This window comes from Agrobacterium vacciniicorymbosi, from assembly GCF_040427045.1.
Taxonomy (GTDB): Bacteria; Pseudomonadota; Alphaproteobacteria; order Rhizobiales; family Rhizobiaceae; genus Agrobacterium.
The window spans coordinates 57,672-115,342 of sequence record NZ_JBETMF010000016.1 but is presented as its reverse complement, the minus strand read 5'-3'; the positions used below and the strand labels follow the sequence as shown (position 1 = coordinate 115,342).

Annotated in this window: 50 protein-coding genes and 4 pseudogenes (2 of these 54 cut by a window edge); 40 read left to right on the top strand and 14 right to left on the bottom strand. The window is 56.2% G+C overall.

The annotated features are described in order from the left end of the window. The 5 genes from ABUK73_RS21355 to ligD form a co-directional block, all read left to right on the top strand. A protein-coding gene (locus ABUK73_RS21355) for a YbhB/YbcL family Raf kinase inhibitor-like protein (protein ID WP_353579018.1) crosses the window boundary here: on the top strand, window positions 1-837 show its 3' portion. It extends 957 nt beyond the left edge of the window; 837 of the gene's 1,794 nt are visible here — the last part of the coding sequence; its start codon lies off the left edge, out of view; it ends in the stop codon at window positions 835-837. A gap of 34 nt (window positions 838-871) precedes the next feature. After that, window positions 872-1,972, top strand: coding sequence for an alpha/beta hydrolase (locus ABUK73_RS21350; RefSeq protein WP_353579017.1), 1,101 nt, complete (start codon window positions 872-874; stop codon window positions 1,970-1,972). A gap of 21 nt (window positions 1,973-1,993) precedes the next feature. Continuing rightward, on the top strand, window positions 1,994-2,539 hold the full coding sequence (locus ABUK73_RS21345) for a DUF4142 domain-containing protein (protein WP_353579016.1): 546 nt from the start codon (window positions 1,994-1,996) through the stop codon (window positions 2,537-2,539). 127 nt (window positions 2,540-2,666) lie between these two features. After that, window positions 2,667-2,978: a hypothetical protein gene (locus ABUK73_RS21340; protein ID WP_353579015.1), complete on the top strand. Its 312-nt coding sequence runs from the start codon at window positions 2,667-2,669 to the stop codon at window positions 2,976-2,978. 34 nt (window positions 2,979-3,012) lie between these two features. Then, entirely contained in the window at window positions 3,013-5,685 is a 2,673-nt protein-coding gene (ligD, locus tag ABUK73_RS21335) for a DNA ligase D (RefSeq protein ID WP_353579014.1), read from the top strand. Window positions 5,686-5,691: 6 nt separating this feature from the next. Here ligD and ku (ABUK73_RS21330) read toward each other — a convergent pair whose 3' ends face one another. Next, window positions 5,692-6,501 carry a non-homologous end joining protein Ku gene (gene ku, locus ABUK73_RS21330; RefSeq protein ID WP_353579013.1) on the bottom strand — a complete coding sequence of 270 codons (810 nt, stop codon included), beginning with the start codon at window positions 6,499-6,501 and terminating at the stop codon, window positions 5,692-5,694. A gap of 12 nt (window positions 6,502-6,513) precedes the next feature. After that, entirely contained in the window at window positions 6,514-7,410 is an 897-nt protein-coding gene (gene ku, locus ABUK73_RS21325) for a non-homologous end joining protein Ku (protein WP_113086957.1), read from the bottom strand. A 201-nt stretch (window positions 7,411-7,611) separates the two neighbouring features. On the opposite strand from ku (ABUK73_RS21325), the gene ABUK73_RS21320 reads away from it, so the two are divergent. From ABUK73_RS21320 to ABUK73_RS21310, 3 genes are read left to right on the top strand one after another with little or no spacing between them, the layout of a single operon-like run. Further along, a complete protein-coding gene (locus ABUK73_RS21320; RefSeq protein ID WP_080803337.1) occupies window positions 7,612-7,788 on the top strand; it encodes a hypothetical protein in 177 nt (58 codons plus the stop codon). Window positions 7,789-7,797: 9 nt separating this feature from the next. Then, window positions 7,798-8,598 (top strand): exodeoxyribonuclease III, encoded by an 801-nt coding sequence (gene xth / locus ABUK73_RS21315; protein ID WP_353579032.1) that lies wholly within the window; start codon window positions 7,798-7,800, stop codon window positions 8,596-8,598. Beyond that, on the top strand, window positions 8,595-8,819 hold the full coding sequence (locus ABUK73_RS21310; protein WP_353579012.1) for a hypothetical protein: 225 nt from the start codon (window positions 8,595-8,597) through the stop codon (window positions 8,817-8,819). The genes xth and ABUK73_RS21310 overlap by 4 nt, the downstream gene beginning before the upstream one ends. Before the next feature lie 48 nt (window positions 8,820-8,867). Here the strand turns inward: ABUK73_RS21310 and ABUK73_RS21305 are convergent, their stop codons facing one another. Beyond that, entirely contained in the window at window positions 8,868-9,629 is a 762-nt protein-coding gene (locus tag ABUK73_RS21305) for an SDR family NAD(P)-dependent oxidoreductase (RefSeq protein WP_353579011.1), read from the bottom strand. A 299-nt stretch (window positions 9,630-9,928) separates the two neighbouring features. On the opposite strand from ABUK73_RS21305, the gene ABUK73_RS21300 reads away from it, so the two are divergent. Then, window positions 9,929-10,615: an alpha/beta hydrolase gene (locus ABUK73_RS21300; RefSeq protein WP_353579010.1), complete on the top strand. Its 687-nt coding sequence runs from the start codon at window positions 9,929-9,931 to the stop codon at window positions 10,613-10,615. A 44-nt stretch (window positions 10,616-10,659) separates the two neighbouring features. Here the strand turns inward: ABUK73_RS21300 and ABUK73_RS21295 are convergent, their stop codons facing one another. After that, complete coding sequence (locus tag ABUK73_RS21295; protein WP_353579009.1) at window positions 10,660-10,953, bottom strand: PRC-barrel domain containing protein; 294 nt, start codon at window positions 10,951-10,953, stop codon at window positions 10,660-10,662. A 143-nt stretch (window positions 10,954-11,096) separates the two neighbouring features. Beyond that, window positions 11,097-11,426, bottom strand: a complete 330-nt coding sequence (locus ABUK73_RS23410) for a GCG_CRPN prefix-to-repeats domain-containing protein (RefSeq protein WP_113089920.1) — start codon at window positions 11,424-11,426, stop codon at window positions 11,097-11,099. A 508-nt stretch (window positions 11,427-11,934) separates the two neighbouring features. Here ABUK73_RS23410 and ABUK73_RS21290 point away from each other — a divergent pair. The 13 genes from ABUK73_RS21290 (at window position 11,935) to ABUK73_RS21230 (ending at window position 29,011) form a co-directional block, all read left to right on the top strand. Next, on the top strand, window positions 11,935-12,981 hold the full coding sequence (locus ABUK73_RS21290; protein WP_353579008.1) for a LacI family DNA-binding transcriptional regulator: 1,047 nt from the start codon (window positions 11,935-11,937) through the stop codon (window positions 12,979-12,981). Beyond that, on the top strand, window positions 12,978-13,982 hold the full coding sequence (locus ABUK73_RS21285) for a Gfo/Idh/MocA family protein (protein WP_113089918.1): 1,005 nt from the start codon (window positions 12,978-12,980) through the stop codon (window positions 13,980-13,982). Before ABUK73_RS21290 ends, ABUK73_RS21285 begins: the two co-directional genes overlap by 4 nt. A gap of 5 nt (window positions 13,983-13,987) precedes the next feature. Further along, complete coding sequence (locus ABUK73_RS21280) at window positions 13,988-15,601, top strand: acyl CoA:acetate/3-ketoacid CoA transferase (RefSeq protein WP_353579007.1); 1,614 nt, start codon at window positions 13,988-13,990, stop codon at window positions 15,599-15,601. Then, window positions 15,594-16,373 carry an enoyl-CoA hydratase/isomerase family protein gene (locus ABUK73_RS21275; RefSeq protein ID WP_353579006.1) on the top strand — a complete coding sequence of 260 codons (780 nt, stop codon included), beginning with the start codon at window positions 15,594-15,596 and terminating at the stop codon, window positions 16,371-16,373. Before ABUK73_RS21280 ends, ABUK73_RS21275 begins: the two co-directional genes overlap by 8 nt. Next, window positions 16,373-17,893 carry an aldehyde dehydrogenase family protein gene (locus tag ABUK73_RS21270; RefSeq protein WP_353579005.1) on the top strand — a complete coding sequence of 507 codons (1,521 nt, stop codon included), beginning with the start codon at window positions 16,373-16,375 and terminating at the stop codon, window positions 17,891-17,893. Before ABUK73_RS21275 ends, ABUK73_RS21270 begins: the two co-directional genes overlap by 1 nt. Window positions 17,894-17,977: 84 nt before the next feature. After that, window positions 17,978-19,240, top strand: coding sequence for an ABC transporter substrate-binding protein (locus tag ABUK73_RS21265; protein WP_113089915.1), 1,263 nt, complete (start codon window positions 17,978-17,980; stop codon window positions 19,238-19,240). Between the two features lie 74 nt (window positions 19,241-19,314). After that, window positions 19,315-20,268, top strand: a complete 954-nt coding sequence (locus tag ABUK73_RS21260; RefSeq protein WP_113089914.1) for a carbohydrate ABC transporter permease — start codon at window positions 19,315-19,317, stop codon at window positions 20,266-20,268. Continuing rightward, complete coding sequence (locus ABUK73_RS21255) at window positions 20,265-21,209, top strand: carbohydrate ABC transporter permease (RefSeq protein ID WP_113089913.1); 945 nt, start codon at window positions 20,265-20,267, stop codon at window positions 21,207-21,209. The genes ABUK73_RS21260 and ABUK73_RS21255 overlap by 4 nt, the downstream gene beginning before the upstream one ends. 4 nt (window positions 21,210-21,213) lie before the next feature. Further along, window positions 21,214-22,329, top strand: coding sequence for an ABC transporter ATP-binding protein (locus ABUK73_RS21250; protein ID WP_113089912.1), 1,116 nt, complete (start codon window positions 21,214-21,216; stop codon window positions 22,327-22,329). Window positions 22,330-22,345: 16 nt separating this feature from the next. Further along, on the top strand, window positions 22,346-23,851 hold the full coding sequence (locus tag ABUK73_RS21245) for a GMC oxidoreductase (protein WP_113089911.1): 1,506 nt from the start codon (window positions 22,346-22,348) through the stop codon (window positions 23,849-23,851). A gap of 110 nt (window positions 23,852-23,961) precedes the next feature. Continuing rightward, window positions 23,962-25,617, top strand: a complete 1,656-nt coding sequence (locus ABUK73_RS21240; protein WP_113089910.1) for a GMC family oxidoreductase — start codon at window positions 23,962-23,964, stop codon at window positions 25,615-25,617. A gap of 80 nt (window positions 25,618-25,697) precedes the next feature. Continuing rightward, window positions 25,698-26,867, top strand: coding sequence for a Gfo/Idh/MocA family protein (locus ABUK73_RS21235; protein WP_113089909.1), 1,170 nt, complete (start codon window positions 25,698-25,700; stop codon window positions 26,865-26,867). Between the two features lie 71 nt (window positions 26,868-26,938). Continuing rightward, window positions 26,939-29,011, top strand: coding sequence for an FAD-binding protein (locus ABUK73_RS21230; protein ID WP_113089908.1), 2,073 nt, complete (start codon window positions 26,939-26,941; stop codon window positions 29,009-29,011). 237 nt (window positions 29,012-29,248) lie between these two features. Here ABUK73_RS21230 and ABUK73_RS21225 read toward each other — a convergent pair whose 3' ends face one another. The 3 genes from ABUK73_RS21225 to ABUK73_RS21215 all read right to left on the bottom strand — a co-directional run bounded on the left by ABUK73_RS21225 (window position 29,249) and on the right by ABUK73_RS21215 (window position 31,351). Next, window positions 29,249-29,584 (bottom strand): hypothetical protein, encoded by a 336-nt coding sequence (locus tag ABUK73_RS21225; RefSeq protein WP_113089907.1) that lies wholly within the window; start codon window positions 29,582-29,584, stop codon window positions 29,249-29,251. A gap of 139 nt (window positions 29,585-29,723) precedes the next feature. Continuing rightward, window positions 29,724-30,356 (bottom strand): hypothetical protein, encoded by a 633-nt coding sequence (locus tag ABUK73_RS21220; protein WP_353579031.1) that lies wholly within the window; start codon window positions 30,354-30,356, stop codon window positions 29,724-29,726. Window positions 30,357-30,433: 77 nt separating this feature from the next. Beyond that, on the bottom strand, window positions 30,434-31,351 hold the full coding sequence (locus ABUK73_RS21215; protein ID WP_113089905.1) for a LysR family transcriptional regulator: 918 nt from the start codon (window positions 31,349-31,351) through the stop codon (window positions 30,434-30,436). 92 nt (window positions 31,352-31,443) lie between these two features. Here ABUK73_RS21215 and ABUK73_RS21210 point away from each other — a divergent pair, with 92 nt between their 5' ends. Together ABUK73_RS21210 and ABUK73_RS21205 are read left to right on the top strand one after the other, a co-directional pair. Further along, entirely contained in the window at window positions 31,444-32,460 is a 1,017-nt protein-coding gene (locus tag ABUK73_RS21210) for an NADP-dependent oxidoreductase (protein ID WP_353579004.1), read from the top strand. A 158-nt stretch (window positions 32,461-32,618) separates the two neighbouring features. Further along, entirely contained in the window at window positions 32,619-32,975 is a 357-nt protein-coding gene (locus ABUK73_RS21205) for a cupin domain-containing protein (protein ID WP_113085895.1), read from the top strand. 47 nt (window positions 32,976-33,022) lie between these two features. Here the strand turns inward: ABUK73_RS21205 and ABUK73_RS21200 are convergent, their stop codons facing one another. Then, window positions 33,023-33,913 carry a LysR family transcriptional regulator gene (locus tag ABUK73_RS21200; protein WP_353579003.1) on the bottom strand — a complete coding sequence of 297 codons (891 nt, stop codon included), beginning with the start codon at window positions 33,911-33,913 and terminating at the stop codon, window positions 33,023-33,025. A gap of 114 nt (window positions 33,914-34,027) precedes the next feature. Between ABUK73_RS21200 and ABUK73_RS21195 the strand changes: the two genes are divergently transcribed. Further along, the gene (locus ABUK73_RS21195) at window positions 34,028-34,897 is read left to right on the top strand and encodes an SDR family oxidoreductase (RefSeq protein ID WP_113089901.1); all 870 of its coding nucleotides are present in this window, start codon (window positions 34,028-34,030) and stop codon (window positions 34,895-34,897) included. 90 nt (window positions 34,898-34,987) lie between these two features. Continuing rightward, window positions 34,988-36,055, top strand: coding sequence for an alkene reductase (locus tag ABUK73_RS21190; protein WP_353579002.1), 1,068 nt, complete (start codon window positions 34,988-34,990; stop codon window positions 36,053-36,055). Window positions 36,056-36,140: 85 nt separating this feature from the next. On the opposite strand, the gene ABUK73_RS21185 is transcribed toward ABUK73_RS21190, so the two are convergent. Continuing rightward, window positions 36,141-37,037, bottom strand: coding sequence for an AraC family transcriptional regulator (locus ABUK73_RS21185; protein WP_113089899.1), 897 nt, complete (start codon window positions 37,035-37,037; stop codon window positions 36,141-36,143). Here ABUK73_RS21185 and ABUK73_RS21180 point away from each other — a divergent pair. Next, window positions 37,036-37,443: a DUF2000 family protein gene (locus ABUK73_RS21180; protein WP_113089898.1), complete on the top strand. Its 408-nt coding sequence runs from the start codon at window positions 37,036-37,038 to the stop codon at window positions 37,441-37,443. The genes ABUK73_RS21185 and ABUK73_RS21180 overlap by 2 nt on opposite strands. A 119-nt stretch (window positions 37,444-37,562) precedes the next feature. On the opposite strand, the pseudogene ABUK73_RS21175 reads toward ABUK73_RS21180, so the two are convergent. Continuing rightward, window positions 37,563-37,973: pseudogene (locus ABUK73_RS21175) on the bottom strand (DUF1810 domain-containing protein). A gap of 183 nt (window positions 37,974-38,156) precedes the next feature. After that, complete coding sequence (locus ABUK73_RS21170) at window positions 38,157-39,167, bottom strand: LacI family DNA-binding transcriptional regulator (protein ID WP_353579001.1); 1,011 nt, start codon at window positions 39,165-39,167, stop codon at window positions 38,157-38,159. 194 nt (window positions 39,168-39,361) lie between these two features. Between ABUK73_RS21170 and ABUK73_RS21165 the strand changes: the two genes are divergently transcribed. The 8 genes and pseudogenes from ABUK73_RS21165 to ABUK73_RS21130 all read left to right on the top strand — a co-directional run bounded on the left by ABUK73_RS21165 (window position 39,362) and on the right by ABUK73_RS21130 (window position 50,385). After that, window positions 39,362-41,290: an ABC transporter substrate-binding protein gene (locus tag ABUK73_RS21165; protein WP_353579000.1), complete on the top strand. Its 1,929-nt coding sequence runs from the start codon at window positions 39,362-39,364 to the stop codon at window positions 41,288-41,290. A 100-nt stretch (window positions 41,291-41,390) separates the two neighbouring features. Beyond that, window positions 41,391-43,505, top strand: coding sequence for a family 10 glycosylhydrolase (locus ABUK73_RS21160; protein WP_353578999.1), 2,115 nt, complete (start codon window positions 41,391-41,393; stop codon window positions 43,503-43,505). A 28-nt stretch (window positions 43,506-43,533) separates the two neighbouring features. After that, window positions 43,534-44,520 carry an ABC transporter permease gene (locus ABUK73_RS21155; RefSeq protein ID WP_113089593.1) on the top strand — a complete coding sequence of 329 codons (987 nt, stop codon included), beginning with the start codon at window positions 43,534-43,536 and terminating at the stop codon, window positions 44,518-44,520. A gap of 10 nt (window positions 44,521-44,530) precedes the next feature. After that, entirely contained in the window at window positions 44,531-45,706 is a 1,176-nt protein-coding gene (locus tag ABUK73_RS21150) for an ABC transporter permease (RefSeq protein WP_353578998.1), read from the top strand. An 11-nt stretch (window positions 45,707-45,717) separates the two neighbouring features. Beyond that, a complete protein-coding gene (locus ABUK73_RS21145) occupies window positions 45,718-47,430 on the top strand; it encodes an ABC transporter ATP-binding protein (RefSeq protein ID WP_353578997.1) in 1,713 nt (570 codons plus the stop codon). Window positions 47,431-47,441: 11 nt separating this feature from the next. Next, a complete protein-coding gene (otnI, locus tag ABUK73_RS21140) occupies window positions 47,442-48,227 on the top strand; it encodes a 2-oxo-tetronate isomerase (RefSeq protein WP_353578996.1) in 786 nt (261 codons plus the stop codon). Between the two features lie 3 nt (window positions 48,228-48,230). Further along, a complete protein-coding gene (locus tag ABUK73_RS21135) occupies window positions 48,231-49,082 on the top strand; it encodes a 2-hydroxy-3-oxopropionate reductase (protein ID WP_353578995.1) in 852 nt (283 codons plus the stop codon). Window positions 49,083-49,119: 37 nt separating this feature from the next. Further along, window positions 49,120-50,385: pseudogene (locus ABUK73_RS21130) on the top strand (glycerate kinase type-2 family protein). 60 nt (window positions 50,386-50,445) lie between these two features. Here the strand turns inward: ABUK73_RS21130 and ABUK73_RS21125 are convergent. After that, complete coding sequence (locus tag ABUK73_RS21125; RefSeq protein ID WP_353578994.1) at window positions 50,446-51,669, bottom strand: GGDEF domain-containing protein; 1,224 nt, start codon at window positions 51,667-51,669, stop codon at window positions 50,446-50,448. Window positions 51,670-52,889: 1,220 nt separating this feature from the next. Next, complete coding sequence (locus tag ABUK73_RS21120) at window positions 52,890-53,387, bottom strand: PAS domain-containing protein (RefSeq protein WP_353578993.1); 498 nt, start codon at window positions 53,385-53,387, stop codon at window positions 52,890-52,892. 397 nt (window positions 53,388-53,784) lie between these two features. Between ABUK73_RS21120 and ABUK73_RS21115 the strand changes: the two genes are divergently transcribed. From ABUK73_RS21115 to ABUK73_RS21100, 5 genes and pseudogenes are all read left to right on the top strand, one after another. Beyond that, the gene (locus ABUK73_RS21115) at window positions 53,785-54,108 is read left to right on the top strand and encodes a hypothetical protein (RefSeq protein WP_353578992.1); all 324 of its coding nucleotides are present in this window, start codon (window positions 53,785-53,787) and stop codon (window positions 54,106-54,108) included. A 141-nt stretch (window positions 54,109-54,249) separates the two neighbouring features. Continuing rightward, complete coding sequence (locus ABUK73_RS21110; protein WP_353578991.1) at window positions 54,250-54,879, top strand: hypothetical protein; 630 nt, start codon at window positions 54,250-54,252, stop codon at window positions 54,877-54,879. A 283-nt stretch (window positions 54,880-55,162) separates the two neighbouring features. Continuing rightward, window positions 55,163-55,555: pseudogene (locus ABUK73_RS23405) on the top strand (flagellin N-terminal helical domain-containing protein); the annotation flags it as partial. 1,140 nt (window positions 55,556-56,695) lie between these two features. Further along, a pseudogene (locus tag ABUK73_RS23400) lies at window positions 56,696-56,935 on the top strand (flagellin); the annotation flags it as partial. 454 nt (window positions 56,936-57,389) lie between these two features. Then, window positions 57,390-57,671, top strand: partial view of an ABC transporter substrate-binding protein gene (locus ABUK73_RS21100; RefSeq protein WP_353578989.1) — the 5' end (the start) only. The gene runs 657 nt beyond the window's last position; 282 of the gene's 939 nt are visible here — the first part of the coding sequence; its start codon is at window positions 57,390-57,392; the stop codon falls past the right edge of the window.

Here is a 57,671-nt window from a genome sequence, read left to right as displayed (position 1 = left end):
GCCACGATGCGCGGTTCCTGGAACCGCAATCCGGCCTCCGGTTATGAAATCGTCCGCATTCAATTCGAAAACGGTCAGCCCAAAACAATCGAGCCATTCCTGACGGGCTTCCTGACGGATGGCGGCAAAACGCATTTTGCTCGCCCTGTCGGTCTTGCCGTCGCCAAGGACGGTTCGCTGCTGATGGCGGATGATGCCAATGGCGTGATTTACCGCATTGCCTATACGGGCGACGCTAAAAAGGCTGAAACGCCGGCCATGGCACCTTCAGATGTTATGGAGGCGCAGGCGAAAAAAGGCGCAGATGTGCCGTTGGCTCTGAAGCGTCCCGAGACAGAAACCCAAGGCAAAATCACGGTTTCTACAGACGCCTTCTCCAACAATCAGGCAATCCCAACCAAATACAGCGAATATGCCGATGGCGTTTCGCCTGCGCTTAGCTGGAGTGCCGTGCCAAAGGCGGCGTCCTACGCCGTCATCATGGAAGACCCTGACTCTTCGCCGCTCAAGCCCTTTGTCCATTGGTTGGCGTGGAATATCCCCGCGACAGTAACGACGCTTCCAGAGGGTTTGCAGGAGCAGCTTCGCCTGGTCGAGCCAGAAGGTGTTTTGCAGGGTCGCAACACATCTGGAACACACGGCTATTTCGGACCGAAGCCACCTCCGAGCGACAAGCCGCACCACTATCACTTCCAGATCGTCGCTCTCGATTCCATGATTGATCTTCCACCGACATCTGACCGTGACGCACTTCTGGCTGCCATGTCCGGTCACGTCATCAGCAAGGGTGAACTCGTCGGGACCTACCAGCAAAAGATCGAACCAGCCAAGCAATAAGGAAATGTCCCACCGCAGTTTCAAAGGAAATCTCATGCCTATCTTACGTTCTTCTATCGGCGCCGCGAGCCTTGCGGTCTTCTTGCTGTCTTCTTCAGCAACCGTATGGGCCCAACAGCCCGCCCCAACGCAAGCTCAACCTGCTCAACAGACGCAGCAGACTGAACAGGCGAAGCCTGATGCCCAGATGCAGGCTGTTCTGGACGCGCTAAAAGGGCTGGATGCCAAACCCTTTTCTGGTCTGACCGTGGCACAGGCCCGTACGCAGGCAAGTGCTGCCGAGGCTGCGCGCACGGTCCAGCGGGACAAGAAGATTTCGCCGATGCCAGAGGCGGGCGTTGCGACAAAGGATATTGCCATTCCGAGTGCCGGCGGGGCGTTGCCCGCCCGTGTGTATGTTCCCGAAGGCAAGGGGCCATTCCCTGTCGTGCTGTACTTCCACGGCGGCGGCTGGGTTGTGGCGGATATCAATACCTATGACGCGACACCGAGAGCGCTTGCGTTAGGTTCGAAGGCCATCGTTGTCTCTGCCGATTATCACCATGCGCCAGAAAGCAAGTTCCCGGCGCAGCATGACGATGCTTGGGCTGCCTACACGTGGACCGTTGAAAACATTCATACTTTGAATGGAGATGCCCAGCGGATTGCTGTTGCGGGTGAAAGCGCCGGTGCCAATCTGGCGGCGAACGTTGCTTTGATGGCGAAAGAAAAGAAGACCACAATGCCGGTGCACCAGTTGCTGGTCTATCCCATTTCGGGCAACGACATGAACACGCCATCCTATCAGGAAAATGCCAATGCCGCGCCGCTTGGCAAAGCCGATATGGAATGGTTCGTCTCGCATGTGTTCACGTCAAAGGACGAGACCGCAGATCCGCGGATCAACCTCGTCGGTCGCAATGACCTCAAGGGACTGCCATCTGCAACCGTTATTACCGCGCAGATCGACCCACTACGCTCCGAAGGCCAGGCCTATGCTGAAAAACTCAAGGCAGCAGGCGTGGTGGTCAATGCGCGCAATTATGAGGGCGTAACCCACGAATTCTTCGGAATGGCCAAGGTGGTGGATAAGGCCAAGGACGCTGTCGATGCTGCCAATGCCGACCTCACAAAAGCATTTTCCAAAACGAAGTGATCGCGTCAAAGGACCATGACTATGAAATTTTCAAATCTAACCTACCTCGCATTATCCGCCGCCCTGTTGAGCCAGCCCCTAATGGCGCAGGAACAGAAGCCAAAACCTGCCGGCGATGCCGCACCCATGATGGTCATGGATCGGCCAACCTTCGTCAGCGTCGTCTCAAGCTTCAACGAGTTCGAAATCAAGTCCAGCGACCTGGCTTTGCAGAATGCCGAATCAGCCGATCTCAAGGACGCAGCAAAGATGATCATAGCCGATCACCAGAAGGCGGGCGAGAAGCTAAAGGGGATACTGGACAAGAAGGGCGAGCCACTGCCGTCCCCAATCGTTCTTGCGCCCAAGCAGCAGAAGATGATGGATCAGTTGCAGGCTGCCAAAGGCAAGGACTTCGACATGCTATACCTCGATATGCAGGTGCAAGCGCATATGGAGGCGATCGCGCTGTTTCGAACCTATGCTGGGTCTGGTGACGATCAGACCGTGGTTGGCTTTGCGAAGGAAACTTTGCCCAGTCTAGAGACGCATTTGTCCCACGTGGAGATGGTGAGCGCCGAGCGCTAGGGCGCAGCGCCAAAGCGCCAATCATTTTGCCTTCAGCGGGCTAGCGATCCGCTTGAAGGCATTTTTTTGGAAACTAACCTGGCAGCAATGGGTTAGGTTTTTAACCATCACATGAGGAGCTAACAATATGGCTGACGACAGCACTACCACAATCCGAGCGACATTCGATACACGCTCTGCCGCCGATATTGCGGTGGAGCACCTTGTCCAGCAGCACGGGATTTCGCGTCCGGACATCTTTATTCAGTCAGCCACCGCACAGAACACATCAGGGTCAGTTGCATCTGGTGGCGATGTCTCGAAAAGCGGTGCGGTGCGCGGCGATGCTCCTCTCGAAGGGGAAATCGAAGTGTCCGCAGACATCCCGTCCGACAAGATTTCCGCGGTTCAGCGTAGTCTCGGCGAGGCTGGGGCACTTCGGGTATCGGGCGCTGCATAAGGCGGGTCCGCGTTGATGAGTAGGGGTGGATGCCATGGCCGACAATCTCAGCAAGTACCGATCCAAACGCGATTTCAAAAAAACGCTTGAGCCAAGCGGAGAGGTCGAGATCAAGGCATCCAACCGTCGCCGCTTCGTCATCCAGAAGCATGACGCGACACGGCTGCATTATGATCTTCGTATTGAGCTCGATGGTGTTTTCAAATCCTGGGCTGTGACCAGAGGTCCTTCTCTCGATCCTGGTGACAAGCGGCTTGCCGTGGAGGTCGAAGACCACCCCCTAGACTATGGCGATTTCGAGGGAACGATACCGAAGGGTCAGTATGGCGGCGGCACAGTCATGCTGTGGGATCGCGGCTACTGGCAGCCCGAGGGGAGCAAGACCCCCGAGGAGGCACTGGCGAAGGGTGATTTCAAGTTCACTTTGGAAGGTGAACGACTTCATGGAAGCTTTGTTTTAGTGAGGATGCGCAACGACCGCGACGGCGGCAAGCGCACCAACTGGCTGCTGATCAAACACCGCGACGATTATGCGGTCGACGAGAACGGAGCAACGTTACTGGATGAGAATCTGACGTCCGTCGCTTCCGGTAGAACCATGGAGGCAATCGCCGCTGGCAAAGGGAAAAAGCCCAAGCCATTTATGACGCAAGGCGATACGGTTAAGGCAGACGCGGTGTGGGACAGCAATGAGGGACTTGCCGCCGAGGAGCGCAAGGCTGGCATGAAGACGTCGCTGAAGAAGAGGTCGGCTCGACCTAAGGCAGCCAAGCCCACCAACGCTGAAACTGCGATGCCGAGCTTTATCGCCCCTCAGCTCTGCGAGAGCTTGACGCGTCCACCCGCGGGCAAAGGCTGGATCCACGAGATCAAATTCGACGGCTACCGGGTGCAAATGCGCGTCGCTGGCGGTGAGGTGACGCTGAAGACCCGCAAAGGTCTGGATTGGACATCCAAATGGCCTGCGATTGCGGAGGCGGCGTCGGCACTCCCTGACTGCATCTTAGATGGTGAAGTATGTGCGCTTGACGAGAGGGGTGCGCCTGATTTCGCTGCTTTGCAGGCAGCACTGTCTGACGGGACGACCGACGATCTTGTCTATTTCGCGTTCGATCTGCTGTTTGATGGTGACGAGGATTTGAGAGAGCTTCCCCTGACGGAGCGCAAGTCGCGTTTGGAAACCCTAATGTCCGATGCGGGCGAGGATCCTCGACTGAGATTTGTCGAACACTTCGAGACAGGCGGCGACGCCGTGCTGAAGTCGGCATGCCGTCTATCGCTTGAGGGTATCGTATCCAAGGAGGCAGATGCTCCCTATGCGTCCGGCCGGACGAAGACATGGGCGAAATCCAAGTGTCGCGCTGGTCATGAAGTGGTCATCGGTGCCTATGCCAAGACCAATGGAAAATTTCGATCGCTGTTGGTTGGCGTCTTCAGCGGCAAGCACTTCGTCTATGTCGGGCGTGTCGGTACAGGGTATAGCGCGAAGACGGTCCAACAACTTCTGCCGAGGCTTCAAGAGATAGAAGCGGCCAAATCTCCATTCACAGGAATAGGGGCACCGAAGACGTCAGACGATATCGTCTGGCTCAAGCCCGAGCTCGTCGCCGAGATCGAATTCGCCGGATGGACCGCGGACGGCCAAGTTCGACAAGGTGCGTTCAAGGGGCTGCGCGAAGACAAGCCTGCTGCGGAGGTGGAAGCCGAAGTGCCCGCAACGCCATCGGATGTAGATGTCCCTGATCCCGAGACTGACAAGCCACCACCCAAGCGTTCCCGCAGAGGCGCAAAGGAAGAGGTCATGGGCGTCATGATCTCAAGCCCTGACAAGGCGCTCTGGCCAGACGCGGATGACAAAAAGCCTGTCACCAAGGTTGACCTAGCCCAGTACCACGAGGCTGTCGGAGCGTGGATCATCGATCATATCAAAGGTCGGCCATGCTCGATCCTTCGTTGCCCTGATGGCATTGGTGGCGAACAGTTCTTCCAGCGCCACGCCATGCCAGGAACGTCGAACCTTCTGGAGCTCGTGACGGTCTTTGGCGAAAAGAAGCCCTATCTACAGATAGATCGCGTCGAAGGACTTGCCGCCATTGCCCAGATCGGCGGGATCGAGCTTCACCCCTGGAATTGCCTGCCCGATCAGCCCGAAATTCCGGGCAGGCTGGTATTCGATCTCGATCCGGGCCCAAACGTTGAGTTTGCAGCAGTCGTCGAAGCCGCTCGCGAGATACGCGACAGGCTAGAAGAACTGGGCCTTGTCAGTTTCTGCAAGACGACAGGTGGAAAGGGATTACACGTCGTGACGCCGCTTGTCGCGTTCAGGGGAAAGAAGCTGAGCTGGGACGAAGCGAAGGGGTTTGCGCATGACGTCTGTCAGGATATGGCGCGAGATAGTCCGGACCTTTATCTTATAAAGATGGCAAAGAACCAGCGAGAAGGCCGAATATTCCTCGACTACCTGCGCAACGACCGTATGGCGACGGCCGTGGCACCGCTGTCTCCGAGAGCACGTACCGGAGCGACGGTGTCGATGCCTTTGACGTGGACGCAGGTGAGGGCTGACCTTGATCCAACGCGGTTTACCGTTAGGACAGTTCCAGGCCTGTTGAAGAAGAGCACGGCCTGGCGGGATTACCATGAGGGCCACCGGTCGCTGGAGCAGGCGATCAAGCGACTGAACAAAGCGCGGAAGGCGTCTGCCTGACGGGCTTTATTTTGCGCGTGTTTCTGCTGCGACCGATTTCTTGAGCGCGTCCATGATGTTGATAACGTTGCTTGGCTTGGAAGGGGACGCAGGGGCCTTCGTTTTGGCACGGGTTGGCTTCTTCTGCTGTTTCTTCTTTTCCTTGATGATGTCGAGCAGGCGGTCCTGCACAGGATCCAAGACCATCTTCGCGTCCCAAGGCTTCGTCTGCTTTTTGATGAGCTTTTGGATAAGCGGCATCATATCGGCATCGGGTTCTTCATCGGCGATGCTGTCGAAGTAGCTGTCTTCGTCTCGCACCTCGTCACCATACCGCAGCGTCCACAAGACAATTCCCTTGCCGCGTGGCTCCAGCATGACGGCGCGTTCCCGGCGCGAAATCACCAGCCTCGAAATTCCGACCATGTCCTGTGACGCCATAGCGTCACGGATCACGGAGAAGGCCTCCTGCGCGATTTTTTCATTCGGAGACAGATAGTATGGTGTATCGAGCCATATCCATTCGATGGTGTCTCGTTTCGTGAACGTCGAAATATCAATCGTCCGGGTGCTATCGAGTGCGACATTTTCGAGCTCTTCGTCTTCAAGGATGACGTAGTCGTTTTCGCCACGTTCGTAGCCCTTGACCTCGTTCTCTTCCTTCACGTCCTTGCCTGTGACGGAATCCACGTAGTGACTGACCACGCGATTGTTGGTGGCGCGGTTCAGCGTGTGAAACCGCACCTTCTCGCTTTCCGACGTCGCGGGCGTCATCTGAACGGCGCAGTTGACGAGGGAGAGCTTCAGGTAGCCCTTCCAATAGGGGCGGACAGCCATGATGATCTCCTCTTAACCGGCGCGACGGGTCGGTGCGACCGTCGCCTTTGCTTTGGTCGCTGCCTTTTTAGGTTTTGCAGTTTCTTCGCCAGCGTTGGCGTTGGCAGCGATCCGTTTTGACTTGTTTTTCTTGGTGTCGAGGCCCGCGCTCTGACGCAGGGCCTGCAATAGATCGACGGACTTGGCGGCCGGTGCGGCTTTCTTCTTTGGAAGCGATCGCCCCTCAATCTTCGCCTTGACGAGTTCTGCTACAGCCTCCTCATACCGATCGTCGAAGGTACTGGCGTCAAAGCTGCCCTTCTTTTTTGCAATGATCAGTTCGGCGATCTCGAGCAATTCGGGATCGCTTTTGACATTCGGCTGATCCTCGAAGGCTTCCTGCGATGATCGAACCTCGTAATCGAAGTTGAGAGTGGAAGCGATGAGGCCCTTGCCATGTGGGCGGATGAGGACGGTGCGGAGGCGGCGGAACAGCACGGTCCGTGCGATAGCCGCAACCTTGGCCTCCTTCATGCCGTCGCGAAGCAGAACATAGGCTTCCGTGCCCATCTTGTCCGGCGTCAGATAATAGGGCTTGTCGAAATACACGGTGTCGATGTCAGAACAGGGAACGAAGGATTCGATCGTTAGCGTCTTGTCGCTATCGGGGACGGCGGCTGCGACTTCTTCCGGCTCAAGAACGATGTATTGTCCGTTTTCGGTCTCATAGCCTTTGACCTGGTCTTCCCGTTCGACGGGGTCTCCGGTTTCACCATCGATGAACTCGCGCTTGACCCGATTGCCGGTCGCTCTGTTGAGCGTGTTGAAAGCGATACGGTCCGACGCCGATGCTGCGGTGTAAAGCGCCACCGCGCATGACACTTCGCCGAACTTGATGAAACCTTTCCAGTTTGCTCTCGGGGAACTCATGATACGCGCACTCCTCACACAACCAACGCGATTCAACCGAATCAGTGAGCGAATCGTTCCTTGCTAAAACGAATCGTTTTTCAATGACTTAGGCGCACGTGGTCTCCCGTTTTGCGAGTCTGTCTTAGGTCGCTGATTCGAATGCATCTTTTGACAGCAGCGCGCGTTTTCCTTGGACAGCCACCAAAAGGGAGATCTGTGATGACCAAGCGCGAATTGATCGATACCGGCACTGACAAGCGTTACGTACGCCGCGATGAAGACGGAAAGTTCAAGGAGAGCGTCGATGTCTCTCGTTCGCTTTCAGCCGATGCGCGCCATGACGCAAAGAATGATACCAAATCAGGCGAGGGCGACAAAGGTGATCGCAAGCGCTGACATATGTCGGTGAAACTCGCCACCTTTAACGTAAACGGCATCAACGGTCGCCTCGACATCCTCCTTCGTTGGCTGGACGAGGCGCAACCTGACATCGTCTGTCTGCAAGAACTGAAGGCACCGCCCAATAAATTTCCGCGCAAAGAGCTGGAACGCGCAGGCTATGGAGCGATATGGCATGGCCAGAAATCGTGGAACGGTGTCGCGATCCTTGCACGCGGTCAGGAGCCGCTTGAGACGAGACGTGGGTTGCCCGGCGGCGAGCACGACAACCAAAGTCGATACATCGAGGCTGTCATCGACGGAATGGTTGTCGGATGCCTCTACCTGCCAAACGGCAATCCGGTCCCAGGTCCGAAGTTCCAATACAAACTAGACTGGTTTCGGCGACTGCATTCCTACGCGGAAGAACTGTTCGAGCTCGGAGTACCTGTAGCCCTCGTTGGCGATTTTAACGTCATGCCGACCGATCTCGATGTCTACAAACCGGAGCGCTGGATAGACGACGCGCTGTTTCGGCCCGAGGTCAAAGCGGCTTATACAAATCTGGTGGCTCAAGGTTGGACAGATGCGTTACGGCATCTCCATCCGAACGACCGGCTCTACACCTTCTGGGCATATTTTCGGAACGCATATGCGCGCGACGCTGGTCTACGGATCGACCACTTTTTGCTGAGCCCGGATCTCGTCGAAAAGCTCGTGAAAGCCAAAGTCGACAAGCACGTCCGTGGCTGGGAGCACACCAGCGATCACGCGCCTGTCTGGATTGAACTGACCGAGAAAGCCGTGAAACAAAGGAGAGAGAAATGACCGATGATTGGAAACGTGAGGTTCGCTCACAGCTCGAAGAGCTGGTCGACGGCCTCGTGATAAACGGCATCAGTTTTGAGGACGCCTGCAGTGTCATTGTCGTGGAGGTCAACGGCATGTTGGTCGCACACGAGCATGATCCAGATCCCGCGGATGATGATGTGCTCGAGGAGCCGGCCAACGACTGGCCTGCGGCGGAAGACAAACGACCTGTAGATTGAAGGTTGTGACGGCCCAAAAGGAAAATCCCCTATGGGCCGCTCGACACCTTACTGAGGCGGCTGACCGTTCGACGCCGACATTCCACCGTCGACAGGCAGGTTGACGCCTGTCACGAAGCGAGCGTCGGCGCTTGCAAGGAATGCGATCACCGCCGCAACGTCTTCTGGTTCGCCAGGGCCTCTGAGCGCGAAGCGTTCGTTGAATTTCGCGATCAGCTTGTCGTCATCCATCATGTCCTCGGTCATTCCGGTGCGCGTCAGGCTCGGGCACACTGCGTTGACCCTGATGCCGTCCTTGCCGTGGTCCATTGCCATTGCACGCGTGAGATTGGTAATGGCACCCTTTGCAGCATTGTATGCCGCCATACCCCAGTCACCACCTGTGCCGGATACGGAGCTGACGTTAATGATGGAGCCGCGCGACGACTTCAGATGTGGGATGGCCGCACGGCAGGCGTAGAAGACACCATCCACATCTGTCGCCATGACCGTGCGCCAATCATCCGTGGTGAGGGTGCCGACGTCGCCTTGAGCGACAACACCTGCATTGTTGACAAGAACGTCCAGGCGTCCAAATTTTTCGACTGTCCGGGAAATCAGGTCTCTTATGTCACCGTCATTCGAAATGTCGGCCTCGACTATCAAAACTCGATCTTCAGGATAGGGCTTGGCGACATCCTCCAGCTTTGCTCTCGTGCGGCCGACCAGGGTCACCATCGCGCCCTCGTTGAGGAAACGCTCCGCCGTTGCCTTGCCTATTCCTGAACCAGCGCCAGTCACGACGACAACCTTTTCTGCAAATCGCTGCATTGAAATCTCCTTGAATGTGCAGTGGTGCCTCATTCTGAAACGGGATATGTGCGGGGTTGTTCCAGGCGCAGAGGTCTTTGCGATTGGAGGCAGACAAGTGGCAATAACGAGATTGTCAGTAGCGGCGTAGCTGAAGAGCGGAACGAACGTTCCGAGTGGAGGTTGAGGGGATGCAACAGGAAACTCCCATGACGCCCTCAAATCTCGCGGCCTTCTTCTCTCTATTCGTCATATTCATTGGCGCAATCTGCGTCGCTGCAAGTCCTGGTGTTGTAATGGCTGCGGACACAGGACCCCGAATGGTGTCGTCCAAGGTCGATCCTGCGGCCAAACCCTTGCAGATGGTGCAGGCAGAAAGCATCTCCAGGTCGACTGCTTCTCGAGTAGGAATGCGTGCGGATCATCTGGTGATCCTGTTCCACGGCATCCGGGGAAGAGGGGCGGTGATGGAAGCGCTCGGGAACTCTTGGCAGGCTACGCTGCCGGACACAGTGTTCGTTGCGCCAGACGCGCCGTTCGCGCACAAGTCAGGTGGTCGTCAATGGTTTGCAGTCGATGACCAGATCATGCGCCCCGAGCGGATAGACGCCGCGCGTCGAGCGTTCGACAGGGTGGTCTCTGAAATCGTCAAACGTGAAGGGTTCGAAGGCGCGCTGGACCGAGTGGCGTTCGTCGGGGTCTCGCAAGGCGCCATTATGGCGCTGGATGGAGTTGCATCGGGTCGCTGGAAGGTAGGCGCTCTCGTCACTTTTGCAGGGTTGTTGCCTCTCCCGCCGACGTCATCGTTGACACGAACAGATATTCTGATGATGCATGGTGCAGAGGATAAGACAGTCCCACCGGCGGCGACGACTGTCGCGTCTGGCCAACTGCGATCGGCAGGCTTCACGGTGACGTCCAAAATTTATCCTGGGGTCGGCCACACCATATCGTCGGAGGAGGCAAAGGATACCGTCATCTTCCTTCGCGGCCATTGGAAGCGCTAAAGTGGCAGGTATGGGGCCCGATCTCAAGATCGGGCCCCAACACATCAGTGGTGATGTTCTGGCATCTCTTTCAACTGGTCTTTCGTCCATGACGTCACAGCGTGAACGTCGCCGTCCTCGTCGCGCATGAAATCAAGATCGCTCAGAGAAACGGCGACTGGCTTGGCGCCGATTCCGAGAAAGCCGCCAACATCGATGATGGCTTGGCCGCCTGTTCCGCCATGGACGTGATCGACCTTTCCAACCTTATGGTCATCTGCGCCATATACGGTTGCACCTTCCAGAATTTCTGGGGTCAGCTCTGTCGTTGATAGGCGAACGTGGTTTGTATGATCCATTGGTTTTCCTCCTTTGTGGATGATCACGTAACGGCATCACAGGCCTCTGGTTCCCTAATACGGAAAAGCTTAATTGACCCCTGACCAACAGCTCGTCTGACGCTCTCACCCTATGTATCTATATTTGCGCGAGGATCCAGGCACTACCACCTGTAGTCATGGTATTCATGTCGCCCACGCCATTCGCGTCGGTCGTAGTAGTCGCGGCGTTCTCGCCATTCGCGACGATCGCGCCATTCTCGTCTGGCTTCCCAGCGGTCACGTCTATCCCACCGATCGCGATACTCACGTGGAGGGCCATTTGGTCGGCAATAGCCGCGTGGGGAAAGGTGGAAGCCGCATCCGCAAGCGTAGTCTACCTTCTGCACGTCTGAGGCCGAGGGGACAGTTGGATGAACTGACGGCATCGCGTTGGCGACGTTGGCAAGCAGACTACCTAGAATTATTCCCGCGCTGAAAATTATCTTGCGCATCTGTCGTCACTCCGTTGAGGGTAATGTGATTTAGCGACGTGCACCGTGAACCATGCCTGAATGAACTTTGACGTTTTCGTGGCGTTGGCAGTAAGGGGATTTCTAAAGCTCTTAATCTGAGGCGGTCTGTCATTTCATAGAGGATGGCATGCGCCGCGCGGTGAGCCAAAATATGGTCTCTCCTGAACCAGTAAGTGCGATGATTAACAGAGCGGCGTTGTCCTCAGCCAATCCGACGCCTTGCTCGGCCGCACTGCGCAAGTGATCGTATCGGTGACGATATCGTCGTTAGAATTTTTGGAGCGTTCCAAAAATTGAACGATGATGCGCTGCAATAGCGAAGGAAAAACTTTGTGCGACGCATCATAAATAAGAAATATTGTGTTAAATCAATATTATAATTCAGACAGGCGGTATTTTTAATTTTTTGTCGTTGAGATTTCCGTCTCTTGACTTTATTGGAACGTTCCAATTAATTTAACGTGAATTTGTTGGGAAGGCTTGATTTATGACCAAGGGACGAGTCACCGTCATTGATATTGCGAAGGCCGCAGGCGTCTCCAAATCAACGGTGTCGCTCGTTCTGCAAAACTCGACATTGGTCAATGAGCAGACCCGCTCCAAGGTGAATGCGGTCATGCGGGAGCTCGGTTACGTCTATAATCGCGGCGCTGCGAACCTTCGCCAATCCGGATCAAATTCGAAGATCATCGGCGTCGTTGTCAACGATCTTACTAACGGGTTCTTTGCCGAATTGGCTGTGGGAATCGATACCGTCGTGCAGTCGGCAGGTTTCGTACAGTTCCTGTCAAACACGGGTGAAAGTCCTGAGAGGCAGCGCGAGGTCATCGCCTCCATGCGTGAGCATGGTGTTTCAGGGCTTATCATCTCTCCTGCACGCTCCACGAAGGCGATTGATTTCAAACCACTCGTTCAGGCCGGAATTCCCGTCGTCATGGTCGTGCGCAACGTGCCCGGAGCAAAGGTGTCGTCGCTCGTATCCGATAATGAAGCGGGGATTCATGCTTCGGTAGCTCATCTTGCGTCGCTGGGACATCGGCGCATCGCTTTCGTGGGCGGCTTTCCGGATACGGCAGTGTTCGACGAGCGACTTGTTGGGTATCGCAATGCAATGGAGAGCGCAGGGCTCGGATTTGACGAGAATTTGATTTTCTCCGCGCCACCATCTCGCGCAGGCGGAGCGGAGGCGATCGGGCGGGCCATGCTGACGACAAACAAGCCTACTGCGGCAGTGTGCTTCAACGACGCTACTGCATTCGGCGTCTGCGACGGCCTTCGGACCTTGCGCCTTGAACCCGGACAGGATTTTGGCGTGGTGGGTTTCGACGACGTTATTGAAGCGAAGGCGGCAGTTCCTGGGCTGACCACGATTGCTGTCGATCCCCAGGGTATGGGCCAGCGTGCTGCGCAGCTCCTTCTCAAGCAGATCAATTCCGGTAAGGCGGAAGCCGAGTCCATCGTGTCGTCGGTCCGCCTGGTCGTGAGAGATAGCTGCGGAGCTTCCAAGGCTTCAGTTGCGAGGGCGCGGGCATGACGGTTCGTTGGGGTCTTGTTGGAGCGAGTACAATCGGGCGCGAATGGGTTATCTATGCCATACGCGCGTCCGGCGGCTGTGTGGCGGCAGTCATGAGTTCAAGTGCGGACCGTGCCAGCGCTTATGCATCGGAAAATTCCATTGACAGATACTATACCAGTATTACCGACCTGTTGTCCGACGATGGGGTCGATGCCGTCTATATCTCCACCACGAACGAGCTCCATTGCGGACAGGCGATAGCGGCAGCGAATGCCGGGAAGCATATCCTGTGTGAAAAGCCGCTGACCCTGACGCTTGCCGACGCGCATGCGATGATCAGGGCCGCCCATGAAAACAGGGTGGTGCTCGCCACCAATCACCATCTGCGCGGCGCCTCTGTCCACATGGCCATGCGTGATGCAGTTCGGGACGGAAGGATCGGCAAGCCGTTGTCTGCACGCGTTTTCCATGCCGGGTATCTCCCGATTCATCTTCAGGGATGGCGACTGGACAAACCTTCTGCAGGCGGCGGTGCGATCCTCGATCTGACGGTCCATGATGTCGATACACTACGGTTCGTTCTCGGCTGCGACCCTGTTGAGGTCATCGCGGTCTCCCAGTTTTCCGGCATGACTAGTGAAGACATGGAGGACGCTGTCATGGGCGTCATCAAGTTCCAGAACGGCATGATCGCGCAGTTTCATGACGGCTTCACCACGAAGTATGCACAGAGCGGGCTTGAGATCCACGGAACCAGCGGCTCGCTGATTGGCACCGACGTCATGGCACAGCGCCCGATTGGCAAGGTTCTGCTGCGCGATGAGCGGGGTGAGCAGCAACTCCCAACCGACGATCGCAATCTCTATGCGGCAACCGTAGGTGCGTTTCATCGCGCGATCGCAGGTGGCGGATTGCCTTTGGCTTCTGGTGAAGACGGATTGTGGTCTCTGGCAACCGCTCTCGCCGTAGCGCAGTCAGCTCGCGACGGCACAGCAGTAAAAATCGAAACAGGACTTTGACCGAAATGAGCAAGCACATCACCCTGGCTGAAGCAGCCGCCCTGATTCCGGACGGAGCCACCGTGTCTGTTTCGTCATCCAGCGGTCTCGGCTGCCCCGATCTCATGCTCAAAGCCATTGGTGAGCGCTTCGACGCGACAGGGCATCCCAAGAACATAACAACGCTGCATCCGATCGCGGCTGGCGACATGAGCGGTATCAAGGGTATCGATCACATCGCCAAGCAAGGCCTGCTGAAGCGGATCATTGGTGGCTCGTATCCCTCCGGACCATCGACGTCTGAGCCGCCGTTGATCTGGCAGATGATAACCAACAATGAGATCCCGGCCTATAATATCCCCTCGGGAATCATGTTCGACATGCACCGTGAAGCTGCCTCCAAGCGTGCTGGTGTTTTGACGAAAGTCGGTATGGAAACCTTTGTCGATCCGAAGCGTCAGGGCTGTGCGATGAACGCACGCGCTTCCGAAGAGCCTGTCGTGAAGCGTGTGATCTTCGAAGGAGATGAATGGCTGTATTTCCCATCCATCATCCCGCAGGTCACGATCATCCGTGCCACGACCGCAGACGAGCGCGGCAACCTGACATACGAGCAGGAAGGTGCTTATCTCGGTGGCCTCGACCAGGCGCTCGCTGCCCGTAACAACGATGGTATCGTGATCGCACAAGTGAAGCGGATTACGAAAGAGGGAACGCTCAAACCCCATGATGTGCGGGTGCCTGGCATGCTCGTCGATTACATCGTGGTCGATCCAGACCAGAAGCAGACGACCCAGACCCTGTATGATCCAGCAATTTCCGGTGAGGTGTTTCACCCTCTCGATACGTTTAGGTTGCCAGAATTCAACATCCAGAAAGTGATCGCTCGCCGGGTTGCGCAGGAACTGGAGGCGGGAAGCTGCGTCAATCTGGGTTTTGGGATTTCCGCGAACGTGCCGCGCATTCTTCTCGAAGAAGGTTTGCATGGCAGTATAACCTGGGTCATCGAGCAGGGAGCAGTCGGTGGTGTTCCACTGCTTGATTTTGCATTCGGATGTGCTTCGAATGCAGATGCCTACATGCCATCGCCCTACCAGTTCACGTATTTTCAGGGTGGGGGATTCGATGCATCACTCCTCTCCTTTCTCGAAATCGGCAAGGATGGATCGGTGAACGTCTCACGCCTGACCTTCCGCCCACACGTAACGGCTGGAGCAGGGGGATTCGTCGATATTACGTCTCGTGCGAGGAAGATCGTTTTTTCCGGCATGTTCAACGCTGGAGCCAAACTGTCGATCGCCGACGGCAAGCTTGTCATCGACAAGGAAGGTAAGCTCAAGAAGCTCGTGAATGAAGTCGAACACGTCACCTTCTCTGGAAAGAGGGCGGTGGAGCAGGGGCAGGACGTAACTTACGTCACCGAGCGCTGCGTTATGAAGCTGACTGCGCAAGGGTTGCTCCTGACTGAGATCGCTCCAGGCATCGATCTTCAAACCGATATTTTGGATCAATCCGAGTTCCCGTTGAGTGTCGCCAGTAATCTCAAGGTGATGGAAGCCAGTCTCTTCGGGGAAAACGACATTGGGCTCACGCTCCCGATGAAGCCCAAGCGAGTTCTGGAGGGCACCTACAATGGCTAGCGGTACAGTCAAGGTCGACATTCAGGATCATATCGCCCTTTTGACGGTATCGCGGCCTGAGAAGCTGAACGCTCTGGACCTCGATATGCTGAAGGCTCTTGCCGCGGCTGTCGACGAGATCGAAGCCAACTCTGCTGTCCGAGCCGCTATCCTGACTGGCGAGGGTAAGGGATTTTCGGCGGGCGGGGACATCAAAGCCTGGAGCGAGATGACCGCGCAGGAATTCGGCCATGCCTGGGTCCGCTTCGGACACAGGGTTTTCGAACGAGTTGCGACGCTACGGGTGCCTCTGATCGCAGCGATCAATGGTCATGCGTTGGGAGGCGGCCTGGAACTGGCAGGTCTGGCAGACATACGGATTGCCGAAGAGCACATCAAGATCGGACTGCCGGAAACGGGACTTGGGATGGTGCCAGGATGGTCGGGTACACAGCGGCTGGTTAAACGCTTCGGCGCGCAGGTTGTTCGACGGATGGCGCTGGGTGGGGAAATTTTCACCGCAGAGCAGGCCCAATCGCTCGGTGTGGTCGATCTTATCGTGCCGACGGGCAGTTCCGTTTCGACTGCACTTGAATATGCGCAACGTCTCGTGACGCGCGGACCTGCAGCTCTCGAAGTCACCAAGCTCATGATCGCGTCCGCAAGCGGTGAAGACAATGGAACTGCCGTCGAAGCGTTGGGGTCAATCCTGATCGCGAAGACGGCAGACCTCAAGGAAGGCGTCGCTGCGTTCAGCGAGAAACGCCAGGCAAGTTTCAAGGGAGAATGGTGATGACTGTCCTGATCAATCCGAAAACGATGAGCAACCAGGAGGTCCGTGAGTTCAAGATGCTCGTTGACGGCAAGTGGGTATCCGGCAGCGGCGCCCCTATCGAACGGGTAGCTCCCAGCCACGGTATCGTTGTCAGTCGGTTTCAACGCGGAACGAAGGCGGATGCAGAAAGTGCGATTGCCGTCGCGCGCAAAGCGTTTGACAGTGGTCCATGGCCTCGCATGACCGCGTCCCAACGCTCGGCCATCCTCCTCAAGGCAGCGGACCTCATCGCGGCGCGTTCAGAAGAACTCGCCTACCTTGACTCCATCGAGGCGGGAAAACCCATCTCCCAGGTGCGTGGTGAGATCGCAGGTTCTGTGGATATCTGGCGTTACGCCGCGGCCCTGGCGCGGGACCTCCATGGCGAAAGCTACAACACATTGGGTGACGGCACGCTCGGTGTCGTTTTACGCGAGGCGATTGGGGTCGTTTCGATCATCACTCCCTGGAATTTCCCGTTTCTCATCGTTGGACAGAAGCTACCTTTCGCATTGGCTGCCGGATGCACTGCTGTCGTCAAGCCGTCCGAGTTGACCTCCGGTTCGACGCTGGTGCTGGGTGAAATTCTCCAGGAAGCAGGCGTTCCTGGCGGAGTGGTCAACATTGTCACGGGTACCGGACCGGAGGTGGGGGCGGTCCTGACTGCACATCGCGATGTCGACATGGTGTCGTTTACGGGGTCGACAGGAGTGGGTAGGCTAACGATGTCGAGCGCCGCCCAGACCTTGAAAAAGGTTTCGCTCGAACTTGGCGGAAAGAACCCTCAGATAGTGTTCCCCGATGCCGACATCGACGCGTTCATCGACGCTGCCGTGTTCGGTGCCTACTTCAATGCCGGCGAGTGCTGCAATGCGGGCTCCCGTCTTATTCTGCACAGAAGCATCGCCGACGAGGTCGTCAAGCGTGTTGGAGAACTCGCAAAATCGGTGAGGGTTGGTGATCCGCTCGATCCGACAACGCAAGTCGGGGCGATCATCACCCCGCAGCACCTGGACAAGATCAACAAATATGTTTCAGGCGCCAAGGATAGCGGTGCAAACGTCGTGTTCGGCGGCGAGAGGCTCGATCTGGGGATGGGCCAGTACATGTCTCCGACGATCCTTTCCGGGGTCACACCAGAGATGGCCGTTGCCCGTGAAGAAGTCTTCGGCCCGGTTCTGTCAGTGCTGACGTTTGAAACGACGCAGGAAGCCATCGAGATCGCGAATTCCATAGACTACGGTCTTTCAGCGGGTGTCTGGAGCAAAGACTTCGACACATGCCTGACGATTGGCCGCAGGGTGCGGGCAGGGACAGTCTGGATGAACACCTTCATGGACGGTGCGTCTGAACTGCCGTTCGGCGGCTACAAGCAGTCCGGGCTTGGTCGTGAACTCGGACGTCACGCCGTCGAGGACTACACTGAGACCAAGACACTCAACATGCATATCGGCGCACGCACGAGCTGGTGGATGCCGCAAAGCGAGAAGCTGGCTTAGCCGGCTGACAGAACTACGCCCGAGGAGGGTGGGTAAATCGGCACGGGAATGGTTCCGTGCCAACTTGCAAACTGGGAGGACTCTATGCGCAAGTTCATGACGATGACCGCGATTGCGGCACTGATGCTGGGAGCTGTAGGCGGTTTAGCCCGCGCCGCTGATGTGAAGGAAGTCCAGATGCTCCACTGGTGGACATCGGGCGGCGAGGCGGCAGCGCTTCAGGTGTTGAAGGGCGATCTTTCTAAAGAAGGCTATTCCTGGAAAGACGTGCCAGTCGCTGGTGGTGGTGGTGACGCCGCCATGACGGCCTTGAAAGCCATGGTTGCTGCAGGAAACTACCCGACAGCCTCTCAGATGCTCGGCTACACCGTGCTCGACTATGCGCAGGCTGGAGTGATGGGGGACCTGACCGAGACGGCCAAAAAAGAAGGATGGGACAAGGCTGTTCCGGCTGCTCTGCAGAAGTTTTCGGTCTATGACGGCAAGTGGGTCGCCGTGCCTGTAAACGTCCACTCGGTCAACTGGCTTTGGATCAACAAGGCAGTCATGGACAAGATTGGGGGGACGCAGCCGAAGACCTTTGACGATCTCATCGCACTTCTAGACAAAGCCAAGGCTGCAGGCGTCACACCGCTTGCGCTGGGTGGACAGAGTTGGCAGGAAGCCACCATGTTCGACTCTATCGTCGCATCGACAGGCGGCCCGGATTTCTACAAGAAAGCTTTCAACGACCTCGACGAGGCTTCTCTCAAGTCCGATACGATGAAAAAGTCGTTCGACAACCTTGCCAAGATGATTACCTACGTCGATCCCAACTATTCGGGTCGCGACTGGAATCTGGCGACGGCAATGGTCATCAAGGGCGACGCACTGGTGCAGGTCATGGGTGACTGGGCAAAGGGCGAATTCGTGGCAGCGAAGAAAACCCCGAACAATGACTTCCTCTGCTATCGCTTCCCCGGCACCGAAGGCAGCGTAATCTACAACTCCGACATGTTCGGCATGTTCAATGTGCCCGATAATCAGAAGGCCGCCCAGATTGCGCTGGCAACGGCGACTCTCTCCAAGAGCTTCCAGTCCGCCTTCAACGTCGTGAAGGGTTCCGTTCCAGCCCGTACAGACGTTCCCGATACGGACTTCGACGCCTGCGGCAAGAAGGGCATCGCCGACCTGAAGGCAGCCAATGACAGCGGCAAGCTGTTCGGCTCGTTTGCTCAAGGCTACGGCGCGGCTCCCGCCATTGCCAACGCCTACAAGGATGTCGTCACCAAGTTCGTTCACGGTCAGATCAAGACATCGGATCAGGCTGTTGCCGAACTGGTCAAGGCGATCGACGACGCACGGTAATCGGATGTTAGCCTCCCCCGGCAACAGGCGGGGGAGTCTTTCAAAACCCGTATTCCTGGGAGGGGGAAATCTCTATGAGCACCGTTGCAACAACCGAACCCGTTCTGACGAAGCGCCGCGCATCGACCTACACAATGCGAGAGCGCTTGCAGGACGCCCTGCCCAAGATCGTTCTTGCACCCAGCTTCCTGATCACGATCGTCTTCGTCTATGGGTTTATCCTCTGGACGGTCTATCTTTCGTTCACGAACTCCAAGACCTTTCCCAACTACGCCATCACAGGCGGACGCGCCTACCAGCGCTTGTGGACATGGACCTTCGAAAGCGATCCCCCATCGAGCTGGTACACCTCGATCACGAATATGGGCATCTTTGCAGTTCTGTATATCGGCATCTGCCTCGCGCTTGGTCTCTTTCTTGCTATCCTGCTCGATCAGAAGATCCGAGGTGAGGGAATGCTTCGTCCGATCTTCCTCTACCCGATGGCACTCTCGTTCATCGTCACGGGCGTTGCCTGGAAGTGGTTCCTCGATCCGGGCCTTGGCCTTGAGCAGACCCTGCACAATTTCGGCTGGACGAGCTTTCATTTTGACTGGATCAAGAACAAGGACTTCGTGATCTACACGGTTGTTATCGCAGGCGTCTGGCAGGCATCGGGCTTTGTCATGGCGATGTTCCTTGCGGGCCTTCGCGGTATCGACAGCGAGATGATGAAGGCCGCCCAGATCGATGGAGCCTCCACTTTTCAGCTTTACCGACGCATCATCATCCCGCAGCTTCGGCCCGTTTTCCTGTCGGCTTTCATCGTGCTGGCCCATCTGGCGATCAAGTCTTATGACCTTGTCGTGGCGCTGACATCTGGCGGTCCGGGCGGCTCTGCGTGGCTGCCGTCCAATTTCATGTACGAATATACATTCAAGCGTAACGAAATGGCTGTTGGTTCGGCCAGCGCGGTAATCATGCTGATGACCATCTCAGCCATCATCGTTCCCTATCTCTATTCTGAGCTGAAGGAGAAGGCACGATGAGTATCGCAACATCCACTTATCCTGCCGCGCCAAGAAGCGCCCGCACCAGAAACCTCCATCGTTTCTTCATCTATGGCCTCCTGATCTTCTTCGCGATCATCTATCTGATGCCGCTTTTTGTCATGCTCGTGACGTCGTTCAAGACGATGGATGAGATCCAGGGCGGCAACATGCTGTCCCTGCCGCAATCGCCGACCTTTCAGCCATGGATCAAGGCCTGGGGAGAAACATGCGTCGGACTGACCTGTAATGGCATCAAGGGATATTTCTGGAATTCGATCAAAATGGTCGTTCCGGCTGTCGCCATTTCGACCATACTCGGCTCACTCAATGGGTATGTGCTGACGAAGTGGCGCTTTCCGGGGCATACTTTCGTCTTCGGTCTGATGCTGTTTGCCTGCTTCATCCCGTTCCAATCGGTTCTGCTGCCGATGGCGACGGTCCTGGGCACTCTTGGCAGATTTGGTAACACGCTTCGCAATGAAATCGGCGTCTCCCTGGGCTTCGGCGATCCGACGGTTAATCTGGTCCTCGTTCACGTCATTTACGGTCTCGGATTCACCACGCTGTTCTTCCGCAACTACTACGAGGCGTTTCCAACGGAACTCGTCAAGGCGGCGCAGGTGGACGGTGCGGGTTTCTTCCAGATTTTCTACCGGATCATGTTGCCGAACTCGCTGCCGATTATCGTGGTCGCGGTCATCTACCAATTCACCAATATCTGGAACGACTTTCTGTTTGCTTCCGCATACGCCGGATCGGGCGACTCGATGCCGATGACCGTGGCGCTCAATAACGTCGTCAACACGTCCACCGGCGTAGTCGAATACAACGTCAACATGGCTGCCGCCATGATCGCTGCCCTTCCTACGCTCCTCGTTTACGTTCTCGCCGGCCGCTACTTCGTGCGTGGTCTGATGGCGGGAGCTGTCAAAGGATAAGACCATGGCCTTTCTTGAAATATCCGGACTGAAGAAGCGCTTCGGCGCACTGGAAATCCTCAAGGGTATCGACATCGACCTCGAAAAGGGGGGCTTCCTCGTCCTGGTCGGTCCATCCGGCTGCGGTAAGTCGACCCTGTTGAACACTATCGCTGGTCTCGAAGCCATCACGGAGGGAGACATTCAGGTGGATGGTCGCACTATTTCCGACCTGCATCCCTCAAAGCGCGATATCGCCATGGTGTTCCAGAGCTACGCGCTCTACCCGAATATGACGGTCGCGGGCAATATCTCGTTTGGAATGGAAATGAGGGGTGTACCGGCTGCCGAGCGCAAGGCTGCCATCGACAAGGTTGCCAAGGTTTTGCAGATCACGCACCTGCTTGACCGCAAGCCGAGCCAGCTTTCAGGTGGTCAGCGTCAGCGTGTTGCCATGGGTCGTGCCCTTGTCCGCGACCCGAAGCTTTTCCTGTTCGATGAGCCGCTGTCCAATCTCGACGCCAAGCTGCGCGTCGATATGCGTATCGAAATTAAAAGGCTGCATCAGGCAACGGGAAAGACAATCGTCTACGTGACGCACGATCAGATCGAGGCGATGACACTTGCGACCAAAATCGCAGTGATGAGAGACGGAGAAGTCCAGCAGTTCGGCACGCCAGCAGAAATCTATAACAATCCCGCCAACATGTTCGTTGCCGACTTCATGGGCTCTCCTGCCATGAACCTCCTGTCAGCCACAATCGAAAACGGCACCTCTGGACTTGTGGTATCGCTCGACCGTCCCAATCAGCAGCCGATGAAGCTTCCGGTCTCGCCAGCCATGGCGTCACTTCAGGCCCACGCGGGACGAAAGGTCGTTTTCGGCATTCGGCCCGAAGCCCTTACCGATCCGGATGGTGCTGATCGCAATGCCCGAAATCTGGCCGAAGACGACTGCCTGATCGAAGTGGTTGAGCCTGCTGGCTCCGACACCTTCGCTGTCACCCAGCTTGGCGGCAAGGAGGTCGTCGCCCGGTTGCGGGCCGACGCGCGCATACAGCCAGGCCAGAACGCACGACTGGCCTTCAACCTCGACAAGGTGGTCTTCTTCGACCCGACAAGCCAAGCCCGGATTGCGTGAAAGACGAGCAACTGACATGACCCAATCACCGGACATCGTCATCGTCGGCTCAGGCGTAGGCGGATCGACAATCGCCTCGAGCCTTGCCGCGACGGGCGCGGATATTCTCATACTGGAAGCAGGTGGCCACATCGAAGATCGCCCGGAGAACCGGGACCAGCGGGCGATTTTCCAGCGTGGTCACTTCCGACCAAAAGAGCTCTGGTATGAGGCCGATGGAACTGCGTTCAATCCGGGTAACTACTACAATGTCGGAGGGAACTCGAAGTTCTACGGCGCCGTGCTTTCCCGGTACCGTCGCGAGGATTTTGAGGAGATCAAACATCAGGAAGGTGTTTCTCCTGCATGGCCGTTTCCATACGAAGTGCTGGAGCCGTGGTATGGAAGAGCGGAAAAGCTCTACCGAGTTAGGGGCCAGATCGGTGAAGACCCGACGGAGCCTCACCACTCCACGGGATATGATTTCCCGCCTGTGCCTGAAGAGTACTCCATCGCCGATGTGCGCGAGCGGCTCAAGAAGAAGGGCCTTCACCCGTTCTCGCTTCCTCTAGGCGTCGATATCGAAAAATGGCTGTCGAAGGCCAAGACACCTTGGGATGCGCACCCCAACTCCAACGACGGCAAGATGGACGCCGAGACAGCCGCGCTCTCCGTCGCGCTCGGGCACCCGAACGTCCGCCTTCAGACAGGTTCAAGGGTAACAAAACTTGAGGCTGGATCAGACGGCAAGATTACCACCGTTGTCTACACAAGGGCAGGTGAAACGTTTTCCGTCTCGCCGAAACTTGTGATCCTGTCTGCGGGCGCCGTGCAATCGGCCGTGCTTCTTCTTCGATCTGCCGATGACCGCAATCCCAACGGACTGGCGAATTCATCCGACCAGGTTGGCAGAAATTTCATGAATCACAATTCGTCTGCCGTTATTGGCGTTTCGCCTTGGTTCCGGAACACATCTGTCTATCAGAAGACCTTAGCTTTCAACGACTTTTACCTGTCGGATGGAGACGGTGGTCCCCCGCTCGGAAACATCCAGTTGCTGGGAAGGATTTCCGAACGGGTCCTTAAAGGTTCGCTGCCGAACGTGCCGGAAGCTCTCCTCCGTTTCGTCACCAGTCATGCAATCGATTTCTATGCGATGAGCGAGGACGTTCCCAACCCGGAAAGCCGTGTCATGGTGGATGGCGACAGGATCGTTCTGCAATGGAGGCGCTCGAACTGGGACGCCCATCTGGCACTCGTTGCCAAGCTGAAGGCTGTGCTGAAATCGATAGGCTTTCCCATCGTTCTGGCGAGACCTTTCGACAAGCGGACTCCCTCCCATCAGTGCGGCACAGTTCGTATCGGCAATGATCCATCGGCAGCGCCACTCGATCCGTTCTGCCGGGCCTATGAACATGAAAATCTGTTCGTCGTGGACGCAAGCTTCCTGCCGACCTCTGCGGCAGTAAATCCGGCGCTGACCGTTGCCAGTCAGGCGCTGCGCGTTGCGGATCACATTGCGGCGGAGGATTTGCGGGCATGATGCACGTGATTTCGTATCGCCCTACTTCGTTCGCCTCGTGTGAGCTCATGCTCGCGGTGGTCTTTTCATCCGGCGGTGCGCCCGTCAGAAGCCTTCGATAGGACAGCAAAATGCGTTTTGACTATATCATTACCGGGGCAGGTCCTGCGGGTTGCGTGCTGGCCAACCGTTTAAGCGAAGATCCATCCGTTAAGGTGCTGCTTCTTGAAGCGGGCGGGGGTGACTGGAACCCGCTCTTTCAGATGCCGGCTGGCTTCGCCAAGATGACCAAGGGCGTAGCAAGCTGGGGCTGGGAAACCGTGCCGCAGAAGCACATGAAGGGCAGGGTCCTCAGATATACGCAGGCGAAGGTCATCGGTGGTGGATCGTCGATCAATGCGCAGCTATATACACGCGGAAATGCAGCGGATTACGATCTCTGGTCCCATGAGGACGGATGCGATGGTTGGGACTATCGTTCAATTCTTCCCTATTTCAAGCGAGCAGAAGACAATCAGCGCTTCGCTGACGACTATCATTCCTACGGTGGGCCGCTCGGCGTCTCCATGCCCGTATCTGCGCTTCCGATCTGCGACGCCTATATCCGTGCCGGGCAAGAGCTCGGCATACCCTACAACCACGACTTCAATGGAAAGCAGCAAGCCGGAATGGGCTTCTATCAGCTCACACAGCGTGATCGGAAAAGGTCTTCGGCATCTCTGGCCTACCTTAATCCCATTAAGAGCAGAAAGAACCTCACCATCAGATTAGGAGCACGGGTTTCCCGGATCGTTCTCGAAGGTAGCCGCGCGGTAGGCGTCGAGGTGGCGACAAAAAGCGGCACGGAGGTTGTCCGCGCTGAGCGTGAAGTACTCGTGACATCCGGGGCGATCGGGTCTCCTAAACTCCTTCTCCAGTCTGGGATCGGCCCTGCGGATCACCTTACTTCGGTCGGGGTCAAGGTGTTGCATGATCTGCCGGGTGTCGGCGGAAACATGCAGGATCATCTGGATCTGTTCGTAATTTCCGAATGTACGGGGGATCACACCTATGATGGCGTGGCGAAGCTTCACAGGACAGCGTGGGCAGGTCTGGAGTATCTTCTTTTCAGGTCCGGTCCGGTCGCGTCTTCGCTCTTCGAAACAGGGGGCTTCTGGTATGCCGATCCCGATGCCCGCTCGCCCGACATCCAATTCCATCTTGGTCTTGGATCGGGGATCGAGGCTGGTGTCGAGAAGCTTAAAAACGCAGGAGTCACGCTCAATTCGGCCTATCTTCATCCGCGTTCCAGAGGAACCGTGCGTCTGTCCTCCTCTGATCCGAGCGCGTCGCCGCTGATCGATCCCAATTACTGGTCCGATCCACATGACAGAAAAATGTCTATCGAGGGTCTGAAACTCGCTCGTGAGATCATGCAGCAAGCTGCTCTCAAGCCGTTTGTCATGGCTGAACGGCTGCCTGGTCCGAAGGTCATGACCGACGATGAACTGTTCGATTATGGCTGTGCCAACGCCAAGACCGATCACCATCCAGTTGGCACATGCAAGATGGGGAGGGGACCGGAAGCGGTCGTTGGGTTGGATCTCAAGGTGCACGGGCTAGAGGGGCTGAGAGTATGCGACTCCTCGATCATGCCGCGGGTGCCCTCCTGCAACACCAATGCACCCACAATAATGGTCGGAGAGAAAGGTGCTGACCTCGTTCGAGGCCTGCCGGCTCTGCCCTCCGCAGTCTTCTCGTACGAACGCAACGATGCGCGACCTCGCGCGCGTACAAACGTTCGCTGACCCGGACGATAAGCAGATACAGCAATGAAAAATTCTTTTGTCTTTTCAGACACGTCGAAAGTATGTCGGAGAGTTTCTAGATGACCGAAATTAAGGTGGCAATCCTGGGAGCATCTGGCTGGATGGGCAAAGTGCACACCATGGCCTATCAGACATTCCCTCATTTCTTCGGTGTTTCAGGCGGAACCGCGAAAATCGTCGCGCTCGTCGAAGGCAATCCGCTCGCCGCGGAAGACCTGACAAACCGGGCGCCGGGTGCGAAGATTCTACGAGACTGGAAGCTTGCGGTTTCAGACCCGGATATCGATCTGATCGATATCTGCCTGCCCGATAACCTTCATTACGAGGTCGCGAAGGCGGCGCTGCTGGCTGGCAAACACGTCTATTGCGAAAAGCCTTTGGCCAACACTGCGACGCAAGCCCGTGAACTCGCAGACATTGCTCGGGAAAAAGGAGTGATCACGCGGGTGGGGCACGCTTTTCCTCGAAATCCTGTCCATGATCTTGCCAAGGACATCATTGAGGGTGGTGAGATCGGCGAGATCACGATGTTTCGAGCGTGTCAGCACGTCGACATGTACGGCGACCCGCTGGCTCCCTTTATGTGGCGCGCGGACGGTGACCTTGCGCCAACGGGTATCATCGGCGACACAGGGTCCCATGTTTTCAGTTTTATGGATTTTCTGGTTGGACGCGTCAGTTCGCTGATCGCCGACAACATTATCGTTACACCACGACGGCCGGTTGTCCGCGGCTTGGCCTATGGTGAACAGATCGAACTTTCCGGGAACGAGGAATGGGCAGAGGTTACCAATGCCGATGCCACCAATCTGCTCTGCCGCTTCGCGAATGGCGCAAGTGGAATCGTGGATTTCAGCCGTGTCGCAACCGGAAGAAAGTTCAAGCAGACCTATGAAATCTACGGCACGAAGGGCAGCCTCGCCTATACCTACGACGAAATAAACCGCCTGCGGTTCTATTCCAACGACGATCGCATCGGGCGCAGCGGTTTCCGTGAAATAGACGTCGGCCCAGAGAGCGCAAACTTTAAAGCTTTCCTCCCTCTGCCAAACTTCGGGCTTGGCTACAACGAGAGCAAGATCATCGAAGTTGCCGAAGTTGTCCGTTCCATAACGACTGGGACGCAGATGTGGCCGACTTTCGAAACGGGACACCACATCTGCCAGATCGTTGATGCCTGCATGGAATCGTCTCGATTGAAGCGCTGGGTGGACATTCCGCTCGCCTGACACCCGAAGCCTGTTGCCATAAGTGGCGGCAGCTATCCTGCAACCGACATGCCCATGGATTTGATACGGCAATGAAGCTCGATATCCCACAGCCTATACTCGATGCACTCACCGACGTCGAAATGCCGCGCCTTCCTCCGGAGACGAGGTCGTCGGAGACTGTCAACCTTTCGGGGATCGATATTCCTGTCTATCGGGCAGGGTGTGTCATCGTTGGCTCCGGGGCTGCCGGGTTGCGGTCGGCCGTCGAGCTCAAGAGACGTGGTGACGATGTCGTCGTCATCAGTCAAAGCGCGTGGGGAGGAACATCTGCCTGCTCAGGCTCCGACAAGCAAACTCTCCACACCGCCAACACCTCCGATCAGGGTGACAATTACAAGGCCATGGCGCATGCCATCCGCAGCGGCGGTGCCATGGATGAGGACACCGCCTATATAGAGGCCGTGGGGTCATCGCGCATGATGGCGTCGTTGCAATACCTTGGACTTCCTCTTCCGCAGGATCGGTTTGGCGGAACGTTGAGATATCAGACGGACCATGATGAGGTTGGCCGCGCCACCAGTTGCGGTCCGCGAACCTCCCGGCTTATGGTCAAGGTTCTGGCGGACGAAGCGATACGGCTCGGCGTTCCCATCTTCAACCAGACGACCGCCGTGCGAATATTGAAAGACGACCAAGATGGCCGTGAGGCTGTGACTGGCCTCCTGACAATGCGCGCTGGTGAAAGGACCGACAGCAACCCCATGGGCATGGTCCTGTTTACGTGTCCGGTAATCGTGCTTGCCGCTGGCGGCCCCGGCGAACTCTATCGCGATAGTGTCTATCCAAATGGTTGCTTTGGCTCGTTGGGTCTCGCCCTTGAGGCTGGCATCGAACTTGTCAATTTGACGGAAAGCCAGTTCGGTATTGGGACGCGCCGCGAAGGGTTTCCGTGGAACCTTTCCGGCACGTACGTTCAGAGCATGCCGCATATCTATTCCGTCGATTCTGACGGTAACGAATATCATTTCCTGGCAGAATACTATCGGACGACGCAGGAGCTAGCCTCCAACATATTCCGCAAAGGTTATCAGTGGCCTTTTCATTCCACACGGATGCTGGATTTCGCGTCGAGCCTCGTCGACCTGGCGGTGTATCGCGAGGCGATGGCCGGACGTCGGGTCTTCATGGACTTCAACCGGAATCCACTTCCGGTGCCCGGCGACAAGCCCTTCGACCTGGAAAGGCTCGATGATGACGTCCGCCACTATCTTGGCAAAGCAGGGGCTTCGCAGGAACTTCCCATCGCTCGCCTCCAGCACATGAACCCACTCGCGATCGAACTATATCGACGCTACAAGATCGACATCGCAATCTCTCCACTCGAGTTCGCCGTCAACAATCAGCACATGAACGGCGGTGTGATGGTCGATGTTTGGGGGCAAACCAATTTGAGGGGTTGCTACGCCATAGGTGAAGCGGCTGGAACACATGGCGTGACGAGACCCGGCGGCGCGGCTCTCAACGCAGGTCAGGTGTTTGGGACCAGGGCCGCGGAACACATCGCTGCCACTGGGTGGGCGAAAGGAACCGATAACGTCAAAATAGGCGCCACTGCCGGTGAGGCGGTCGAGGATTTGCTCCGTGCCTTGGTGGTACGAGGTTCTCTGGACATGGCTGCAATCCGAGCGGAGGTCCAGGCTCGCATGAGCGATAAAGCAGGGATCATTTGCGATGCACAAAGCGTGAGGGAGGCACTGGCCGACGCAAAAATCCTGAATGCCCGGATCCGCTCTCAGGGTATTTCTATTGGCCGCCCAGGCGAGGCTTCACGTGCAATCCAATGGCAGCAGATGGCAACGGCCTCGGAAGCCGTTCTGACGGCGCTTGATTTCTTTATCAGCCACGGTGGAGGGAGTCGGGGCGCGCGCGCCATATGTGATGCAAATGGCGAGGCACTGCCCACGACTCGCCATGGTCCTCTCAACGAATATCGCTTTCGAAACGAGCGCGATCACCAAAAGAACGAGCAGATCGTGGTCAAAAAATGTGGTTCAGACTTTGTGGTGACGACGAAATCCAACCGCGTTTTCGATGAAAGCGCCAAATCCTTCTTTGAGCGCGACTGGCCTGCGTGGCTGACCGACGAAATCCATCATTCCTAGAACGGGTGTTTTCCGTTTCCAAACTGCTGCGTCATGCAGGATGTTTTAAGGTCGCTGTCCTCACGACAGACAGTGTAACTCATAGGCCTGAAAATATTCGATGTAACAGATTGGTAGATTGGTCTGCTGTCGGGTGGGCACGAATAGTCCGGAATATTCGGTGAAGCCGCTGCCGGGGGGACTTCCGGCAAAAAGCTTATCGGACAAAGCCATGAGTGAGAGAACATGCTCCGTTTTTTAGTAACAATGGCTGCGTGCTTGAGCCTTAGCGGATGCGGACTGACGAAGGTCCCTGATTTTGTGCACGATCACGATGTGAACAGGTTGGACGCCGTAGGTGCCAGCCTGGAAAGCGCCAGAGCCATGGCGACAAAAAATGGCTTTCGATGCGACAAAACTCTTGATCGTAATCGTACGGTTGTGGCGAAGGATAATGTCAAACGGAAAACCGACATCCTTGAGTGCCACAAAACGTCTTTTGATCTGGTTTGCCCTCAGCGCAGATACGTGGTTTTCAATGCCGATCCGCAGAGTGGCAAGGTCTACAGCGTGGGTAGACGTATCACCCAACACTCCTGTTTCTAAACCTGTGGTTAGATATCAGCTTGAAGCATTCCAGACTCCAGTCCATCATTAAACCATCCTCGCGACAATGACAGAATAGGCCAGCAGCGATAATCGGCCGTAATATCATAATGCTTACGTGGCGATCTCAGCGAAGCAGTCCGTCGACGTCGAACTCTTCCCAGCCGCCAAGCTTCGGGGCCGAATTCTTGGTGTCGTCTTTAGACTTTTTAGACCTCTTTGCAGCCTCCCTCTTGAGCGACCGCGTCAGCTTCGCTTGATACGTAGCCCGTTGCCTATTTTCAGCTTTTGCCTCGGCATCCTCCACCCGCCATTCTTCCGCGGCCCCTCGGTCGAGAAGATCCTCCACGACCTTGGGGTCGAAGACATGGAATGTAATCTGACGAGCGCGTCCGTTCAGTCTGACGGTCCTCGTACCGGCGCTTGGCAGACGACCGTCTGCAAGCCAACGATGTCGCTCGCTGGTCTTGATGCTCAGGATGTCCTCGATTTCGCGCGGAATGACCGGTAACGTTCCGGCTTCCGCCACCACTTTCGCGACGATAGCCGCTGCCGCGTTGAATGAGGTCTTTTCGTTGGCCGTCATCGCCAGCGTGAGATCGACGCCCTCTAGCGAGATCGACTTTTTAGAGGTCGCAGGCAGCCTTGCTTGTATTTCCTGAAGAACGCCTTTCGCCCGAACGGCCGACCCCATTGTTACGGTGGCTGGCAGGGTCCATGTCCTGATCAGTTCGATCTCATCTTTTTCACGCTTCGGCATGTCGCACAAATGGTGGCTCATCGCTTCCAAGTCAACGAGCCTGTTGACAGCAGACGAGGAACTGTAACTGATCTTGCTTATCCCTCCCTCTTACCGAAACTCTCCATCAAGATGCTGAGGAAAGCTCTCACAGCAGGGTTGGTCCGGCGGCTTTCCGGCCAAACGGCTGTGATGTTGTGACGTTCGACAGAGAAATCGGATAGAACAGGGACAAGTTGGCCACGGTCTACCCATGGCGCTGACATGAGGCTCGTCGCCATTCCTATTCCCGCTCCCGCTGCGATCGTCGCTATGACAGCCTCGCTCGCGTCGACGATGATTGCCGACGACGGCAGGATCTCGATTTCTCGCTCTTTGAGCTGGAACGGCCAGCGAAATAACTGCCCGCTGCTCTGATAGCGCAGGTTCACCGTCTGGTGCTGCTGAAGATGATCGGGGTGGGTTGGCGCACCATTCGCTGCCAGATATTCCGGGGAGGCGTAGCAGCAAAGCAAATGCGGGGAAAGTTTCCGGGATAGAAGCTGGGAGTCGGGAAGGTCGCCGATGCGAACAGCCAGATCTATTCCCTCTTCGATGAGGTCAACCCTCTGATCATTCAGTCTGAGATCGATCGAAACCTTTGGATGACGTGCGCGAAACCTGGGCAGCACAGGTGCGATGACATGCAGGCCAATCGGCAAGGAAGCGGCAATGCGCAAAGTTCCCGCCGGTTCGGAACGCGCTGCCTTTGCGGCCTGCTCGATGTCTTCGGCATCCCGCAGCAGCCGCAATGCGCGTTCATGCAGGTCACGGCCTTCATTGGTGAGGGTGAGAGATCGCGTCGTTCGGGTGAACAGCGAAACGCCAAGGTGGCTTTCCAGTCGCTGGACGCTTTTACTGACCGCTGATGGCGAGATCGCAAGCGACCGCGCTGCCGCCGTATAGCTGCCCAGCGATCCGGCGCGCGCAAAGGCGATCAAGCCGGTCAACCGTTCGATTCCGATTTGTTCCTTCATGGCACTATTAAAGCGAAATATAGCACCATTATCAATCGTTAAAGACATGCGTACATCTGGTCAGCGAAATCTCAATTTGAAAGAGTTTTAATATGACCGAGATGATGAAAGCAGTCCGCCTGCACGAATTTGGTGGCCCAGAGGTCCTGCGTTACGAAGAGGCTTCACGGCCAGTTGCCGAACAGGGCGAAGTCCTTGTCCGGGTGCATGCGGCAAGTCTCAATCCCCCTGATCTTTATTTGCGCGACGGATATCGCGCGCTCCCGCCTGAGTGGCGACCCAGCCCCGTCTTTCCATTGATCTTGGGCACAGACATCTCCGGTATCGTCACCGCAGTCGGCGACGATGTCCAAGCATTCGGCGTCGGGGACGAGGTCTATGGAATGGTGCGTTTCCCCCACGATCTCATGACCGGCAGCAATGCCTATGCCGACTATGTCAAAGTCCCGGCCTCGGATCTCGCACTGAAACCTAAAGGTATCGATCATGTGCAGGCCGCCGCCGCTCCAATGTCGCTGCTGACGGCATGGCAGTTTCTCGTAGAGCTTGGCCACGATGAACCGAATCCGTTCCAGGATTCCCACCATTCACCGGCTCCGCTCGAGGGAAAGACCGTGCTGGTGAATGGCGCTGCCGGTGGGGTCGGACACCTGATGGTTCAGGTGGCAAAATGGAAAGGAGCCCGCGTCATTGCGGTTGCTTCCGGAAGGCACGAGGCGCTTCTTACCGATCTCGGTGCAGACGCATTCATCGACTACACCAAACAGCCAGCCGAGACCGTCATGCAAGATGTCGATTTGGTGATCGACGCGGTTGGTGGCTCCAACATGGAGCGCTTCCTGAATGTCATCAAAAAAGGTGGCGCGCTCTATCTGGTCAATCCTCTCGGCTTTTCCGGCCATGAAGAGGCCCAACGACGCGGCATTGTCGTCTCAACGGCTCAGGTGCGCTCCAATGGTGCACAATTAGCACAGGCGGGTCGTCTGCTTGATGACGGCACGATCCGGGTGGTGATCGACAGTACGTTCTCAATGGCTGAGGCCTCCGCTGCCCATGACAGGGCAGGGCGGGGAAGCATGCAGGGGAAGGTCGTCCTCATCAACGAATGACGACGTTCCGCTCTGGAAAAGGTTTCCGCGATTTGAAGCCTTTTCCGCAACCCTTCTGCAGGAACCCGTCGTGCTTGCACGATCGTTCAATACCCAGTTCGATGTCCAGTGTAACCGTTGGGCTGAGCGGTTGCTTTCAAACCAACAAAGGATAGCAAATGGAATCCATCAATCTCGACGAGAAACTTAGCCTGTTTTCAGGTCACTGGGACCCGCATGTGATCGCCGATTACAACGAGAACGATGTGATGGTCGTGAAGTTCAAGGGCGAATATCCGTTCCACAAGCATGACACGACTGATGACTTCTTCCTTGTGTTGGAAGGAGAGATGGAGCTCGACATCGAAGGCGAGCCGTCTCGAACAGTGAGAGCTGGCGAGCTGATTGTCGTTCCCAAGGGCGTGGTACATCGACCACGGGCTAGAGACGAGGTGAAGGTTCTCTTGATAGAACCGAAGGGCGAACCGAACTCAGGCGATTCCGGGCGCGCACCAGCGCTCAAACCTCGTCTTTGAATAGGCTGCTTTCGCTTAGATATGCCATGCGGTTTCGACGCCGTACGTCAGCTCAAATAGGCAGCGAGTTCTTCCGGGGTTCCTTGCGGAAAGGCTTCTTTAAGATAATCGAGAAAGGCTGATACGCGCGCGCTAAGCAGACGCCGCGAAGGATAGAGCGCCCAAAGCGCCGTTTCGGCGCCTTCGACATCGCCCCAGTGGTTGAGACGACCGGAGGCGATGTCTTTGCTGACCAAAGAAAGCGGCAGCCGTGCGACGCCCGCACCCATCAAGACCGCATCCCGCAGCATCGTGTTCGACGACATGCCAAGCACCGGCGTGGTCGCAAGCTTTGCAGACCCTGAATCCGTCACGACAGTCCAGGTGTCTGGCTTGCCGATCAAACTGCGAACCACTGATGGCACTGCCTTATCCCGCTCCGGCCAGGCGAGGCCTGGAGCAGCGACAATGACCTGTCGGTCACGCAGAAAGGGCCGACCAACGAGGTTGATATCGGGTTGAGGATTGACGCGGATAACAAGATCGTAGGCCTCCTCGATCATATCCACGGTACGATCTTCCACGACGATCTCGACCCGCATCTCGGGATGTTTCAGCACAAAGCCTGCCGCCAGCTTTCCCAAGGCCGCCTGCGCAAACATGAGCGGTGCGCTGATGCGCAGACGTCCACGTGGCGATTGACCCCCTGACGCGATAGCGGTTGCGGTTTCTTCTAGCTCCGTCAGCAGTTGCGTAGTCCGCTCGAACAGGGCGCGTCCTTCTTCCGTCAGCTTCAAGTCCCGTGCCCCCCTTTCGAAAAGCCGAAGATCTAGGCTCGCCTCAAGATCGGCGACGCGTCGGGATAGTGTGGCTTTCGGCCGCCCGGCATGGCGCGCTGCTTTGCCGAACCCGCCATGCCTAGCAACAAGGTTGAAATCCGCCAGTGCGAGCAAATCCATGTGTTCCACCTGTGAGACGATGCGTCCAGAAATGATGTCTATTTGAGGAAATTTGGATCATCTAACTTTGGAGATGTCAACAGCGCCCTAGCGGCCTCACAAGGAGCTACATTCATGACCATTCTCGTAATCGGTGCCAGCGGCCGTGTTGGCCGCCACGTCGTAAACCAACTCATTGAACGCAACGCCAAGATTCGTGTTCTGACGCGCGACGCCGCGAAGGCAAACTTTCCGGAGGGCGTAGAGATTGCCCAGGGCGAATTGCTCGATCTCGATGCTCTTCGCCAGGCATTCAAAGGTGTCCGCACCTTGTTCCTTCTCAATGCTGTCACGGGCGACGAGTTCACTCAGGCTCTCATCACCCTCAACATTGCCAAAGAGGCGGGTGTCGAACGCGTCGTTTATCTCTCGGTGTTCAACGCCGAAAACTCCGTCAACGTCCCGCATTTTGCTGTGAAGGCGGGTGGCGAACGTATGCTGAGCGAGATGGGATTCAGCGCCACGATCCTGCGCCCGACCTACTTCATCGACAACGAGATCATGATCAAGGATGTCGTTCTCAATCACGGCGTATATCCGATGCCGATCGGCTCCAAGGGCGTTGCAATGGTCGATGCCCGCGATATTGCCGAAGTCGCTGCAATCGAACTGATCCGCCGTGATCAGGCCTCCGAACTCTTGCCAGTCGAAACAATCAATCTTGTCGGTCCAGACACGCTCACGGGACCCAAGGTCGCTGCAATCTGGTCCGAGGTCCTGGGTCGCGATATCGTCTATGGCGGTGATGATCCGAGCGGTTTCGAACAGAACATGGCGAGCTTCATGCCAAAGTGGACCGCTTATGAAATGCGTTTGATGGCAGAACGCTACGTTACCGACGGCATGATCCCGAATGAAGGCGATGTCGAACGGCTTGTGGCGATGCTGAAGCGCCCCCTGCACAGCTACCGTGAGTTTGCGGAGAGCCTTGCTTCGGCCAGCTAACAAGACCGACGGACAGTCAAGCCAAATTACTGAACTGCAACTGGCGAGGAGGCTCGCCAGCTACCCCTACACCTTTCACCGGAGAATCTCATGACCGATATCTGGAGCCCAGTCACACTTGGCGGGATTACCCTGCCGCATCGTCTGGCCATGGCACCGATGACCCGCAGCCGCGCCAAGCTTGACGGAACACCCGGAGACCTCGCGCCGGAATATTACGCACAGCGAGCATCGCTCGGGCTACTGATTAGCGAAGGAACCCAGCCGTCTGACGATGGCCAAGGATACCTGGCGACCCCTGGTATATACACTGACGAGCACGTCGCTGGCTGGCGCAAGGTCACTGACGCCGTCCATGCGGCAGATGGGAGCCTATTCATACAGCTCATGCATGTCGGCAGACGGTCTCACCCTGATAACACTCCGCATCATAATCAGCCTGTTGCGCCATCGGCAATCGCATCCGGAGAGGCGATGTTCACGATGAGCGGGATGCAGCCCGTCCCCCAACCGCGCGCGCTGCAGAAAGAGGAAATCCAGCAGACAATTGCGGATTTCGCCAGCGCCGCAAAGCGTGCTATCGAAGCCGGTGCAGATGGCGTTGAAATCCATGGCGCGAACGGCTATCTGGTACACCAGTTCCTCGCCCCGGACAGCAACCATCGCAATGATGAGTACGGCGGCACGATGAAAAACCGGGCGCGCTTTGCTATTGATATCGTGCGTGCGGTCGTTGATGCCATTGGCCCACAGAAAACTGCCATTCGCCTCTCACCGGGTGTTGCGACAGGTGGCATTACCGAAGGTCAGGACAACGATGAACTGTATCGGTATCTCGCAGTCGAACTTGGCAAGATGGGCTTGGCTTATATCCATGTTCTCTACACTCGCACCGATCTGTTGCTGGAAGATATGAGCCGCTCTTTCGGTGGCCCTCTGGTCCTCAACCGTCCCGGTCGTTTGCGTGAACAGATCGGTGCCGATGTGGCCGCGGGACTTGCCGATATTGAGGCGCTGGGCGTCATGGCACTCGCCAATCCCGATCTTGTGCGGCGTCTCAAGACAGGTGCTACGCTTAATGACCCAAAACCTGCTTTGTTTTACGCAGGCGGCGGCGCTGAAGGTTACACGGACTATCCCCTAATCGACGCAGCATGATGTATAAGCGGGCGAATCGTATTCGCCCGCGATCGCCTTTACCAAGCTTGGTCGCGTCCGATGGCAATTCGAATACAATCAAAACCTAGCCAGAGCTTGCAGAACGCATTGCCAGCCAATGCCCTGGCGTCATGCCGAAGGCTTTGCGGAAATGGCGGGTAAAATGTGCCTGGTCGGCAAAGCCCGCATCTGCTGCCGACTGCGCCAACCCGTTTCCACTGATAATAGACCTTTTCGCCAGTTCGAGTTTGCGCATGATGAGGTATCGATGCGGGCTGGTACCTAGCAACCGGCGAAACTGCCTGGCCAGCTCGTAACGATCCAACCCGGATGCAGCCTCCAGCACTTCAGAGCGCACGATATCGTTGCAATGCCCTACAATGAAGTCGCGGGCACGGAGAACAGCCGACCGAGCCGACTTGGTGATGCTTTTGGGCGGCGCACCTGCTTTGCGAGAAAGACCCGATGCCAGCCGCATCACGACGTCGTCCATGATCAGATCGCTCGGTTCTTCTCTCAGATTGGCAAGAATCTCTGCCAGTGCCTGCCAGAGCCCGATGTCTGCAACGACCGGATCGGGAACGAATGGAAGGGCGTGACTGTAACCATCGACTGCGCCAATCAGGTCGGGAGGCAGATAGATCATCCGATAGATCAACCCATCCTCGGTACCTGCAGCACCATCATGCAGCTCGTCGGGATGCAGCACGATCACGTTTCCGGGGCTGCTGAAACGCTCGGCGCCGCGATAGCGGAAGGTCTGTACGCCGTGGAGTGTCAGCCCTAACGCGTAGGTGTCGTGCCGATGCGGCGAAAATGCATTGCCATGAAACCGGGCTTCGATCCGCTCGACACCATGTGAGGGCGCGGCGATACGCATGCCGTCGGCAAATCCGACTTTGCACGAATGTTCAAGACCGCCCGCCTTGCTCGGAGCTAGGTCTTCTTTTCCCTCGATACCCTGAATGGAGTTCAACCGCATGTTCGACACCAAGATCGCAATCGTTATCCGCAATGACCTCGCAACCTGGCAGAAGTTGAACGTCACCGCCTTCCTGACCAGCGGCATCGTTGCACAGACACCAGCCATCATCGGCGAACCATATCGGGATGCGGATGGTCATGTCTACAATCCCATGACGATCCAGCCAATCGTGGTCCTCGCCGCAGACCAGGATATGCTGCGCACAATTCATAGGCGGGTTCTCGACCGCGACGTTACAGCCTCGGCTTATATCGAGGAGATGTTTTCAACAGGGCACGACGCTGCCAACAGGGAGGTGTTCGCCCAGTTCGGCCCAGACAATTCGAAACTGGTAGGACTGGCACTTCGAGCCGAAAAGAAGGTCGTCGATAAGATCGTAAAGGGAGCAAAAATGCATCCTTGATGTATCGGAATTCAGGTTTGGGCACCGCGATGACGTTGAAATAGCTTTGCGCGGAAGCTAATTCACGTGGCCGATTTTCAGTTGAAGTCTAACTTTTGCAAAAGTCGGTAAGCGTCTGATTATCCATCGTTCTTCAGTGCTGCGAGCGTGGCTTGATCGCCTTCGCTTCCATTAAAAACGTGAAGGGCGGTCTCGAATGACGAACCACTCTGGGCGGCGATGCCAAATAACGTCACGCTGGAATGAAACTTGAGGTCATCAGGAGAGCCAAGAATTTCACGTGCACCGAGGCGGGGATGGCTGAGCATGACGCTCGTGCACTCCTTCAAACGGGGTCAGAGAACCGGATGTTTCAAGTAGGCTTCTGCTTCAGAACGTCCAGAGATCGCGTAAACGCGGGCAGTTGCCGATCGACCAAGTCCGTGAATTTGCGGAAAGATGAACCACATCCAGTACGACTTCTTTCGGTCGTCAAGCAGCTTACGCAAGCCTCTGGTGTAAATTAAAGTGCAGATCGTCGCACGAAGCATTCTTCAGCCGGCAAACCGGCTGAGTTATGGTTCGACAAAACCCTACTGCCAGAAAACCAGGATGCACCGCCTCGCCAGGTTGTTTCAAATCGCAATAGATAGAAAACATACAGAATTTCAGTGGTTTAGGCTTCGACATCTAGGTGTCTGTGGTTCTGATCCTTTCAACGCGGTCAACTTTCGTCACTCGAAGGCAGCCAACCATTTCGGATGTCTCGGGGCGACGCCTGAGGACCTCCGCTCAACAAAGGTTGATGCAATAAGTATGCGCCTTGCGAGGACCGGCTGACCTTGCGTTTCGATGCGTTCCAGGAGTAGCCGCATGGCTGTCGCGCCCATTTCTGCGCCCTGTACCTTGATGGTTGTTAAGTGAGGGGAAATTTGGGTCGCGGCAGAAAAGTCGCCGAAGCCCACAACGGACATGTGTTCCGGAATACGGTAACCACGCGCCAGGAGTTCGGAAACAGCGGTGAGAGCCAGTCCGTCGTGAGCGCAGAACAAGGCTGTCGGTGCGATCTTGGCATCGTGAAGACGTAGTAGCGCAGGGATAAATCCGCCATCTTCGTCAAAGCGCAAATCGTGCAACCTTGCGTCGGGGTATTGGTCAAGACTTTCGCGTAGACCATGATAACGTTCCATACGTCCGCGATAGCCTTCCTTGCCCTGCACGAAAGCGATGTCGCGATGCCCTAGTTTGAACAGATAATCGCCAACCGCAATCCCCGCTTCATGGTCGGTGCCGCCGACGTGGTCGGCCTGTTCGAGGGGAAACACCCAACCCAGCCGGACCGACGGCACGCCGGACGCCTTGACGATGTCCAGCGTCATTTGTTCATGCGGGCCGACAAGAATGATGCCAGCACTATCCTGCACCATCGCCTCGACCCTGTCGGCATCATGCGTCCACTGCAAACGCACCGGCTGGCCGAGCCGATGCGCCTCCTTCTGCATGCCGTCCTGAAGCATGGTGCGCAATTCGTAGCTGACGCTATCGACCTGATCGTGAAAGATCAGCGTGATCTCGCGCTGCTCGTCGGCAGGCTTTTGGCGCTGGTAGCCCAGCGTGGCGGCAGCGTCCTCGACGCGCTTGCGCGTCGCCTCGCTGACTCCGGCTTTTCCTGACAGCGAGCATGATACCGCGAATTTGGACAGGCCCGTGTGATTGGCGATATCCTGCAATGTCACTTTGCGCATAATGCATCCTCCCATTGTGATGCCGCGAACGAAATAAAATTAAACATAACGCTTTACCTAACAAAATACATAATACAAGCTAAACTAATACGGTCATGCAAGCTATCTGTTTGGCGACGCAGCCGTCCAATATTGCGGGGTCGATCCTGAGGAGGAGAGGTAAACTCGCGATACGTGATTGGAGGAGGAAACAAATGCAAGGATTCAATCGCCGCGCGTTTCTCGCTGCGAGCACTGCTGCCGTCATATTGCCCGCCCTGCAAGCCTTTGCGCAAACGAGCGCCTTTAAAGAACCCGCCATGCTGGACGCCATCGTCAAGGACGGCAAGCTGCCAGCCGTTGCAAATCGCCTACCAATCAACCCGCTGGTCGTCACACCGCTTGACCGCGTCGGAACACACGGCGGTGACTGGAATAGCGCGATCGTCGGTGGCGGGTCCCTTTCCATGCTGTTCCGCTATCAAGCTTACGAGCCGCTGTTGCGGTACGAGCCAGATTGGTCCGGCGTGGTACCGAATGTCGCAGAGCACTACGAAAGCAACGCCGATGCCACGGAATTCACTTTCAGGCTGCGCAAGGGGATGAAGTGGTCGGACGGCGAACCATTCACTACGGAAGACATCATGTTCTGGTACGAGGACATCTTCGATTACGAGGGCCTTAACGATATCGGCCAGAACCATTTGCGGGCAGGCGGAAAAAAGGCCCGCTTCGAAGCCGTGGACGATGTGACGTTCAAGGTAATTTTCGCAGCACCCAACGGTCTGTTTCCGTTGCGGCTGGCATGGGCCAACGACGACCAGACCACCCGCGCGCCGAAACATTATCTCAAGCAGTTCCACATCAAGTACAACCCTAACGCCGAACAGGAAGCCAAGACCAAGGGCGCGTCGGGCTGGATTCAGCTGTTCCAACGCGAAGCGGGACTTGTCGTGGACAACGAGTTTTTCCAGAATTCGCAGCGCCCCGTCATCCATGCTTGGAAGATGGCGGTCGCACCGGGACAAAGCACCGACCGCGCCATTGCCGAGCGTAACTCGTTCTACTGGAAGGTCGATACTGAGGGAAATCAACTGCCCTACATCGATCGCATCGTCTATCAGATGGTCGCCGATGCGCAGGTCTTACTGTTGAAGGCGATGCAGGGTGAAATCGATCTGATGGACCAGTACATTGCCACGCCGGCCAACCGGGCGGTGCTTTACGACTCGCAGGAACAGGGCCAGTTCGGCCTGTATACGCTGACATCGACCGAAACCAACGAGATGGTTTTTCAACTCAACCTCAACCATCCGGACGAAGCCAAGCGCAAGCTCTACGGCAACAGGGATTTCAGGGCAGCGCTTTCGATGGCCCTGGACCGGCAGGCGATCATCGACACGGTGTTCATCGGACAGGGAACGATCTCGCAACCCGCTGTGCGGGCGGAAGACCCTCTTTACAACGAGCGTCTGGCCACGCAATTCACCCAATACGAACCCGATGCGGCCAACGCCCTGCTCGACAAGATCCTTCCCAACAAGGATGGTGAAGGTTTCCGGCAGGATGAAAACGGCAAGCGGGTGACGGTCATATTCGAGATCGACCAGGCCCGAACCACCTTCCTCGACATCTTCCAGCTGGCGCTGCCGATGTTTCATGCGGTGGGGGTGGATGTGCAAATGCGAAGCATGGATCGTTCGCTATGGGAGGTCCGTGTTCGCCAAGGCATCGACTACGACGCGACCGCACACCGATTCGGCGGCAATGGCGGCATCGCGGCCATTCTCGATCCGCGCTATTTCATTCCCAACACGACCGAGGCGCTGTACGCTAAGGGATGGCAGTTGTGGTACCGCGATCCAGCGTCCAAAGGTGCGGTCGAACCGCCGCAGCCGGTCAAGGATGCATTGGCGCGTTATGACCGTGTGCTGGGCTCACCGGACCCGGAGGTGCAGCGAAAGCTTATGGCGGAAATACTGGAGATCGCTGCCGACCAGTTTTACGTCTTCGGCGTGTGCCTGCCTAGCGACAGCTACGGTGTGGTCAAGAACAATATGCAGAACGTTCCCAAATCAATGCCGAATTCATGGGGATATCCGACGCCCGGGCCCGCCAACCCCGAAACCTTTTTCAAGGCCTGATCCCACCGTCCTATCCCGGCACCCGACACCGGGATGGGCACATCAACGTTACGAACGCGCTTGATGGGCGCGACGGCATTCTATTGTCATTGGAGACCACATGTTGCATCGACCAACCGCCATTTCCGAAATTGCCGTTCGCTCTCCCGAATGGTTCAAATCCGCCACTCGCTGGACGCAGTTGACGTTTGCGGAAGACGACCCGGCGAAATATGACCCCGAATTCTGGATCGATGTTTTCAAGCGCACCAAGTCGAATGCGGTCTGCCTTTCGGCGGGCGGCTATATCGCCTACTACCCAAGCAAAATTCCCCTTCACTACGTGTCGAGCTTCATCGGCGACTCCGACCCGTTCGGCACCATCGTGGAAGGCGCACGCAAATTGGGAATGCACGTCATGGCGCGCGTCGATCCGCACGCCATCCATGCAGATGCGGCAAAGGCCCATCCCGAATGGGTGGCGATCAATGCGGATGGAAGCCCGCGTGAGCATTGGGCATTTCCCGGCATCTACGTCACCGATGCGCTGGGGAGCTATAATCGCGACTTCACTACTGATGTCATTAGCGAAGTCGTGACCAAGTATGACATCGATGCCGTGTTCGCCAACCGCTGGCAGGGGCATGGCGTGTCCTACAGCGAAGGCAATCGCAAACGCTTTAGGCAGGAAACAGGTTTTGATCTGCCGTTGAAACCGGATGCAACCGATCCGGCGTGGCAGGCCTGGGCCGCATGGCGCAGACGCATTCTCACTGAACTCGTGGTCTATTGGGACGAGACAGTCAAATCCATCCGTCCCCATGCCAGCTTCATCCCGAATATGAGTGGCTCGTCGCTGATGGAATTCGACCTTTCGCTCATTCAGCAGCATTGCCCGATCCTGTTCGTCGACCATCAGGCGCGCCAGGGCGTGGAAGTCGGCTGGTCCGCCGGGCGTAACGGTAAACGTATTCGTGGAACGTTCCGCGACCGGCCCGTTGGCCTCATCACCTCCATAGGCCCCGAAGAAGAATATCGATGGAAGGATTCCGTCCAGAGCGGCGAGGAGATCAAGCTCTGGATTCACGATGGCATGGCGCAGGGCCTTTTCCCGTGGTTCACTAAATTCAATGCCTGCGTTCCCGATGACCGCTGGGTGCGGCCCGTTGCGGAAGCCTTCAATCTCCATGCAGACATCGAGCCGCATCTGGAGGGCATGCAACCAACCGCCGAAATCGCCATCATCGATCCGTCAACGACGCTGCGGCACTGGGCACCGGAGCAGCGCCACGTTGCCGAACATAATGATCTTGGCTTTTATCATGCGCTGGTGGAAGCACGCATTCCGTTCGAATTTCTTTCCGATCAGGTCATGAACCAGGATGCGTTGGATCGGTTCAAGCTCATCATTCTGGCCAATGCCACCTATCTGTCTGACGACCAGTGCGCGGCTATCGAGCAGTATGTGCGGCGCGGCGGCTCGGTCGTGGCCGCGCATGAAACCTCTCTCTATAATGAAGTCGGCAAGCGGCGAGATAATTTCGGCCTGTCGAATGTCTTCGGCGCCTCGCTGACTTCTGCACCTCGCGGGCCTGTCAAGAACACCTATGTCGCGCTGTCCGATCCCCACCCGTTGAACGATGGTTACGAGGGGGCAACGCGCATCATTGGCGGCACTCACATGATTGCAGTGGATGCAAATTCGGATGCAGAAACGCCGTTCCTTTACGTTCCCGATTTTCCAGACCTGCCCATGGAGGAAGTCTACCCACGTAAAGCGCCGAGCGGCGCTGCCGTGGTTGCGCGTGAGACGGGCCATGGAGGTCGCGTGGTCTACATCCCATGGAACATCGGCGAAGTCTTCTGGAAGGTGCTTGCACCCGATCACGGCAGGCTGATCGCAAACGCCGTGAATTGGGCTCTTGGTCAGGACCATCGTGTGACGGTTGACGGAAAAGGCATCATCGATATCGCCATCTATGAAAACGAGGATGCGATGGCAATCTTCCTCGTCAACCTCACCAACCCGATGATGATGAAGGGTCCCTTGCGGGAGGTCTATCCGATCGGCGAACAGACACTATCGATCGAACTGCCGAAGGGTCGTACGTCTGCCTCGGTGAAATCGCTGGTGAAAAACGAGACGGCGTCCTGCAAGATCGTTGGCAACCGTGCACAAATCACCGTGCCTTCCATCCAGGACCTCGAAACGGTTCATCTGACTTGGCAATCATAAGCCGGATAGCATGTAGCGGGAGGAACCCATGCTGACATATGTGGCGAAGCGCGTTCTGTACATGATACCGACCCTGTTCGGCATGTCCTTGATCGCATTCATGATCATTCAGTTGCCACCCGGCGATTATCTGACCTCGCTTCTTTCCACCATGGCCGATGGCGGGCAGAATTTGGACGAGGCCACGATTGCGCGCCTACGCGCGCAATATGGTCTCGATCAACCGGTCTATGTCCAGTATGTCGTCTGGATCAGCGGAATACTGACCCGTGGCGATTTCGGATATTCCTTCGAGTGGAACCAGCCGGTATCGACCCTGATCTGGGACCGGATGGGTTCGACCCTTCTGATCTCGCTGGCAAGCCTACTGCTGGTCTGGGCGATATCGCTCCCAATCGGCATCTATTCCGCGGTCAGGCGCCATTCCTTCGGCGACCATGCCTTTACGCTCCTCGGCTTCATCGGGCTGGCCGTTCCGAACTTCATTATGGCGCTGACGCTGATGTATGCGAGCTACCGGTTTTTAGGGCAAAGCGTTGGGGGGATATTTTCCCCCGCCTTTGTCGATGCGCCGTGGAGCATCGCAAAATTTCAGGACATGCTCAGCCATATGTGGATACCGGTGATCGTCATCGCCATGTCAGGCACTGCTGCCATGATCAGAATTCTGCGGGCAAACCTGTCGGACGAATTAAGCAAGCCCTATGTCATCACGGCCCGTGCCAAGGGTTTGCCTGAGCGCAAGGTTATCGTGAAATACCCCGTCCGCATCGCTCTCAACCCTTTCGTCAGCTCTATCGGCTGGGTGCTGCCCGACCTTGTATCCGGCGTTACCATCACCGCTATCGTGCTGAACCTTCCAACGGCCGGACCGCTTCTGTTGCGGGCGCTGGTCGGTCAGGACATGTATCTCGCCGGAAGTTTCATTCTCCTGATGGGCGTGCTGACACTGGTGGGCATGCTGATCTCAGACATATTGCTTGCGGTGCTCGACCCCCGCATCCGGTTCAATTGAGGGGGTGGCCATGTCGATCAACCAGAACCCGACCGTCGCACTGGAAACTGGCCCGGCCATCAGCCCATTGAAGTCCGGGCGCAAGGTAGCAAGCCTGGAGGCCGCGGGGCAATGGACGCTCATCCGTCAGCGCTTCTTCCGTCACAAGGTCGCCGCCTTTGCCGCAGGCATCATTCTTTTACTTTATCTGATCGGTGCCTTTGCCGAGTTCTTGGCACCGAGCCTGCCGAACACGTCGCGCCCGCAATACACCTTTGCGCCGCCGCAACGCATTGCGCTGTTTGCACCGACTGCCGATGGTGGCTCGCAATTTCTGCCACATGTGAAGGGCTACAAGATCGAGATCGAGCCGAGAGCCCTTCGCCGCAGCTTCGTTGTCGACGACACGAAAATCACTCCCATCGGAATTTTCGTCAAAGGTGCACCCTACAAGCTGTGGGGCATCATTCCGCTGGAAACGCATCTGGTCGGTCCGCTGGACGCCCGTGACCCGATGTATCTGCTGGGTTCGGACCGGCTCGGACGAGATCTTATGAGCCGACTGATCTATGGAACCCGTGTTTCCATGTCCATCGGCCTTATCGGCGTTGCCATTTCGTTGACGCTCGGCGTCGTGATGGGCGCGATCTCAGGCTATTATGGCGGCTGGGTGGACACGCTTATTCAACGCATCATCGAGATCGTCAGCGCCATGCCGACCATACCGCTCTGGCTGGGGCTGGCCGCCGCCATACCCCTCACCTGGTCGCCGCTGTCGGTCTACTTCGTCGTCACGCTGATCGTTTCGCTGTTGAGTTGGACCGGTTTAGCGCGCGAGGTTCGAGGACGTTTCTTCGCTCTACGCGGCGATGATTTCGTGACGGCTGCGCGGCTAGACGGCGCCGGGGAACGGCGGATAATATTCCGCCACATCCTGCCATCTCTGACCAGCCATATTCTGGCGGTGGTGACGCTTGCCATTCCCACCATGATCGTTGCTGAAACCTCACTGTCGTTTCTCGGTGTCGGATTGAAACCGCCGGTCGTCAGTTGGGGTGTGCTGTTGCAGGACGCACAGAACGTGCGCACGGTTGCTACCGCCCCGTGGCTGTTGATCTGGCCCAGCCTTGCGGTCGTTTTGGCTGTGCTGTCCTTCAATTTCTTCGGCGATGGCCTGCGCGATGCAGCCGACCCCTACGACAGCTGAGAGGACGTGAGATGACAAAGCCCGAAACTTTGCTGGCGGTCAAAGACCTGTCCATCGATTTCCATCTCAGAACCCATGTACTTCATGCCGTTCGCAAAGTCAGTTTTGACCTTGAACCTGGAAAGACGCTTGCACTGGTGGGAGAGAGCGGTTCAGGCAAATCAGTGACCGCCCGTGCCCTGATGCGGATCATCGACAAGCCCGGACAGATGACCGGTGGCCAGATCGTCCTCGATGGGCCAAACGGACCCGTAGATATCGCAAAATTTGCAGCGAGCAGTCGCGAAGTTCTGGCCATTCGCGGTGGACGAATCGGCCTGATCTTTCAAGAACCGATGAGTTCGCTGTCGCCGGTCCACACCATTGGCTCACAGATCATGGAAGCTGTGCGTCTGCATCGACGCATGTCGAAAAAGCAGGCGCGGGAGCGGTGTATCGAACTGCTGCGGCAGGTGGAGATACCGCAACCGGAAATGATGGCCGATCGGTACACCTTCGAGTTTTCCGGCGGAATGCGCCAGCGGGCGATGATTGCGATGGCGCTGGCCTGCGACCCAGAAGTCCTAATCGCCGATGAGCCGACGACGGCGCTGGATGTGACGACGCAGGCCGAAATCCTCGATCTCATCAAGCGGCTGCAGGTCGAGCGCGGCATGGCAATGCTGCTCATCACCCACGACATGGGCATTGTCGCCGAAGTCGCGGACGAGGTCGCCGTCATGCGCTTTGGCAAGATTGTCGAAAAGGGGCCGGTGGACGAGATTTTCCATGCCAGCCAGCACGCCTACACGCGGCAACTTCTTGAAGCGACGGTCAAACTTGAAAGCGGCGCAGCCACGCGCGCCTTGCCGGCATCGCTGACAGCCAACGTTTCTCCGATCCTGTCGGTGCGCAATCTTTCCAAAATCTACGGCGCACCATCCGGACTGTTTTCGCGGAGCGGCGGTCGCGGTCTGGTGGCCGTGGATGACGCAAATCTTGACCTGTTTGCCGGCGAAAATCTCGGCATTGTCGGTGAAAGCGGCTCGGGCAAAACCACGCTTGGACGGATGATACTGCGCATTGTCGAGCCGACCTTCGGGACGATCGCCTATCGCGAAAAAGCCGATGCGGCACCGATCGACGTCACCTCACTGAGCAAAGTGGGTCTGCGCGCCTACCATCAGGACGTGCGTCTCATCTTTCAAGACCCGTTCGCATCGCTCAACCCACGCATGACGGTGAAGCAGATCATCGGCGATCCTCTTGTCATCGCCGGTGGCATGTCCGGCAAAGCTGTTGAGACGCGCGTTGCCGAACTTTTACAAAAGGTCGGGCTCGATCCTCTGGCGATGGAGAGGTACCCACATGCCTTTTCCGGTGGCCAGCGTCAGCGGATCGGCATTGCAAGGGCGCTTGCAGTCAACCCGAAGGTCATCGTCGCCGACGAGGCGACCTCGGCGCTCGACGTCTCGATCCGGAGCCAGATCCTCGACCTGCTGCTCGACATTCAAAAGCAGCTCAATCTCAGCTTCATCTTTATTTCGCACGATATCTCGGTGGTGCGCTATTTCTGCGACCGCGTCGCCGTCATGCACAAAGGCAAGATCGTTGAGGTGGGTGATGCGGAAACCATCTGCACCGCCCCCTCGCAGCCTTACACGAAACGACTGATCTCTTCCGTTCCGAACCCCGACCCCCGCAACAAGCGCATGCTGCACCGCCTGCGCGCAGACCAAGTTTGAGGCCATTGCCGATGCCGAAATTCGCCGCCAACCTGTCCATGCTTTACACCGAACATCCGTTCATGGAACGGTTTGCCGCCGCTGCTGCCGATGGCTTTGCGGCAGTGGAATATGTTAGCCCCTACGAGGAGGCGGCAGAGACGATTGCAGCGGAACTCGAGAAGTGCAATCTGACGCAGGCCCTGTTCAACCTACCGGCTGGCAACTGGATCGCAGGCGAGCGCGGTATCGCCTGCCTGCCGGAGAGGGTCTCCGAGTTCGAGACGTCCGTGGAAACGGCAATCCGCTATGCAAAAGTTCTGGGATGCCATAAGATTAATTGTCTGGCTGGCATTCAACCGCTAGGTGTCGATCAACAGGTTCTGGAAGACACGCTCGTCGGCAATCTCGGGCACGCGGCGCAACGTCTGGCGGATGCCGGAATTGCCCTTGTCTTCGAACCCATCAACACCCGCGACATACCCGGATATTTCGTCACCAACACCCATCAGGCCGAACGGATAATGGACCGTGTCGGGCATTCCAACCTGCTGATCCAGTATGATTTCTATCACATGCAAATCATGCAGGGCGATCTCGTCGCGACCTTCGAGCGCCTGCTCGACAAAATCGGCCACGTTCAGATCGCCGATAATCCCCGACGGAATGAGCCGGGGACGGGCGAGATCAACTACGACTTTATTTTCAAGCGTCTAGATGAACTTGGTTACGACGGATGGGTGGGCTGCGAATATCGACCGGCGTCGACTACCAGTGCAGGCCTTGGCTGGTTGAAAGCATATCAACAGGAGGATTGAGCTATGAAAATAGGATTTATCGGACTGGGCGTCATGGGGCGCCCGATGGCGCAGCATTTGATCGATGCCGGACATGATCTTTATCTTCACAGGGTCAAACCCGTGTCGAACCACCTCGTCGAAAGCGGTGCGAGGGCCTGCAGTTCGGCTGCGGAGGTGGCGCGCAGCGCCGACATCGTGATCTTGATGCTGCCGGACACGCCCGATGTGGAAAACGTTCTCTTCGGTGACGATGGCGTGGCACACGGTCTTGATACGGGAAAGCTCGTCATCGACATGAGCTCGATTTCACCGATTGCAACAAAGGATTTTGCCGCCCGTATTGAGGCGCTGGGATGCGATTACCTCGACGCGCCGGTGTCAGGTGGTGAAGTTGGCGCCAAGGCCGCATCGCTGACCATCATGGTCGGCGGCAAACCGGATGTTTTCGAGCGCGCAAAGGAACTGTTCGAAAAGATGGGCAAGAACATCACCCTGATCGGTGCTGTCGGGAACGGTCAGGTTGCTAAGGTCGCCAACCAGATTGTGGTTGCTCTCAATATTCAGGCCGTTTCGGAGGCCCTTCGCTTCTCAAAGAAATCTGGTGCAGACCCCTCCATCGTGCGCAAGGCATTAATGGGCGGCTTTGCGTCGTCCCGCGTACTGGAGGTCCACGGCGAACGTATGATCAATGAAACGTTCGAGCCCGGCTTCCGGATGAGCCTGCACCATAAGGACATTTCGCTCGCGCTCGAATCGGCACGGCTGCTGGAGCTTATGCTGCCCAACACCGCGATGGTTCATCAGTTGATGAACTGCGCATTGGATAAAGGCTTGGGTGACAAAGATCACTCTGCCCTTATCAACGCAATATGAAGTCTTCCGGCCATTTGTCCAATTACGGGAGCGATTGATCATGATCACAAGTCCCCGCCTGTTCCTTACATCTTTATACGAAGCAGCAATCGAGGCCGCCAGTCCTTTAAACAGGATTAAAGATCTTCTGCCGCGCCCGCCTGATGGCGGACGCGTCGTAGTCATAGGCGCAGGCAAAGGGGCGGCGCAAATGGCGCAATCGCTGGAAAGTCTTTGGGACGGCCCGCTGACAGGTTTGGTCGTAAACCCTTATGGTTACGAGTGAGACACAGACCGAATCGAGGTCATCAGTGCCGCTCATCCTGTGCCAGACAGTGCCGGGATTAAGGCGGCCGAACGTATGATGGCCTCTGTATGCAACCTATCTAGTAATGATATTGTGATCGCGGTGATTTGCGGTGGGGTATCTGCGCTCTTACCAGCACCGCCGATGGGGTTTGCTCTTGCCGACGAAATAGCTCTGAACGAGGAACTACTAGCGTCGGGTGCTTCGATTTTGGCCATCAACGCCGTCCGCAAGCGTTTCTCAACAATTAAAGGCGGGCGGTTGGAGGCATTGACGAAGGCGAGGGTGATTAGCTTCGTAGTATCCGATATTCCTGGAGACGACCCGGCGCTGGTGTCGTCTGATCTAACGATCCCCAACCTGAGCACCCGCAATGATGCCGGGAAAGTATTGCACGGTATCGGCTGAAACTGCCGGCGCCGATACTGAGTTTTATAGCATCTGATGCATCCGATGCACCGAGCCCAGCGGATACAGTCTCTGCCGGACACAGCCACCACATTGTTTCGTCTTCAAGAATTGCGCTTTGAAGCAGCGGTAGCGCTTGCGCGAGTTTCAGGTGTCACGCGAGTTATACTATCTGATTGCATGGAGGGCGAAGCGCGAGATGTTGGCCTCGTACACGCGCCCATAGCACGTGAGATCGCGTTGCACGACAGTCCTTTCATCAGGCCCTGCGTGCTGTTGTCTGGAGGCGAAACGACAGTGACGCTTCGAGAGAGAGGTGGTGAAGGTGGACGCAATGGAGAATTCGCGCTGTCTCTTGCGATGGCGATCAATGGACTTGATGTCCATGCACTCGCCGCCGACACCGATGGCATAGATGGCTCTGGAGACATTGCGGGCGCCTTCGCTGATGGCACGAGCGTCAAACGGCTCTTAAAGAAGCAAGTCAACGGCGATGCGCGGCTGTTGGGTAGTGATAGCTACCCTGCCTTTTCCGCTATTGGGGATCTGTTTGTCTGCGGACCAACCAACGTGAATGTAAATGATTTCAGAGCTATATTGGTCAGATGAGCGCGACTGATACAAGAGGGCGTTGGTTCAGGTCCCTTCAAGGCGCTCTCGTCCAAGGCGCTACATCGAGTTAGGACGCCCCGTCGACACTAACCGCAGCCGACGATGCAAGGGATCGGCTTGTGGGTGTTTTAGCAATTCGCTTTGTTCCGCGGCCTCAACGCGATTCCGCCCAAGGGCTTTCGCGCGATACAGCGCGCCATCGGCGCTTGCAAGCATCTCGGCGAGGTCGTTGCAGTCTGGTGCCGCAAGGCCAATACTGACGGTGGCCCGGATTTTCAAGCCCTCTGCCTGAGCGGCTGCTTTGGCAAACCGGGTTGCGATCGACGAGCCACGACTGAAAGCTTGGGAATGGTCGCACCGTGGCAGAAGCGCAGCGAATTCCTCACCGCCTAGCCGGACAATAAGCGCGTCGGGCCCCGCTTCTTCGCGGGCGGTTTCGGCGAACAGCTGCAAAACCTTATCTCCTGTTGAATGTCCATGACGGTCGTTGATCGCCTTGAAATGGTCGAGGTCGAAGGCGAGCAGAGAGACGGGGTCACCATGCCGCTCCCGGAGGATCCGAGATGCCTGCTCAAAAAAGGCGTGACGGTTTGCAAGCCCGGTCAACTGATCGGTTTGTGACATGCGGAGCAGGTGGAGTTTTTCCTCCTCTCGAATAATCATCAGAAAGGACATCGGCATCGCTACCGAGTACAAGACGGCCTCGTACATCGTCACCTTCCCAACGATGGAGATAATATCTTGCCCATATTGCTGAAGGAGAACAGGTGCAATGAACGCTCTGCCAAGGTAGAACAGGGCATGGAAGGCCGAGATCGATACTGCGATCGGACGTGAGCGCAATCGCTGGACCGTGCGACTGCGCAGAAGCATCCAGGCTGTCACGCCGCAAGTCAGCGCTATGGGGATAGACGAGACGTGGTTCCAGAAGGCGGCCGGGAAGTGCGTACCAGCGATCGCCCACGCGATGGCTAAGAAGCTTAGCGCTACGACGGACGACCAGAAATACCGGTGACCGTCCAGCCCGGCGACAGCGTTAAGGACCAGAAGGTAGCCCAACAGCATTAGGATGTTGATCGCCCCCATGCCGAGCGCGACCGGAAAATGGCTGAGGTTCATTGCAAGAATGCAGCCGAGAACGAACGTGAAGAGTGCCGCGGCCAGAACACCGAGCACGCGTGCGCGACCTGGATGAGCCTGCCTTTCCCAAAGGATAAGCGACGCTGACACCAGGAGCGTTCCGACGGTCAAATACCAAAGGGTTTGTAAATCGATCTGCATTGCTTTGCCTGCCTTAAGTGAAAGCCTACAGGGTGATCTTTATAAGATTCTTACTTCGCCTCTTATATTGCCGACATGGTTGGCGTAGCATTAATCTTGCAGTTGAGCGCCTGCACCGAAGCTAGGGGAACGTTCCGCAAAAGGATTTGCCGGCCGATCAAATGCGACGGTACACAGGGCGCCTGTCTCTTGAGACTTTTATTGGTGCTTAACTATCGCCAGCCTCCTGAATTCACCTGCCGAGTAAGTCCGCACATTTATTGCTGCCTCCAAAATGGGCAGGGAATGTGTAAGGATCGCGAAGACTAAACTGCGATGCAGACCACCGATAAAACGAGCGGATAATCTGATCTGGATTTCCAGCCGTCATACTGCCAGCTTTTGCGACGCTGGGAACGGATCAAACATATCCTGCCAACGCTCCTGCAAGTCTTTCGAGCTCTCGATCAGGCCGGGACCACTGAAACGCTCAGAACTGGCGCAAGGCGCGTGAGCGTCTTCCCAACATTGCTGTCTATTTACCTCCGGGTATACGGAAAATTCGATTGTCCGAGGCGGTGAACTTGACGCAGGCGTTTAGCTCCTGTCGAAAACCTATACTCGCCAAACACTTGCGCCAAAATTTCGATCTAATTTGGAGAAGGGCAAACAACTCGCCATTCTTGTGGAGGCACAGCACAAACTAAAGCCTGCTTCAGGCTGTCGTTCCGTTTGCACCAGGTCACCGCACAATTGACGGTGCTGCTCGTGGGGGATGAGGGTTGATCCGAATGAACACGGACGAGATCCGTCAGGCAGGTTAATCGTGGACGAGACAGTCAGAGCAGAAGGGGCGACGGCAGCCTTGGGAACTTTACCCCGTATGTCAATTTGACGGGCGCGTCTGGTCCAGAGCATGCGAGTCGCGCAAGAGTATTGCGGCTTACAGCACCCATCGTCTTTGCAACCGGAGATGCGTCCAGCATAGCGTCGGGAATAGTTTCGGGGATTGTTGTGAGATCATGCGACGCGGAAGCGGTGGTAGGTACCATTCAATCGACATTTTCGCATGGTTTCAGGACTGGAATTCTGGGCACCTCTGAACGGTTAGAGCCTTATCCTCATGAAAGAGCCCCTCATCTAACAGTGTGTACGCTGCATCGTTGCGTAGAATCAGCTCATTTATTCAAAAGTCTGCCCAGTCCTACCTCCCGTAAGCCTGCTCGAGCTTGTGCGTTTAGCTATAGAGCTGCCTTTATTGCGGACGAGAGATAGCGAGCAGCTAATTCGTTGCCGCGTCCCTCGGCAACAGCAAGTGCAGCTCTGCAATATGCTTGCAGCGGATCGGTCGTGTGTGACTTAACTGAGGAGCTCGCGTCCAGCACCGCCCCTGTGTAGAATGTCGGAATACCCGTTTCGTCGCGGAGACAGCGACCGAACGCTATGAGCGAACGAGCAGCTCCGTTAGGATGCAGAACCCGAAACTGGCCGTTGGACGCTTCCCCTGTCAAAATCGCTCGATGGATGTTAGCAGCAATTGAAGGGCGATCTTCTTCTAAAATGATTGAAAAAATCTTCTCGACTTGCATGCCTTTGGCGAGATCTTCTCTAGGCAACCCATATAGCTCAGCAAGATATGAATCGCCATACAGTCTGTTTTCGAGGACATCCCAATTATAAAATCCCATGGCCTGCCCAAGTGAAATGATGTTGATATTTCCGGTTGGGTCTGAATGCAAACATTCCTCCTTTTTTTGGAAATACAAATACGCTGATGTCCTCAGATTTGCATGAAGGATGACTAAAATAAAGATGTCAGAGTATTTTTGTTTAATCTTTCAGTCACTGGCTATTTGTTACGTTGCGTAAAGCAAAGATCGCGAGACGGCCTTCGTCGGACCTGCCAATCTAATTGCGACAACGAACTGCTCAGCTCTAAACGATTATCATTCAGGCGGCCGCTGACTTAAAAACAACCCGACAGCTCACGAAGATCTTTGCGATCCTGAATCTTCAGGAAGCCGAGCCGGCCATCGCGATTTCGAACGCAGGTGGAGTGGATTCAGCCTGATGCGACGATCGCGCTTTGTGAGATGCGACCAGCGGAACGGACGACCGCCGAACGTGAGCGAGCCGATGCCGAATGCCAAGCAAACGCGATCGCAGCGGCACTTGTGTCAGTTGCAAACCAGATACACGAAACAGATGATGCGTGCCCTGTCTGCCATAGACATCTCTCACCTGGCGCAAGTCGCAGTTTTCTCGTCAATTGTGGGACGCCCAGCGTTGCTCAAGCCGAATGTTTCGGCGGCGCAAGAGAGCTGCGTGACACTCGCAGAGGGTGCTGAGTCGAAGCTGAAGGAAACGGGCGATGATAACGTTGCCGGCCTTGCAGAGCTGCGAAAAGAAAATGAACCTGTGAATAGCGATCCGATCCGCGCTATCCCATCTTTCTTCTGAAACGTGCTCCACTCCTGCTCCTACAAAACTTCATCCCAGAGTTGACTGTCTTGTTGCTTATGGATGTTGACGGAACTCGCAAGTCATCCTATCGGTATAGCCGCCCTGGTGTAGGAATTCAGTCGCAAAACGAGAAATGATATGGTTAAAAAGCACGCCGAAATTGAGGGCATTGTCCGTTTGCTTCACCGGAATAACAAAGCTCTGCTCGAGTTTGTCAAGGACCGAAAAGTCGAAAGCTTCGATGCTGGCGTGGACCGCGTGTTTGGAGACTCTGCGGCAAGACCGAATCTTGTTGATATTAATGGGTTCTCTATTATCGGGTCAGTTCGAAAAAAGCACGTTGTCAGCTTTATCCCCCGCAGTTGGGAAGACCGGTTTTCCAAACACGGCAGTCGATGGGCTGGATGTGAGCGCTGGTGGGCTGGGTTGCCGTTGGCTGTTTGGATCGAATTTCGCATGGCTGCAGCCAGCAAATCCGGTTACTTACGTCTGGTGGCGGAGGTAGGGCCACTGCACGATCTGGAATTTAGAGAGCGCTTGATCGAAAATATTGAAGATCAAGCAAGGGCTGCTGGCCTCATACGAGTGCGGTTCCCGCAGGGCGCTCTGCAGTCTCGCTATTCCAGGTTCCTACATAAGAATTCGGTCGAGATCATCGACGTTGGTTCTGCCGATATGATCGAAGCAATGATCAAAAAAGTCATAGGCGATTTCGTTCCTGAGCTCGACGCCGTTGCCCGCGCTGTCATTCGGTCGGTTCACGGGTAACTTCAGCAAACACAACTTCGGTTTAAACCACTGTCAAACACTTTAATTATTGACGTTTTGTTAACCGTGTGCGATGCAAAACATGTCACACAAAGCCATTCATGGTTGCAGGTTCGGCAACAACAATGGCGCGTCTTGCGACACACTTGTCGCTGACGGCGGTCCCGCCATGATTGCGGGCACCCTTCCGGGTTAACCGTTCGATGTTCAACCATAGCTAGCGAAACTGAGCAGCCCGTTTTGACAGGCTGATGGCTAGCCTTACGCGTTCGGACGGACATATATGACGAGCATTTTGACAAATACCAGCGCAATGGCTGCGTTGCAGACCTTGCGTTCGCTGGGGTCGGATCTTAACTCGGTTCAAGAACAAGTTAGCTCCGGCTTGAGAGTGAAATCCGCTTCTGACAATGCCGCCTATTGGGCAATCTCGACGACCATGCGGTCCGATAGAATGGCAAGCGAAGCAGCATCCGATTCTCTCGAGCTCGGCGCCCAGACCGTCGAGGTTGCTTATGCCGGGATCGAATCAGTTGGCGAGGTGCTCACCGAATTTAAGGCGAAGCTGGTCACAGCACGCGAGACCAGCGTGAACAGGTCGCAGATCCAGCTTGAGCTCGATCAACTGAAGCAACAAGTGATGGGTATTGCGTCCGCTGCTAGCTTTAATGGCGTCAATTGGCTCAGCACAGATATCGCCGACATCAATGATAGTGACCTTAACAGGACATCGCTGACCTCGGCTTTCATACGCGAGAAAGGGACCGTATCGATTGCAAGAACTGATCTTCACCTATCTGAAGTCTCACTGTTCAACGAAAATGGTGGTGGAATTCTGCAGGCTGATACGCGGAAACTAAAAACAATTGGTGGTGTTCGAATTCATGACACCTATATGGACAATCAGGGCCAGGTCCATATGTTTCCCACCAACACCGTAAGCGGCACAAATGGTCGCTTTACGTTCGACTTCACCGGCCCCATCACGTTCGCGGCAGGCGATACCATTCAATTCGATGTCACGGTTGATACTGAAAATCCGTCTGACCTTGATCCCCCCTATCATCCCGGAAAGACGAGCCAAGTCACCATAAACAGGGGACTGGTGGATTCTGTCTTGCCGACCAAAAACGGGATCATTTCAACCTACCAGGAATACGCATCAGTGCTGCAAACCGCACTTGGCACGGCTGGTACCGGTGCGTCTGCCTCGTTACTAAGAGACTGGAAAGGCGACCTGATTCCTAACAGAATCCAGCTTTCAACGCGTGAGGGTTCTGGCCTTGATGGCTCGTCCATTCAGATCTCCAATCTCGTCGCAAATGTAAGCGCTGCCGGTCTTGCAAATACGCCGACGCACTTCGGCATGCGTGGTTCAGGGATGAACCTGAACTTTGTGCCGTTCGAAGTCTACACTGATGGCGACAACAGAGATGGCGTCAAAATCGATTTTGATTTTAGCGTAAACGGCGCGCCATCAAAACACTACAGCTTCGACAGAACCTATGTGAACAGTTTGCTCGGTAAAGACACAGGCAAGGTTGAAACCGCGCCTGAAATGGTAACCCTTCTTAAATCGCTCATGAGTTCAGATTGGCCAGACGTGATCATCGAGGACAGCGCGGCGAACATGATTTCTGTCCGATCCGATAAGGCCGTCGACCGCTTGTCTGGAATGCGAACATCTATTGGCTTCACTGGGATTACCGTTAATATCGAACCCATACCCGAGATGAATTTTATGGATATCGATATTTCGCAGAACCCTGAACTTATCGCCGTCTATTCAGGTTACATCGAAATCGTGTCGTCCGAGATCACGCGAGCTGGAGCAGTCCTTGGCTCACTCATGACCCGCGTAGACCTGCAGCGAGACCTTAATAGCAAGCTTATGGATGAGGTCGACAGTGGGATCAGCCGTCTGGTCGATACCGATATGGAAGAAGCGTCTGCGCGATTGGCTGCTTTGCAGACCCAGCAACAGCTTGCGGTCCAAAGCCTACAGATCGCAAATAAGCAAAGTGAAGGCATTTTGCAGCTGTACTCCGGTCTGTGATCCGGGACTTCTCTAGTTTCGGCAAATCAACATTCAGTCCGCGACGACCGTGCGCGCGGACTGCATCAACAGTCTTAGGGCCCGGTGGCGTGCTGCGTGTCTTCAGAAGAAAAGGCCTTGGATGACGATAGTAGGGCAAGTCGAAGAACGTTATGCAAGCGAAATCAAAGCGACCAGCTTTTGCGGTGAGAACGCTCGATGTCCTATGGTAGAGCGAGTGTTGAAGTGATAGAGCCGCTGATGCGCCATGATCTTGAAGCCGACAGCCAGTGGGGGGGGGGGGCGCGCGACATGTTTTACTCATTGCTAGGTATCTGTCCGGGCGACCTGACCGCCAAATGATCCGTTGCCTTACAGTGTCTGTAAAAAGTGTCTCGTATCTATGCATCTATCGCTAAAAACATGTTTGTTGAGCGTCTGGCTCCTCGTGACTGCGCAATCTCAGGCGTCTGAATTGGACCGCATTCGTTTTGCGACCGACTGGCTTGCAGAAGCCGATCACGGCGGCTTTTACCAGGCCGTGGCAGACGGCACCTATGCTCGGTACAATCTCGACGTCGAAATCCTCCAAGGGGGGCCTGGTACCCAGAACCGGTCGTTATTGCTCTCTGGAAAAGTCGATTTTTATCTGGGAACGCAGCAGGAGCAAATTCTCGGCGTCGGTCAGGGCATCCCGCTTGTTGACGTCGCAGCCTTTTATCAGAAAAACCCGCAAGTCCTTATCGCTCATCCAGGC

What these genes read in the sequence shown, in the direction of transcription:
- ABUK73_RS21350 (WP_353579017.1), top strand. Translation starts at nt 872, where the DNA reads ATGCCTATCTTACGTTCTTCTATCGGCGCCGCGAGCCTTGCGGTCTTC.
- ABUK73_RS21345 (WP_353579016.1), top strand. Translation starts at nt 1,994, where the DNA reads ATGAAATTTTCAAATCTAACCTACCTCGCATTATCCGCCGCCCTGTTG.
- ABUK73_RS21340 (WP_353579015.1), top strand. Translation starts at nt 2,667, where the DNA reads ATGGCTGACGACAGCACTACCACAATCCGAGCGACATTCGATACACGC.
- ligD (WP_353579014.1), top strand. Translation starts at nt 3,013, where the DNA reads ATGGCCGACAATCTCAGCAAGTACCGATCCAAACGCGATTTCAAAAAA.
- ku (WP_353579013.1), bottom strand. Translation starts at nt 6,501, where the DNA reads ATGGCTGTCCGCCCCTATTGGAAGGGCTACCTGAAGCTCTCCCTCGTC.
- ku (WP_113086957.1), bottom strand. Translation starts at nt 7,410, where the DNA reads ATGAGTTCCCCGAGAGCAAACTGGAAAGGTTTCATCAAGTTCGGCGAA.
- ABUK73_RS21320 (WP_080803337.1), top strand. Translation starts at nt 7,612, where the DNA reads ATGACCAAGCGCGAATTGATCGATACCGGCACTGACAAGCGTTACGTA.
- ABUK73_RS21310 (WP_353579012.1), top strand. Translation starts at nt 8,595, where the DNA reads ATGACCGATGATTGGAAACGTGAGGTTCGCTCACAGCTCGAAGAGCTG.
- ABUK73_RS21305 (WP_353579011.1), bottom strand. Translation starts at nt 9,629, where the DNA reads ATGCAGCGATTTGCAGAAAAGGTTGTCGTCGTGACTGGCGCTGGTTCA.
- ABUK73_RS21300 (WP_353579010.1), top strand. Translation starts at nt 9,929, where the DNA reads ATGGTGTCGTCCAAGGTCGATCCTGCGGCCAAACCCTTGCAGATGGTG.
- ABUK73_RS21295 (WP_353579009.1), bottom strand. Translation starts at nt 10,953, where the DNA reads ATGGATCATACAAACCACGTTCGCCTATCAACGACAGAGCTGACCCCA.
- ABUK73_RS23410 (WP_113089920.1), bottom strand. Translation starts at nt 11,426, where the DNA reads ATGCGCAAGATAATTTTCAGCGCGGGAATAATTCTAGGTAGTCTGCTT.
- ABUK73_RS21290 (WP_353579008.1), top strand. Translation starts at nt 11,935, where the DNA reads ATGACCAAGGGACGAGTCACCGTCATTGATATTGCGAAGGCCGCAGGC.
- ABUK73_RS21285 (WP_113089918.1), top strand. Translation starts at nt 12,978, where the DNA reads ATGACGGTTCGTTGGGGTCTTGTTGGAGCGAGTACAATCGGGCGCGAA.
- ABUK73_RS21280 (WP_353579007.1), top strand. Translation starts at nt 13,988, where the DNA reads ATGAGCAAGCACATCACCCTGGCTGAAGCAGCCGCCCTGATTCCGGAC.
- ABUK73_RS21275 (WP_353579006.1), top strand. Translation starts at nt 15,594, where the DNA reads ATGGCTAGCGGTACAGTCAAGGTCGACATTCAGGATCATATCGCCCTT.
- ABUK73_RS21270 (WP_353579005.1), top strand. Translation starts at nt 16,373, where the DNA reads ATGACTGTCCTGATCAATCCGAAAACGATGAGCAACCAGGAGGTCCGT.
- ABUK73_RS21265 (WP_113089915.1), top strand. Translation starts at nt 17,978, where the DNA reads ATGCGCAAGTTCATGACGATGACCGCGATTGCGGCACTGATGCTGGGA.
- ABUK73_RS21260 (WP_113089914.1), top strand. Translation starts at nt 19,315, where the DNA reads ATGAGCACCGTTGCAACAACCGAACCCGTTCTGACGAAGCGCCGCGCA.
- ABUK73_RS21255 (WP_113089913.1), top strand. Translation starts at nt 20,265, where the DNA reads ATGAGTATCGCAACATCCACTTATCCTGCCGCGCCAAGAAGCGCCCGC.
- ABUK73_RS21250 (WP_113089912.1), top strand. Translation starts at nt 21,214, where the DNA reads ATGGCCTTTCTTGAAATATCCGGACTGAAGAAGCGCTTCGGCGCACTG.
- ABUK73_RS21245 (WP_113089911.1), top strand. Translation starts at nt 22,346, where the DNA reads ATGACCCAATCACCGGACATCGTCATCGTCGGCTCAGGCGTAGGCGGA.
- ABUK73_RS21240 (WP_113089910.1), top strand. Translation starts at nt 23,962, where the DNA reads ATGCGTTTTGACTATATCATTACCGGGGCAGGTCCTGCGGGTTGCGTG.
- ABUK73_RS21235 (WP_113089909.1), top strand. Translation starts at nt 25,698, where the DNA reads ATGACCGAAATTAAGGTGGCAATCCTGGGAGCATCTGGCTGGATGGGC.
- ABUK73_RS21230 (WP_113089908.1), top strand. Translation starts at nt 26,939, where the DNA reads ATGAAGCTCGATATCCCACAGCCTATACTCGATGCACTCACCGACGTC.
- ABUK73_RS21220 (WP_353579031.1), bottom strand. Translation starts at nt 30,356, where the DNA reads ATGCCGAAGCGTGAAAAAGATGAGATCGAACTGATCAGGACATGGACC.
- ABUK73_RS21215 (WP_113089905.1), bottom strand. Translation starts at nt 31,351, where the DNA reads ATGAAGGAACAAATCGGAATCGAACGGTTGACCGGCTTGATCGCCTTT.
- ABUK73_RS21210 (WP_353579004.1), top strand. Translation starts at nt 31,444, where the DNA reads ATGACCGAGATGATGAAAGCAGTCCGCCTGCACGAATTTGGTGGCCCA.
- ABUK73_RS21205 (WP_113085895.1), top strand. Translation starts at nt 32,619, where the DNA reads ATGGAATCCATCAATCTCGACGAGAAACTTAGCCTGTTTTCAGGTCAC.
- ABUK73_RS21200 (WP_353579003.1), bottom strand. Translation starts at nt 33,913, where the DNA reads ATGGATTTGCTCGCACTGGCGGATTTCAACCTTGTTGCTAGGCATGGC.
- ABUK73_RS21195 (WP_113089901.1), top strand. Translation starts at nt 34,028, where the DNA reads ATGACCATTCTCGTAATCGGTGCCAGCGGCCGTGTTGGCCGCCACGTC.
- ABUK73_RS21190 (WP_353579002.1), top strand. Translation starts at nt 34,988, where the DNA reads ATGACCGATATCTGGAGCCCAGTCACACTTGGCGGGATTACCCTGCCG.
- ABUK73_RS21180 (WP_113089898.1), top strand. Translation starts at nt 37,036, where the DNA reads ATGTTCGACACCAAGATCGCAATCGTTATCCGCAATGACCTCGCAACC.
- ABUK73_RS21185 (WP_113089899.1), bottom strand. Translation starts at nt 37,037, where the DNA reads ATGCGGTTGAACTCCATTCAGGGTATCGAGGGAAAAGAAGACCTAGCT.
- ABUK73_RS21170 (WP_353579001.1), bottom strand. Translation starts at nt 39,167, where the DNA reads ATGCGCAAAGTGACATTGCAGGATATCGCCAATCACACGGGCCTGTCC.
- ABUK73_RS21165 (WP_353579000.1), top strand. Translation starts at nt 39,362, where the DNA reads ATGCAAGGATTCAATCGCCGCGCGTTTCTCGCTGCGAGCACTGCTGCC.
- ABUK73_RS21160 (WP_353578999.1), top strand. Translation starts at nt 41,391, where the DNA reads ATGTTGCATCGACCAACCGCCATTTCCGAAATTGCCGTTCGCTCTCCC.
- ABUK73_RS21155 (WP_113089593.1), top strand. Translation starts at nt 43,534, where the DNA reads ATGCTGACATATGTGGCGAAGCGCGTTCTGTACATGATACCGACCCTG.
- ABUK73_RS21150 (WP_353578998.1), top strand. Translation starts at nt 44,531, where the DNA reads ATGTCGATCAACCAGAACCCGACCGTCGCACTGGAAACTGGCCCGGCC.
- ABUK73_RS21145 (WP_353578997.1), top strand. Translation starts at nt 45,718, where the DNA reads ATGACAAAGCCCGAAACTTTGCTGGCGGTCAAAGACCTGTCCATCGAT.
- otnI (WP_353578996.1), top strand. Translation starts at nt 47,442, where the DNA reads ATGCCGAAATTCGCCGCCAACCTGTCCATGCTTTACACCGAACATCCG.
- ABUK73_RS21135 (WP_353578995.1), top strand. Translation starts at nt 48,231, where the DNA reads ATGAAAATAGGATTTATCGGACTGGGCGTCATGGGGCGCCCGATGGCG.
- ABUK73_RS21125 (WP_353578994.1), bottom strand. Translation starts at nt 51,669, where the DNA reads ATGCAGATCGATTTACAAACCCTTTGGTATTTGACCGTCGGAACGCTC.
- ABUK73_RS21115 (WP_353578992.1), top strand. Translation starts at nt 53,785, where the DNA reads ATGCCGAATGCCAAGCAAACGCGATCGCAGCGGCACTTGTGTCAGTTG.
- ABUK73_RS21110 (WP_353578991.1), top strand. Translation starts at nt 54,250, where the DNA reads ATGGTTAAAAAGCACGCCGAAATTGAGGGCATTGTCCGTTTGCTTCAC.